Source organism: ANME-2 cluster archaeon, assembly GCA_014237145.1.
Classification (GTDB): domain Archaea; phylum Halobacteriota; class Methanosarcinia; order Methanosarcinales; family Methanocomedenaceae; genus Methanocomedens_A.
Map to the genome: position 1 here is coordinate 1 of JAAXOC010000003.1, position 57,671 is coordinate 57,671.

58 protein-coding genes, 2 tRNA genes and 1 pseudogene (1 of these 61 running past the window's edge) are annotated in these 57,671 nt (G+C 43.6%); 15 read left to right on the plus strand and 46 right to left on the minus strand.

All coding sequences use genetic code 11. From position 1 onward, the window contains the following. Window positions 1-416: 416 nt before the first annotated feature. The 12 genes from HF974_00405 to HF974_00460 form a co-directional block, all read right to left on the minus strand. Complete coding sequence (locus HF974_00405; GenBank protein MBC2696809.1) at window positions 417-2,501, minus strand: thioredoxin domain-containing protein; 2,085 nt, start codon at window positions 2,499-2,501, stop codon at window positions 417-419. 144 nt (window positions 2,502-2,645) lie between these two features. Beyond that, window positions 2,646-2,777, minus strand: a complete 132-nt coding sequence (locus tag HF974_00410) for a DUF2892 domain-containing protein (protein ID MBC2696810.1) — start codon at window positions 2,775-2,777, stop codon at window positions 2,646-2,648. Between the two features lie 248 nt (window positions 2,778-3,025). Beyond that, window positions 3,026-3,148 (minus strand): hypothetical protein, encoded by a 123-nt coding sequence (locus HF974_00415; protein MBC2696811.1) that lies wholly within the window; start codon window positions 3,146-3,148, stop codon window positions 3,026-3,028. 200 nt (window positions 3,149-3,348) lie between these two features. After that, window positions 3,349-3,567: a DUF2180 family protein gene (locus HF974_00420; protein MBC2696812.1), complete on the minus strand. Its 219-nt coding sequence runs from the start codon at window positions 3,565-3,567 to the stop codon at window positions 3,349-3,351. 13 nt (window positions 3,568-3,580) lie between these two features. After that, window positions 3,581-3,793, minus strand: a complete 213-nt coding sequence (locus tag HF974_00425; protein ID MBC2696813.1) for a DUF2180 family protein — start codon at window positions 3,791-3,793, stop codon at window positions 3,581-3,583. Beyond that, on the minus strand, window positions 3,790-3,942 hold the full coding sequence (locus HF974_00430; protein MBC2696814.1) for a hypothetical protein: 153 nt from the start codon (window positions 3,940-3,942) through the stop codon (window positions 3,790-3,792). Before HF974_00430 ends, HF974_00425 begins: the two co-directional genes overlap by 4 nt. Before the next feature lie 71 nt (window positions 3,943-4,013). Next, complete coding sequence (locus HF974_00435; GenBank protein ID MBC2696815.1) at window positions 4,014-4,289, minus strand: FtrB; 276 nt, start codon at window positions 4,287-4,289, stop codon at window positions 4,014-4,016. A gap of 123 nt (window positions 4,290-4,412) precedes the next feature. Further along, a complete protein-coding gene (locus tag HF974_00440; GenBank protein MBC2696816.1) occupies window positions 4,413-5,609 on the minus strand; it encodes an MBL fold metallo-hydrolase in 1,197 nt (398 codons plus the stop codon). 17 nt (window positions 5,610-5,626) lie between these two features. Continuing rightward, window positions 5,627-6,121, minus strand: coding sequence for a ferritin family protein (locus HF974_00445; protein MBC2696817.1), 495 nt, complete (start codon window positions 6,119-6,121; stop codon window positions 5,627-5,629). Between the two features lie 38 nt (window positions 6,122-6,159). Next, on the minus strand, window positions 6,160-6,300 hold the full coding sequence (locus tag HF974_00450) for a YHS domain-containing protein (protein ID MBC2696818.1): 141 nt from the start codon (window positions 6,298-6,300) through the stop codon (window positions 6,160-6,162). A gap of 32 nt (window positions 6,301-6,332) precedes the next feature. After that, complete coding sequence (gene afpA / locus HF974_00455; GenBank protein ID MBC2696819.1) at window positions 6,333-6,869, minus strand: archaeoflavoprotein AfpA; 537 nt, start codon at window positions 6,867-6,869, stop codon at window positions 6,333-6,335. Window positions 6,870-6,884: 15 nt separating this feature from the next. After that, window positions 6,885-7,460, minus strand: a complete 576-nt coding sequence (locus HF974_00460) for a rubrerythrin family protein (protein ID MBC2696820.1) — start codon at window positions 7,458-7,460, stop codon at window positions 6,885-6,887. Window positions 7,461-7,863: 403 nt separating this feature from the next. Here HF974_00460 and HF974_00465 point away from each other — a divergent pair, with 403 nt between their 5' ends. Then, on the plus strand, window positions 7,864-8,139 hold the full coding sequence (locus tag HF974_00465) for a hypothetical protein (GenBank protein MBC2696821.1): 276 nt from the start codon (window positions 7,864-7,866) through the stop codon (window positions 8,137-8,139). A 584-nt stretch (window positions 8,140-8,723) separates the two neighbouring features. Continuing rightward, window positions 8,724-9,971 carry a DDE-type integrase/transposase/recombinase gene (locus HF974_00470; GenBank protein ID MBC2696822.1) on the plus strand — a complete coding sequence of 416 codons (1,248 nt, stop codon included), beginning with the start codon at window positions 8,724-8,726 and terminating at the stop codon, window positions 9,969-9,971. Window positions 9,972-10,164: 193 nt separating this feature from the next. On the opposite strand, the gene HF974_00475 is transcribed toward HF974_00470, so the two are convergent. The 4 genes from HF974_00475 to wtpA all read right to left on the minus strand — a co-directional run bounded on the left by HF974_00475 (window position 10,165) and on the right by wtpA (window position 15,831). Further along, window positions 10,165-12,507, minus strand: a complete 2,343-nt coding sequence (locus HF974_00475; protein MBC2696823.1) for a hydrogenase iron-sulfur subunit — start codon at window positions 12,505-12,507, stop codon at window positions 10,165-10,167. A gap of 278 nt (window positions 12,508-12,785) precedes the next feature. Further along, complete coding sequence (locus HF974_00480; GenBank protein ID MBC2696824.1) at window positions 12,786-13,829, minus strand: ATP-binding cassette domain-containing protein; 1,044 nt, start codon at window positions 13,827-13,829, stop codon at window positions 12,786-12,788. After that, entirely contained in the window at window positions 13,816-14,625 is an 810-nt protein-coding gene (locus HF974_00485) for an ABC transporter permease (protein ID MBC2696825.1), read from the minus strand. Before HF974_00485 ends, HF974_00480 begins: the two co-directional genes overlap by 14 nt. A 114-nt stretch (window positions 14,626-14,739) precedes the next feature. Continuing rightward, the gene (gene wtpA / locus HF974_00490) at window positions 14,740-15,831 is read right to left on the minus strand and encodes a tungstate ABC transporter substrate-binding protein WtpA (protein ID MBC2696826.1); all 1,092 of its coding nucleotides are present in this window, start codon (window positions 15,829-15,831) and stop codon (window positions 14,740-14,742) included. Window positions 15,832-16,210: 379 nt separating this feature from the next. On the opposite strand from wtpA, the gene HF974_00495 reads away from it, so the two are divergent. Further along, window positions 16,211-16,459, plus strand: a complete 249-nt coding sequence (locus tag HF974_00495; protein ID MBC2696827.1) for a hypothetical protein — start codon at window positions 16,211-16,213, stop codon at window positions 16,457-16,459. Between the two features lie 79 nt (window positions 16,460-16,538). Here the strand turns inward: HF974_00495 and HF974_00500 are convergent, their stop codons facing one another. Continuing rightward, a complete protein-coding gene (locus HF974_00500; GenBank protein ID MBC2696828.1) occupies window positions 16,539-17,003 on the minus strand; it encodes a DUF3795 domain-containing protein in 465 nt (154 codons plus the stop codon). Window positions 17,004-17,092: 89 nt separating this feature from the next. Further along, entirely contained in the window at window positions 17,093-17,248 is a 156-nt protein-coding gene (locus HF974_00505; protein MBC2696829.1) for a hypothetical protein, read from the minus strand. Window positions 17,249-17,621: 373 nt separating this feature from the next. Between HF974_00505 and HF974_00510 the strand changes: the two genes are divergently transcribed. From HF974_00510 to HF974_00525, 4 genes are read left to right on the plus strand one after another with little or no spacing between them, the layout of a single operon-like run. Continuing rightward, the gene (locus tag HF974_00510) at window positions 17,622-17,876 is read left to right on the plus strand and encodes a hypothetical protein (protein ID MBC2696830.1); all 255 of its coding nucleotides are present in this window, start codon (window positions 17,622-17,624) and stop codon (window positions 17,874-17,876) included. Then, complete coding sequence (locus HF974_00515) at window positions 17,866-18,207, plus strand: type II toxin-antitoxin system PemK/MazF family toxin (protein MBC2696831.1); 342 nt, start codon at window positions 17,866-17,868, stop codon at window positions 18,205-18,207. The genes HF974_00510 and HF974_00515 overlap by 11 nt, the downstream gene beginning before the upstream one ends. Before the next feature lie 39 nt (window positions 18,208-18,246). Beyond that, window positions 18,247-19,863 (plus strand): TIGR03663 family protein, encoded by a 1,617-nt coding sequence (locus tag HF974_00520; protein MBC2696832.1) that lies wholly within the window; start codon window positions 18,247-18,249, stop codon window positions 19,861-19,863. Window positions 19,864-19,902: 39 nt separating this feature from the next. After that, complete coding sequence (locus HF974_00525) at window positions 19,903-21,234, plus strand: NAD(P)/FAD-dependent oxidoreductase (protein MBC2696833.1); 1,332 nt, start codon at window positions 19,903-19,905, stop codon at window positions 21,232-21,234. Window positions 21,235-21,549: 315 nt separating this feature from the next. Here the strand turns inward: HF974_00525 and HF974_00530 are convergent, their stop codons facing one another. Next, complete coding sequence (locus HF974_00530; protein MBC2696834.1) at window positions 21,550-21,711, minus strand: 4Fe-4S binding protein; 162 nt, start codon at window positions 21,709-21,711, stop codon at window positions 21,550-21,552. A gap of 12 nt (window positions 21,712-21,723) precedes the next feature. After that, a complete protein-coding gene (locus HF974_00535; protein ID MBC2696835.1) occupies window positions 21,724-21,891 on the minus strand; it encodes a hypothetical protein in 168 nt (55 codons plus the stop codon). Between the two features lie 61 nt (window positions 21,892-21,952). Here HF974_00535 and HF974_00540 point away from each other — a divergent pair, with 61 nt between their 5' ends. Then, window positions 21,953-22,156, plus strand: a complete 204-nt coding sequence (locus HF974_00540; GenBank protein ID MBC2696836.1) for a type II toxin-antitoxin system HicB family antitoxin — start codon at window positions 21,953-21,955, stop codon at window positions 22,154-22,156. Between the two features lie 352 nt (window positions 22,157-22,508). Here HF974_00540 and HF974_00545 read toward each other — a convergent pair whose 3' ends face one another. After that, window positions 22,509-23,204, minus strand: a complete 696-nt coding sequence (locus tag HF974_00545; GenBank protein MBC2696837.1) for a hypothetical protein — start codon at window positions 23,202-23,204, stop codon at window positions 22,509-22,511. A gap of 169 nt (window positions 23,205-23,373) precedes the next feature. Here HF974_00545 and HF974_00550 point away from each other — a divergent pair, with 169 nt between their 5' ends. Continuing rightward, entirely contained in the window at window positions 23,374-23,646 is a 273-nt protein-coding gene (locus HF974_00550) for a hypothetical protein (GenBank protein ID MBC2696838.1), read from the plus strand. A gap of 1 nt (window position 23,647) precedes the next feature. After that, entirely contained in the window at window positions 23,648-24,076 is a 429-nt protein-coding gene (locus HF974_00555) for a type II toxin-antitoxin system VapC family toxin (GenBank protein ID MBC2696839.1), read from the plus strand. Window positions 24,077-24,311: 235 nt separating this feature from the next. On the opposite strand, the pseudogene HF974_00560 reads toward HF974_00555, so the two are convergent. Both HF974_00560 and HF974_00565 read right to left on the minus strand, forming a co-directional pair. Next, window positions 24,312-24,932, minus strand: a pseudogene (locus HF974_00560) (flavodoxin family protein). 26 nt (window positions 24,933-24,958) lie between these two features. Continuing rightward, a complete protein-coding gene (locus HF974_00565; protein ID MBC2696840.1) occupies window positions 24,959-26,938 on the minus strand; it encodes a transcriptional regulator in 1,980 nt (659 codons plus the stop codon). Between the two features lie 290 nt (window positions 26,939-27,228). On the opposite strand from HF974_00565, the gene HF974_00570 reads away from it, so the two are divergent. Then, the gene (locus tag HF974_00570; protein MBC2696841.1) at window positions 27,229-27,408 is read left to right on the plus strand and encodes a hypothetical protein; all 180 of its coding nucleotides are present in this window, start codon (window positions 27,229-27,231) and stop codon (window positions 27,406-27,408) included. 55 nt (window positions 27,409-27,463) lie between these two features. Here the strand turns inward: HF974_00570 and HF974_00575 are convergent, their stop codons facing one another. Then, the gene (locus HF974_00575) at window positions 27,464-28,084 is read right to left on the minus strand and encodes a flavodoxin family protein (GenBank protein ID MBC2696842.1); all 621 of its coding nucleotides are present in this window, start codon (window positions 28,082-28,084) and stop codon (window positions 27,464-27,466) included. 312 nt (window positions 28,085-28,396) lie between these two features. Beyond that, window positions 28,397-30,991 carry a UvrD-helicase domain-containing protein gene (locus HF974_00580; GenBank protein ID MBC2696843.1) on the minus strand — a complete coding sequence of 865 codons (2,595 nt, stop codon included), beginning with the start codon at window positions 30,989-30,991 and terminating at the stop codon, window positions 28,397-28,399. 385 nt (window positions 30,992-31,376) lie between these two features. On the opposite strand from HF974_00580, the gene HF974_00585 reads away from it, so the two are divergent. Further along, window positions 31,377-31,562 (plus strand): hypothetical protein, encoded by a 186-nt coding sequence (locus tag HF974_00585; protein ID MBC2696844.1) that lies wholly within the window; start codon window positions 31,377-31,379, stop codon window positions 31,560-31,562. Between the two features lie 181 nt (window positions 31,563-31,743). On the opposite strand, the gene HF974_00590 is transcribed toward HF974_00585, so the two are convergent. The 13 genes from HF974_00590 to gatE all read right to left on the minus strand — a co-directional run bounded on the left by HF974_00590 (window position 31,744) and on the right by gatE (window position 44,595). Next, window positions 31,744-33,657: a phosphoadenosine phosphosulfate reductase family protein gene (locus HF974_00590; GenBank protein MBC2696845.1), complete on the minus strand. Its 1,914-nt coding sequence runs from the start codon at window positions 33,655-33,657 to the stop codon at window positions 31,744-31,746. Window positions 33,658-33,821: 164 nt separating this feature from the next. Then, window positions 33,822-33,893 (minus strand) — tRNA-Ala (locus HF974_00595). 192 nt (window positions 33,894-34,085) lie between these two features. Next, entirely contained in the window at window positions 34,086-34,352 is a 267-nt protein-coding gene (locus HF974_00600) for an elongation factor 1-beta (GenBank protein ID MBC2696846.1), read from the minus strand. Between the two features lie 10 nt (window positions 34,353-34,362). Then, entirely contained in the window at window positions 34,363-34,530 is a 168-nt protein-coding gene (locus HF974_00605; protein MBC2696847.1) for a DUF1610 domain-containing protein, read from the minus strand. 49 nt (window positions 34,531-34,579) lie between these two features. Continuing rightward, window positions 34,580-35,227: an amino acid kinase gene (locus tag HF974_00610; GenBank protein MBC2696848.1), complete on the minus strand. Its 648-nt coding sequence runs from the start codon at window positions 35,225-35,227 to the stop codon at window positions 34,580-34,582. Between the two features lie 229 nt (window positions 35,228-35,456). Further along, a complete protein-coding gene (locus tag HF974_00615; GenBank protein MBC2696849.1) occupies window positions 35,457-36,383 on the minus strand; it encodes a methanogenesis marker 7 protein in 927 nt (308 codons plus the stop codon). Further along, window positions 36,376-36,981 (minus strand): methanogenesis marker 17 protein, encoded by a 606-nt coding sequence (locus tag HF974_00620; GenBank protein ID MBC2696850.1) that lies wholly within the window; start codon window positions 36,979-36,981, stop codon window positions 36,376-36,378. The genes HF974_00615 and HF974_00620 overlap by 8 nt, the downstream gene beginning before the upstream one ends. 21 nt (window positions 36,982-37,002) lie before the next feature. Continuing rightward, entirely contained in the window at window positions 37,003-38,244 is a 1,242-nt protein-coding gene (locus HF974_00625) for a methanogenesis marker 15 protein (protein MBC2696851.1), read from the minus strand. Window position 38,245: 1 nt separating this feature from the next. After that, window positions 38,246-38,695, minus strand: coding sequence for a methanogenesis marker 5 protein (locus tag HF974_00630; protein MBC2696852.1), 450 nt, complete (start codon window positions 38,693-38,695; stop codon window positions 38,246-38,248). A gap of 10 nt (window positions 38,696-38,705) precedes the next feature. Further along, window positions 38,706-39,149 (minus strand): methanogenesis marker 6 protein, encoded by a 444-nt coding sequence (locus HF974_00635; GenBank protein ID MBC2696853.1) that lies wholly within the window; start codon window positions 39,147-39,149, stop codon window positions 38,706-38,708. After that, a complete protein-coding gene (locus tag HF974_00640) occupies window positions 39,139-40,689 on the minus strand; it encodes a methanogenesis marker 3 protein (protein MBC2696854.1) in 1,551 nt (516 codons plus the stop codon). The genes HF974_00635 and HF974_00640 overlap by 11 nt, the downstream gene beginning before the upstream one ends. Before the next feature lie 128 nt (window positions 40,690-40,817). Beyond that, entirely contained in the window at window positions 40,818-42,440 is a 1,623-nt protein-coding gene (atwA, locus tag HF974_00645; GenBank protein MBC2696855.1) for a methyl coenzyme M reductase system, component A2, read from the minus strand. A 229-nt stretch (window positions 42,441-42,669) separates the two neighbouring features. After that, window positions 42,670-44,595, minus strand: a complete 1,926-nt coding sequence (gene gatE / locus HF974_00650; protein MBC2696856.1) for a Glu-tRNA(Gln) amidotransferase subunit GatE — start codon at window positions 44,593-44,595, stop codon at window positions 42,670-42,672. 315 nt (window positions 44,596-44,910) lie between these two features. Here gatE and tnpA point away from each other — a divergent pair, with 315 nt between their 5' ends. Both tnpA and HF974_00660 read left to right on the plus strand, forming a co-directional pair. Next, complete coding sequence (gene tnpA, locus HF974_00655; protein ID MBC2696857.1) at window positions 44,911-45,255, plus strand: IS200/IS605 family transposase; 345 nt, start codon at window positions 44,911-44,913, stop codon at window positions 45,253-45,255. A gap of 210 nt (window positions 45,256-45,465) precedes the next feature. Next, window positions 45,466-46,221 (plus strand): alpha/beta hydrolase, encoded by a 756-nt coding sequence (locus HF974_00660; protein ID MBC2696858.1) that lies wholly within the window; start codon window positions 45,466-45,468, stop codon window positions 46,219-46,221. A 123-nt stretch (window positions 46,222-46,344) separates the two neighbouring features. On the opposite strand, the gene HF974_00665 is transcribed toward HF974_00660, so the two are convergent. The 8 genes from HF974_00665 to HF974_00700 all read right to left on the minus strand — a co-directional run bounded on the left by HF974_00665 (window position 46,345) and on the right by HF974_00700 (window position 55,049). After that, complete coding sequence (locus tag HF974_00665; protein MBC2696859.1) at window positions 46,345-48,009, minus strand: ATP-binding protein; 1,665 nt, start codon at window positions 48,007-48,009, stop codon at window positions 46,345-46,347. Window positions 48,010-48,342: 333 nt separating this feature from the next. Next, window positions 48,343-49,071 (minus strand): Nif3-like dinuclear metal center hexameric protein, encoded by a 729-nt coding sequence (locus HF974_00670; GenBank protein MBC2696860.1) that lies wholly within the window; start codon window positions 49,069-49,071, stop codon window positions 48,343-48,345. Window positions 49,072-49,248: 177 nt separating this feature from the next. Further along, entirely contained in the window at window positions 49,249-50,433 is a 1,185-nt protein-coding gene (locus HF974_00675) for a PLP-dependent transferase (GenBank protein ID MBC2696861.1), read from the minus strand. Between the two features lie 127 nt (window positions 50,434-50,560). Then, window positions 50,561-50,671 (minus strand) — tRNA-Met (locus HF974_00680). A gap of 60 nt (window positions 50,672-50,731) precedes the next feature. Then, on the minus strand, window positions 50,732-51,172 hold the full coding sequence (locus HF974_00685) for a DUF296 domain-containing protein (protein ID MBC2696862.1): 441 nt from the start codon (window positions 51,170-51,172) through the stop codon (window positions 50,732-50,734). A 35-nt stretch (window positions 51,173-51,207) separates the two neighbouring features. Further along, the gene (locus HF974_00690; GenBank protein MBC2696863.1) at window positions 51,208-51,663 is read right to left on the minus strand and encodes an N-acetyltransferase; all 456 of its coding nucleotides are present in this window, start codon (window positions 51,661-51,663) and stop codon (window positions 51,208-51,210) included. Between the two features lie 44 nt (window positions 51,664-51,707). Beyond that, window positions 51,708-52,145: a hypothetical protein gene (locus tag HF974_00695; protein ID MBC2696864.1), complete on the minus strand. Its 438-nt coding sequence runs from the start codon at window positions 52,143-52,145 to the stop codon at window positions 51,708-51,710. A gap of 123 nt (window positions 52,146-52,268) precedes the next feature. Further along, window positions 52,269-55,049 carry a leucine--tRNA ligase gene (locus HF974_00700; GenBank protein MBC2696865.1) on the minus strand — a complete coding sequence of 927 codons (2,781 nt, stop codon included), beginning with the start codon at window positions 55,047-55,049 and terminating at the stop codon, window positions 52,269-52,271. A 730-nt stretch (window positions 55,050-55,779) separates the two neighbouring features. Here HF974_00700 and HF974_00705 point away from each other — a divergent pair. Further along, a protein-coding gene (locus HF974_00705) for a hypothetical protein (GenBank protein ID MBC2696866.1) crosses the window boundary here: on the plus strand, window positions 55,780-57,671 show its 5' portion. 433 nt of this gene lie beyond the right edge of the window; 1,892 of the gene's 2,325 nt are visible here — the first part of the coding sequence; it begins with the start codon at window positions 55,780-55,782; the stop codon falls past the right edge of the window.

Sequence of the window (57,671 nt, forward strand, 5' to 3'; positions counted from 1 at the left end):
CTGAAATGGTTGTAGTTCCGGATTTGTATACGGCTTTCTTTTATACGCTGGTGGATCTTCTGATCGTAGCGCATTTTTCACAGTGTTTCTCGATAAATCGAGTTGCTTTGCAATTGACCTTGTTCCCATTTTGGGATTTCGCTTCTTTAGGTTCTTTATTGTTATCCAATCTTCCATTGAGATCACCCAAAACCTCCTGCAATAAAACATGAGGATTTTAGTATATAGGGTGGGTCAATTTTCAATGGGAAAAGTGGGGCAATTTTAGGTGGGAATTTTCATCCCTGATACTGATGGGGAAGAATGGTTGATGAGAGGGGCAATTCCGCACAGATACTATTATTTAATCTTGTCATGATGAGATACCCCCCAAGGGGACTTGAGAGATTTGAGGTATGATTGTACTTAGGAGAGGTTTAGATAAGCGCTTGTCTCAAATCATCTAAATTTGTGATTGGAGTCTTGCATGTGAAGTTTTCACAAATATACACAGTTGGATTACCCTGGATGGCTACCCTGTTTCTAATTAATGGTATCATATCCAAAAGTTCATCCAAAGTAACATCAGAATCTATTAAGATGAGGATTCTATTTGGCATAAAATGACGGTTGATCTCAGCCACAAATGCATCGGCCTCTTTAGTGGTTTGACTTACTACCACAATTTGCAAAGGGCTGCTTAGATAAAAATCAACCCCACAAAGCATTTGTGTGTGTGCCAGTGGATTTTGCTCAAGTTCCATACCAAAGGCCCGAAAAATTTTTTCAGCATATGTTGTCAGCTCCTCATTGACAGTTATTGCTGCAAGTCTAAGCAGGTTGTGTGCGGCAATTGAATTACCGGAAGGAGTTGGTCCATCATAAGCTTCCTTTATAGATACAATAAGTTCAGTTTCACCATAGGCATTGAAATAGAATCCTCCATCAGCTTTATCCCAGAACATCTCAATCATACTTTCATTTAATTGGATTGCTTTTTTCAGCCATTGCGAATCGAAACTGGCCTCATACAGATCAAGCAGTGCTGCAATAAAAAAAGTGTAATCTTCCAGATTTGCAGGAATCGCAACTTCGTGATCCCTATAGCGTCTATATAATTGTCCTTCATTTAAGAGATTGTCAAGGATGAACCGAGCTGCTGAAGTTGCCATTTCTAAAAAGCGTTTATCATGCAATACCTGATATCCTGCTGAAAAAGCACTGATCATCAGACCGTTCAATCCGGTAATGATCTTATCATCGGTTGCCGGTCGTACCCTTTGATTACGTGCATTGAGAAGCTGCTGCATGGCCTTAATTGTAGCATCCGGATAGTTCACATCACTAACTGTTTTGGTTATATGAAATACGCTGCTGCCTCCTTCAAAGTTCCCTTGTTGAGTTATTCCGAAGTATTGGCAGATGGTTTCGCTTAGCTCTTTATCAAGAACTGAATTTATTTCAGTATGTGACCATACATAGAATGCACCTTCACTACCTTCGCTATCAGCATCCAATGCTGAGTAAAAACCTCCGTCTGGGCTGGTCATCTCTTGTATTACCCAATCCAGTGTCCGTTTACCTATCTGCGAAAAAAATGAGTCACCTGTAATCTGGTATGCCTCAAAATATACTCTCGATAACAGTGCATTGTCATAGAGCATTTTTTCAAAATGCGGTATAAGCCATTGGTTATCAGTAGAATATCGATGAAAACCTCCACCTAAATAATCAAAAATTCCACCTTCTGCCATTGCATACAGTGTTTTCTCCACCATTGTTAATGCTGATTTCTCTTTGGTACGATGGTAATACCGAAGCAAAAAAGAAAGAAAACCAGGCTGTGGGAACTTTGGTATTTTCACAAGACCATACCTTATATCCGTACCAAATCCTCCATAGTCAGAATCGAACTGAAGTATGAGTTGTTCATAAGCATTATCAAGCAGATCGCTTGAGATTGTTTCAGTCCTTATCTCAGGTTTATGGAGATAGGAATTGTTTAAAAGCTGTAAGATATGTTTGGAATTCTGCTTGATCTGTTCTCGATCATCTCGCCAGATTTGCATAATTGTCTGTAAAAGATCGTTAAAGGCAGGTAAACCATGTCGTGGTTCAGGTGGAAAATATGTTCCGCCATAGAATGGGGTTTTATCAGGTGTGAGAAAAACAGATAGAGGCCAGCCGCCAGTACCTGCAAGCATCTGTACGGACCTCATATAAATTTCATCCAGGTCCGGGCGCTCTTCACGATCAACTTTTATACATATGAAATTTGCATTTAGGATATCAGCTGTTTGTGTGTTTTCAAATGATTCTCGTGCCATCACATGACACCAGTGGCAGGTGGAATATCCAATACTTATAAAGATGGGTTTATCTTCATTTCTGGCACGTGATAGTGCTTCTTTCCCCCATGGAAACCAATCGACCGGATTATAGGCATGCTGTAATAAATATGGACTTTTTTCATTTATTAGAGCATTTGGAGTCCATTTACTTACTTTATTGCCACCTGGCATGATAATAACATTGTTTTGGGGAGAGGTTATGCAATTTTAGCCTATTTAGCACTTTCTTAATAGTTAAACCTCTGGCACTGCATTCTTTATTACCGGAAGATATCCAGAATGATCCATTCTGTATTATACCATCTAATATACCATCTAATCGGTTTTTTTCTTAAAAGTATTGATTCCAATAACAGTGTATAATCCACAGTGTCCAATTATTCCAGTTATCAACATGATAAGTCCTATCAGCACCACAATATAGGCAAGTGCACCAGACAAATCCATTTGTATAGCTCCTGTATATATCAGTATGGATCCGAGAATTACTCAAATAATCCGGTCAACCGTACCTTCATTTGTCTCCATTTATTTACCTCATATTCGTGTAAGTATGATAACCTCAATTTTTTATATGCGTCGTATGCCACAATTGCACCCTGTGGCATTGAAGATGGGCATGGGACAGAATAACCCGATACAATCCAGTGTCTCATCAACATGTATTTCTGAATTATTACCCTGCGTCATAATATTCACCCAAGATAAAAGTTTTTAGCCTCAACATAACAAAACAATCCCATCAATTTCATATCTTCTCCGCAGCAGACCAGGGTACCTCCCCCAACCTGTGTTAACTTCACCTCATTTCCACAGATGGTGCATGTGTATTTTTCTTCCGTTTTATTGACAGCCTTTCAGATCACACGTATCCACTTCAAATTTGTTGGGAATACCACATAGTAACGACACACATCATCAGTCAATGATAGCTACTGATGTTGTAATCTACAATTTGGTATGATTGTATTTTTCCAATTTATCATTAGATTTGAAATGGATACGACCACACTCATTCTTAATCTGTTGCAATATATGTTGCTTCTATGCAATACTCACATAAGAACCTGGGCAGGTCTTTTTCCATTGTTTTCACAGGCATAGGGTAGTGACCTTCCCATATCTCCAGGTCTGCCCTTCGAGCATGTTCCATGCATAATCCCATGCCGCAGACTATGCAGATACTAACAGCTTCTTCTGTCTTATTTTTTTCATCACACATAAAACATTTTAGCATATCTTTCACCACCTTAAATATTTTCCTTTAATGCCGCATGGCATGGCGGGCAGATTATTCGTTTAACATGTTCCAGATCCGTTTTTAATCTTACAGGATATGTTCCATCCCATACAGGTGTTTCCTCCCTGATCATGTGTTCACGGCATACTGCCATTCCACAGACAATACATACTCCCACTGCATCGGTATGTTTTCCTTGTTCTGCACAGATATAACATTTCATAGTATTTTCACCTCTTTATTATAGCCTATCATCAACTCCAGTACCGGTGTCACACTCTGGAATGTAGCAGCTGACATCAATAAATTCGCATTTCTCGTGACATGAAGGACATTGATCCGGCGGTACATCAGCTTCCAATGTATATCCACAGTTCGAACATTTCCAATTGACCATATTATACCTCCTTTTTCTTTCCAGATACGATTCCATTAAAAGAAGATCATTTCACATACAGTGCACATTTACATGCTCCTTTTCGATCCATATCCCTGCTGCGATATGCACACGGACAGATGATCTTCCTATCTTTTTCTTTATCACCTGTAATTACCCTGCAGCTACAGTACACTTCTCCATATTTTTTCTTATTGTTGGCAAGACCTTTTATGGCTGTCATTACAATGTCATAATCAGGATTCAATTTGTACCCTGATTCTGACGCATTCGCTTTAGCCCACTCATACATTTCAGTTTCTAAATCTTTGGATTGTGCCATTATATATCACTCCTTCATTATATATTCTTATCTTTTCTGTATATAAAGTATGACTATGTACACTCAAGTAAATCCAACCGAAGGGAGGATTTTCTTGCTCAATTTCTATAACAGTTAATGTCATTATACAAACCCGGCTATCCGTTCACCCAGTTGCCGGCAGGCTGCTATTCCCTCCTCATCGGGCCGATATCGTATCTGCATCCCTGGCTCGATCAACTTAAATCCAGCCATTTCCAGTTCCTTTTCCATTGCTTTTACAGCACCGCCGCCCCAGCCATATGATCCGAAGGCCACAGCTTGCCTGCCCTTGGGGTGCAATCCTTTAAGGTAGGTCAAGAATCCGCTAACAGACGGAAATATCCCATTGTTCAGGGTAGGAGAACCCACAATGATCACAGGTGCTTCCAGTACCTCTGTTATTATACCGCTCAGATCGATCTTTCTAATGTTTATAAGTTTTACTTCTACTCCGGCCGCTTTTATACCATCCAGTATTGATTTTGCCATGGTATGGGTACTGCCCCACATGGTATCATAGATGATCAGCACTTTTTTAGTAGTCTCACTTCTGGCCCAGCGCCCGTAGGCTGCTATTATCTTTGCCGGATCCTGCCTCCAGATAATGCCGTGACCAGGTGCGATCATGTTGATGTCAATGCCCAGTTCTTTCACAGTGTCAATGTATTTTAGGATGATCCGGCCAAATGGCATCAGGATATTTGCATAATATTCAGCAGCTTCTGCCATTACGTCTCCAACTTCATCATCAAAAGGCTTTGAAGTTGCAATATGCTGACCGAAAGCATCATTTGACAGCAGTATCTTATCTTCTTTAATATAGGTGTGCATACTATCGGGCCAGTGCAGCATGGTTGCTTCGATAAACATCAGGGTCTTGCTGCCCAGGCTTAATTCAGAGCCTGTTTTAACGACCTCGATGGCCCAGTCCTCGCAGCCGTCTGCCTTATAGTGCAGATGCAGACCATCCTTACCATTCTTTGAGCAGTATATCGTTGCGTCTGGCGCTGCTTTCATAATTGTCGGAAGTGATCCTGAATGGTCCATTTCAACATGGTTTACAATTACATAGTCGATCTTTGCGGGATCTACTATCTGGCTTATTCGTTTGAGCATCTCGGCTGAGAACTCAGCTTTTACCGTATCCACAAGCGTAATTTTATCATCCACTACCAGATATGCATTATACGTGGTCCCTTTTGGGGTTACATAGCCATGAAAATCCCTTAAGTTCCAGTCTATTACGCCCACCCAGTATACACCCCGGGCCAATGCCAGCGGTTCTACTTCATCTGTCAATTATAACGCCCCGTATTCTACGTTTCCATTCGAAACTGTGTTGCAGCATCGATAAAGCCGTCAATGAGTTCCACATGTCCGTGTTCAAAAGATGCCATCATATCAAAGAACTCCTTCTGTTCAAAATTGTGTGTCCATACTGCAAGTTCTTTGTAAAAATTCTCGTTCTTTTGCTCAAACCGTAGAGCACTCATCAATACATCCAGCTCACCCGGTTTTTCTTCTGTAAACTCACTGGCAAAAGACCGAGTAAAATCCGGTGGAGCAGCCTCATTTAAAACAGATAAATGCCCTGTTTTCAGAAAATCATTGAGATATTCTATATGCCTGCCCTCTTCTGCTGCCAGGTATTCGAATAGACCTTTTGCAGCTATACCAGTTGAAGTCCCTGCTTTATCAAGATAAAACTTATGTCCCTGCTGTTCAATCGTAAGTGCGGTATTCACTGCATCTTCAAGGGATGCAATATTATCAATTGATCCTTCAAACTCTATCATTATATCTTTCGACATGTTTATCACCCGATTATTACCTGATTATCACTTAATTATCAACAATACTTTTCCGGATTGTTATCGAATTCCTTTTTGCAGCCAGGGGCACAGAAATAATATTTCTTTCCCTTGTATTCTGAAGTGTGCTGTGCTGTTGATTCATCCACTTCCATTTTACATATGGGATCTATTGCCATTTCATATCACCTCTATAGTTTAACTACTCACTCTATATTCCTATTACCTCATAGATTTCCTCAGGACTTTTCAATACTGTGATATTCTCCATCTGCGCAAGTTTTTCGGAATTTGATACATCTACATTGCGCATCTTGAGCTCAAGCGTCTTTCCGGTAGGAGTTATTGTTTTGACAGTACCCCTGACCTGGTCGACCGGCAGTATATAGATAGGAGTATCTCCTTTTGCGGTCTGGGACACAACATTTGTGACCAGGCTGTCCGCAATTCCATTGACGATCTTTGCCACAGTATTTGCTGTTGCAGGTGCGATAAGCAGCAGGTCGTAGAACCCTACCTGAAGCGGACCTGCAATGAAAGGCGAATTGGGCCCGGCATCTGTCTTGAAGTTGTTAAAATCACGCTGGATATCATTCCACATGCGGTACCATTTCAATACAGTTTCACCTTCTTTTGACAGGAATACCATGAATTCAAGGTCTGTCTTTTTCTTTATATTGACCATGACATCATATGTTTCCTGTATCATGTCACCTGAACCGGTAATTCCCCATGCTATCCTTTTCATGTCCCCACCTGTCAATTAATAATTCTTCGCCCACAACTCGAAATATGCCCTTGCATGAGCACATGCCGGACACTCTCCAGGTGCTTCTGTACCTTCATGGATGTATCCGCAGTTACGGCATTTCCATTTTACGACAGTGTCCCGCTTGAATACCATGTTATTTTTAATATTCTCGATCAGTGCACGGTAGCGTTCTTCGTGTGCCTTTTCAGCCACTGCGATATTTCTAAACACTTCTGCAATTTCAGAAAAACCTTCTTTTTGGGCCACTTCAGCAAATTGTGGATACATCGTTGTATGTTCATGATTCTCGCCATCGGCTGCGGCTTCAAGATTTGATGCTGTATCACCTATTATACCTGCTGGAAATGAACCGGTAATTTCTACTTCGCCGCCTTCGAGGAATTTGAATAATCTTTCAGCATGTTCTTTTTCATTATCAGCAGTCTCTATGAAGATGGCTGATATCTGTTCATACCCGGCTTTTTTCGCTGCTGATGCGAAAAATGTATAGCGGTTTCTTGCCTGCGATTCTCCCGCAAAAGCGGTCAATAGGTTCTTTTCCGTCTGCGTTGTTTTTACGCTTGTAATAATTCATACCTCCCGTGTATATTCTAATTAATGATTGTTGTCTAAACCTAATATAATCTTATTTGTAATTAATATTGCTTATAATTCATGTGTCATCGGTTAAGAGTAATATTGTGATAGAACACGGATGACACGGATGCGCGCGGATACGAAAATAAATCCGTCTAATCCGTGTCATCTGTGTTCCATTCAAACTAAATTGGTTAATCATAAAAAATCATTGGTTATTTGAAAAATAATACAAATCGAGCCAGTCAAACTCCTTAACCGATGACTAATGGCTTATAATTTACATGAACAAAATCCTCCTTTCGGCAGATCAACTTGAGTATATAATCCAATACTTTATATATTACCAGAAAATATTAAATAAATCCGGTTACTCTTATTAATTGGTGAAATTATGAAGGATGATATATACGATATTGATTACCCCTGTAAACGTCTGAGAGTGATCTTGGACCAGCTCGTGCCTGATATTGTGCTGAGGTGGAAAGAGATTAAGATGGATAAGGATGAGATCAATAAAAACTTTGGCAACAGGCGCAGGCGGGCATACGAACTGCTGGAAAAGTGCCCATCGGATGATTATACCCCGGAAGTTATCGAGGAAAAATTCAAATGGGCCTATAAGGAATTGAAACTGGAATATCCGTTTTCTGAAGAGCTTCAGGATTGACGGGCAGTGTAAAATATTGGTGGTTAAGAGAGAAAATCTTGATGTCGAGTATTATTTACAGGTCTCGGCAATTAAAGTCCGGGGTCTGGTGGCTGAAGTATCCTGTTAATGCGCATACTTAAAAAATAGCTTATTCAAGTCTTAATTAGAAAATATTTCTTTATTCGATTAATGTCATGATTTTCTTTTTTTTTTTATGATAAATTTCTAAAAACGTTATTTTAGCACCATTATCTGCAAAAATTATACGTATTCCACTTCTGACTCATATTTCGCACCCCTCTTTTGTAATATTTACCTTTTTTCCACCAACAGCCCATTCTCCTTGATATATATCAACATCAAAGCCGGATAGTTCTATGACCCGTTGTCTATTTCGTGAGAGTGGTTTCGGAAGCCAGATGCGTAATTTATTACCTATTCGTTGTGACAGGACAAGTATTGGATTCAACACCACTTCAAGTGCATAAGTGGAATGGCTCAACACATCGGCTACACTTTTTCAAGTGCTCACTAGGTTCAACACATCGAGTACAGTTGTGAAATTTCAGAGTAAAAAAACATAGTGCATCTGATGATGTGTTATGGTAAAACCAACTGAAACATATACAGAAAAGGAACAGGAGCGTATTGATGCGGTCAATCGATATCAAAGGGGCGAACGCCCCTCCAAAATCTGCAAAAGTCTTGGCAGGTCAAGATCATGGTTGCAAAAATGGGTTGGGAGATACAACAGCCTCAATAAAAGCCATGAGAAGGAGTGGTTCAAAGAAGAATCCAGAGCACCGAAGAATGTTCACCGGAAAACGGACTCGGAGATAGAACAGCTTGTGGTGAACGTGCGAAAGTCACTCTTGGAAGGGGCAACCGAAGACACAAAGTATCGCTGTATCGGAGCCGTTGAGATACAATTTCGTATGCACGAGCTTGGTTACTCAGAAGATGTGACCCCAAGCCTGTCAACAATCAAACGCATCATCAAAAGGAACGGCCTGATAGTCCAAAAGAGGAAGCGATACATCAGATGCAAGTCCAAGAAACGGTACACTCTGTTAAATCCTACTAAAGCTAACGATGTCCATCAGATGGACTTTGTGGGACCGCGACACATCAAGGGCTATGGGAGGATCTCGTCCCTGAATTTGATTGATGTTGTTAGCAGCAAGGCACACATCCAGCAGTACGCAGGGCAGACTATGGATGACGTAATCGAGTTCTTGTTCGATTGCTGGACTAAAAATGCGAGTCCTAATTATCTTCAAATGGATAATGGCGCCTCTTTTATCTGTGATTTAATACATTCAAGGCATTTCAGTCGTGTCGTGAGGTTGTGCCTCCATCTCGGTGTCGAGCCCGTGTTTATCGCACCAAGCAAGCCATGGATGAACGGTACAATAGAAGACTTAAATGGGGATTTTGGAGAGAAATTGTGGGAACGAGAACAATGGACAGATCTGGAACACATTCGGAGCGAGGCGAAAACTTTCCTGATGCGGCACAATAATCACCAGGACTGGAAGTATCGGATGACTGATTTGGAGGCTATACCGCACCGCAAACTTCCAGAGGATTTCGAGATTGGTGTGGATAGTCTGCCAATCACAGAGGGAAAAGTGCACTTTATCCGACAGGTGAAGGGAGATGGAACAATCAGTGTGCTGAATGAGGACTTTGATGTCGGTGAATCGTTGGCTTATGAATATGTCTGGGCTACTATCGACACAAAACAGGAACAATTAAAGGTATACTATCGGGACAAGAACGCAGAAGAGGCGAGTCTTATCAAGATTTATGAGTACAAGATTGGTGAAAATATAAAAAGATTTGAATAGAAGTTCTGAACGTGAAAAGTGTACACGATGTTATGGACCTAACATGCACTTGAGGTGTACTCGATGTGTTGAGCCTTTTTGTGTACACGATGTTATGAGCCTTTCCAAATATATATTCTCCACAGACTTTACCTTCATTTCCCGTTTACAATAATTTCCATTACATCAAATATGAAATACTCCGGTTCCATATTTATTTATCCAGCTCGCTCCCGATAGTCCCCATCTTTTCCAGATCCTCCACAAACCTGCTGACCTCACCTGCAAACTTCCCAGCCTCACTTGCCGCCACCCATGCAGTCCTCACACGCCCCTGGTCGATCCCAAGTTCAGCCAGCACATCCCTGAGTACATCCATCCGCTGCTGGGCCCGGGCGTTCCCTGAAATATAATGGCATTCATCCAACCTGCACCCTGCCACCAGCACGCCGTCCGCACCGCCCTTCAATGCCTCCAGCACAAAAGACGGGTTCACCCTTCCCGCACACATCACACGGATGTTCCTGATATTTGTCGGATAGGATACACCCTGCGTCCCTGCCAGGTCTGCCGCCGCATAACTGCACCAGTTGCACAAAAACCCAATGATCAATGGAGTCTCCCTGATATCCTCTGTAGCAGCCCGAACCTGGGCCAGTATCTGCTCATCAGTAGAATGCCTGGTCTGCAGGGCTCCCCGTGGACATGCCGCTGCACAGGTACCGCACCCGCCGCAGGTCAGCTCATCCACAACAGCCTTGCCGTCAATAACTTTGATCCTGCCGTAAGTACATACTTCCTCGCACAACCGGCAGCCATTGCACAGTTCGTCTACTAACCTTACACCCATCACATCTTTTTGGATACTACCGCTGCTAAGCAGTCCCTGTGCCCTGGCAGATGCCGCCATTCCCTGTGCAATAGATACCTGTATCTCTTTTGGTCCCGAAGCACAGCCAGCCACGAACACGCCCCTGGTATGGGTATCCACGGGCCGCATTTTAGGATGGGCTACCTGAATGAACCTATCGGGCCGCCGGCTCAGGTTCAGGTAATCCACAATGCTGTCTGCATTAGTATTTGGCTCCAGGCCCACAGAGAGCACGACCAGGTCAACAGTACTGTCCACTATCTCACCTGTCATGGTATCCTCGTAGGTGATCACAGCCTCACCGTCCACCTCCTTTACCGATGCCACTCTGCCCCTTATGAACTCAACACCTTTCTCCTGCTGCTTGATATAATATTCCTCATAGTTCTCTCCGCCCGCCCTGATATCTATATAATGAACAGTCACATGATTTTCAGGGTTCCTGTTCATAATAAGTCCGGCATTTTTTATAGCAGCCATACAGCACACTCTTGAACAGTACGGGTTGCCCACAGTCTCATCCCTGGAACCTACACACTGGATGAAGGCCACCCGTTTTGCCTCGCGTCCGTCCGAAGGACGGACCAATCGTCCCTGTGTCGGACCCGATGCGTTAAGCATCTGTTCCAGTTCCATGCTGGTAATGACGTTTTTCACAATGCCATATCCGTACTCGGGCTTCCTGGATGCATCAAAAAGATGGTAGCCTGTAGCAACTATAATAGCACCCACATCAAACACCACAAATTCTTCTTTCTGGTCAATATCAATGGCTTCAGGTTCACAGGCCTTCACGCACAGCCCGCAGCCTACACAGTGTTTCGGGTCCACAACTGCCACAAATGGCACTGCCTGGGACATGGGCAGGTAGATAGCCTTACGCAGGCTGAGCCCCCCATCCACTTCCACTGGTACCTCTATAGGACATACGGATCCACACAGTTCGATGCAGCCTTTGCATTTGGATACATCCACATACCTTGGCTTATGCACTACCGATACATGGAAATTCCCTATATGGCCGATGATATCCTGGATTTCAGAATAAGTATGCAGGGTAATGTTCGGATGGTCTGCTGCTTCTGTCATCTTTGGCGCCAGCACGCACATGGAACAGTCATTTGTGGGGAAAACATCATTGAGACGTGCCATCCAGCCGCCAATGGTGGAATCCTGCTCAACAAGGTGGACCTTTATCCCGCTGTCTGCCAGGTTAAGGGCCGCCTGGATGCCTGTCACTCCACCCCCTATCACCAGCACATCCCTGTTGGCGGGTACGCTTTCAACGTTCAGTGGATTAAGCAGCCTTGCCCTTGCAACTCCCATGGCCACCAGGTCCTTGGCTTTTTGGGTGGCATAATGATATGCATCCCTATGCACCCATGAGCACTGCTCCCTGATGTTGACCATCTCGACCAGGTATGGGTTCAGTCCGGCTGCCTGTGCCATTCGCCTGAATGTCACTTCATGCAGCCTTGGTGAACAAGCAGCTACTACAATACGGTCAAGGTCCAGTTCTTGAATATCCTTCTTGATCTCATCCTGCCCCTGGTCACCGCAAGCATAGTTGATATCCTTTGAAACTACAACGTCGGACAGGTTGCCGGCAAATTCGCGGACTGACTCAACATCCAGGTTTCCTGCGATATTGCTGCCGCAGTGGCAAATATAGACTCCTATGCGCACCAGAGCATCCTCCGTTTCTATTTAAGGTAATTGTAGTCAAGAACCTAATATTTGGTAGATAACTTGGACAGAAGTTATCGGTAGTGACTTCAATAGAAATCATCGATACTAATGTCTTGACACTTTGATCTTCAGATAATTATAATTTAACCACAGAGAACACAGAGCTTGTATCTGATTTCACTCTCTGTGCCCTCTGTGGTTTATTGCTTTTTACTTGTTGGAATTTGCATTTTATTAGTAAATATTATTTGGTTTATAACTATATTTATCGCAGCTTAGACTACATGAACGGCTGTTGCTTTAAATGATACGGTCACACGCTTACCCAGCCCAAGCCCCAACTCCAGTGCCGACTGTTTTGTTATGAACGAATTTACCACAAAGCCGCAATCCACCTTTACCCTCAAAAGCGCACCCATCGGTTCAATTTCGATCACCACTCCTTCAAACGCATTCCTGGCACTGCTTTTAACAGGCACTACACTAATTGTCACATTCTCAGGTCGCAGGCACGCATGTACTGTTTCACCAACCGCACACCTTGACACCGCCTCGATCTCACAGCTATCCAGGGCAATATTAGTAAGTCCTTCACTGTTAGAAGTGACTGTTCCTTTCAGCACATTTTCAACCCCCATAAAATGAGCGATACGGTCATTAAGCGGTCTGTCAAACACCTCGTTTGCTGCTGCAACTTGCACTATCCTGCCATCCATCATAACTGCAATGCGATCAGCCAGTATCTGTGCTTCTGTCTGGTTGTGAGTAACATGGATAACCATCAGGTCGGACATGCTGTGTATTTTTTTCAGCAATCGCCTGGTCGTATCCTGGGTCCCGGGGTCAAGGGCGCTAAGCGGCTCATCCAGCAGCAGCACATTCGGTTCAATGAGAAGCACGCGCGCAAGCGCAACCCGCTGCTGCTCACCACCTGAAAGTGTCAGCGGATATCTATGCAGAAGGTGTGAGATGTTCAGGTTCTCAGCCATCCTTTCAACCCTGCTGCGATCCCTGATACCTCTCATGCGCAGTCCGAACTCGATATTCTTCCTGACATCCAGGTGCGGGAAAAGGGAATAGTCCTGGTAAACAAAACCAATATTGCGCTTTTCAGGTGGCAGTCCTGTGACGTTTTTCTCATTAATAAATATCTCACCGCTGTCCGGTGCATGAAATCCTGCAATAAGTTCAAGCAGGAGCGTCTTCCCGGCACCTGTAGGACCAAGTATTACGAAATATTCACCATCCTGCACTTCAAGGTCTAATCCCTTAAGCGCAAATTCTTTCCAGTTCCGGTGCAGACCTTCAATCCTTATCATATATACGCCAGCCCGCGGATAGAAGCCTTACCGCTATGAATATTGTAAGAGTAACCAGTATCAGCAGAACCGCAATAGGTCTTGACGCTGACAGGCCGTAAGACAGATACCTGTCATACACAAGTGTCGGACCGATCATCGGATAATATGCTATGATCACGACAGCACCAAACTCACTTATCGCCCGGGCCCAGCACATGATCGAACCTGCCATTATGTGGCGTGCAGCAAGCGGTAGTGTGACAAATAAAAACGCTTTCCACATAGGAGCACCAAGCGAACGGGCTGTGTTCTCAAGTCTGGGGTCTATATTCTGGAACCCCTCACGCACCGAGTTGGTTAAAAAGGGCGCAGATACAAAGAGCATGGCAATGACAATACCGGCAAATGCGTCTCTGAACTGGATATATGACTCAAGCGGAGCGCCAAGCAAGCCGTTCGCACCAAAGATCGTGAGAAGTGCTATGCCAGCTACCGTATGCGGGACCACAACAGGTATATCCAGCACACTTTCAACAAAACCTTTTGCAAAAAAGTCCTTACGTGCAAGGATATATGCCGCAGGTATCCCAAGTACCAGGGATATCAAAGTTGCAACGAGCCCGGCATACATGGATAATGATATGGACTTGATAACAGACTTTTCGCAAGCCGCATTTATAAGTGCAGGTAGGTCAGTGACTACTTGCTCTATCACCATGTTGGCAAGCGTTACAGCTACAAATAACAGCAGCACCAGAGCCAGGAAAAGAAATACAAGCATAAGTGGCTCAGGTGCTTTTCGGCTTGTGAGCATGGGTCTGGTCTGCTTTTTCTTCAACATACAGATGTTGTTATCGAATTCTTATTATATTAAATTTAACTCTACCAATGAAATTTAACCCCCACTCCCCGTGGTAGAGTCGCCTGTTTATAGTAATGCTCTTAGTTCGGCAGGTACATTTTCCAGATCATTCGTTACTGCTGGTACGATAGGGGGCTGTCCGTTGTCTATGAATACATTCTGTCCGTCAACGCTGAGCAGCAGTTTTATGAACTCGACTCCAAGCTCTGGCTGCATTGCATTGTCTGGAATGGTAATCCCGTAGACGATCGGCGTGCCGACCACTATATTACCGTTTGCGGTCTTGAGCCTGACTGTATTATATTCATCAGCATAATCAACTGAGCTCAGGTCTATCTGCGGTGGGAGTTCCACAAACTTGAATCCATGCTGTACTGCAACACTCCTGTAAATATAGAAATAATCGATCTCGCCCGTCTCAAGTGCAGATGAAAGTTCAACCTCCATACTTCTCATCATTATCTTTTTTGTGTTAGGCTCAATATATTCAGAGGCCGGCATTACTGCTGTAAAGGTTCCATTGTCAAGTGTCATCTCTATTGCGGTATTGTCTCCCATGAGGTCGTCAAAGATGTTATCATCATTATAGTGGGCTTCAGATAGCTGCGTTACCATTACTGAGCGGTAGCCGCAGGGGTCATCATTTGGATTTGAGAAACCAAATGTCACATCAGGTCTGCGGAGTATCTCGTACCAGTTGTCCGAATTGACCTCGCTACTGTATTTGCTGTCATCGGTATAGGCTATGACTATCTGGTTCTTCGCAAACGCAAGGTACCAGTTAGTATATTCCGGCATCATCATTGTCGGAATGAGGGTATAATCGGCTGATGCCAGAATATCTGTCTGTTTGTCGAGCTCTGTTATCTTTTTAATACACGCCCTGCTGCCTGCTGGTTCGCGCTGCACATCCACATTCGGATGAAGCGTTTCGAACTTTTCTTCCAGTTCTGCCATGGGTATGCTAAGGCTGCCTGCATGGAATATCTTGAGTATTGCTTCTTCGTCAGATTCTGTGGTTTGATTGGCGGTAATGTCGTGTGAATCCACGTCACTGTCTGGAGTAGTTTTGTTGTCAATGCATCCGGTTACTGAAAAGATGGCTGTGAGCAGTAAGGATATTGTCAGGATTAGAAAGATATGATTTTTTATTGTCATTGTTATGTTTTAATAAACATAATGGTTGTTAAAGATTGTTATTTTAATTTTGGTTCTTCCTGTGTTTTTAGTACATCTCAGCGCAAGTTTAATCACCGTCAAGCAGCCATTACTTTGCCTTTGTAAGTCCATTTGAAGAGTTTAGCCATCGTGCAGCTAAAGTAGTAGATTAACTCCAGTAGACGAGTTTTAAGGTCTTCTTTGCTCATGAAGCTCGCTCTTTTGAGCAATTTTCTTACCCCTGAAAGCCAGCCTCCCGGATCAGTGCATAAAAACCGGAGAGTAGTATCAGATGAAAGAGGGTGATGTACTCGAGAGTAACTTAAAAAAAGTCTTTTAACTCGGATACATCTTGCACCCTGAAAATATCTGAGGGGATATGGATTCTATCAGGGTGCAAAGTAGTAAATTATATGATAGGGATTTAAAATTTGCTATATTGCGACGCACCCACCCGCCGGCAGCTCCCCGATTAACCGAAAGCCGGACATGCAGCACACACCTTGAAGCCTGGCAGCCTCAATATCCAGCTGGAACTCCTACCAGACAGGTATGCCAGTATCTGGAAATCCCTGAAGGCCAGCCCCGGGTCAGCGCATATAGCCAGGCAGAGGGCAGTACATCCTAACCTTTCTTTGGTGTGCTGGCCTCTCTACCACCTGTTCCCAGGACGTAGACGAGTTTTCCTTCCTTGTGTTGGATGTGTGTTATTCCTTAGCTTTGGTGTACCAGTCGTGTTTTCCAGCTATGAATTCGTTTTTGCCGCCTTTCTTAAGTCGCTTTAGGTTTTTCTTATGGGCATCTCCGTGGACTGGCTTAAGGGAGTCTAGTTTTTCACACGTTTCAAATTCCGAACATTCCCAGCAGCCGTCCAGTTCTTTTTTCTGAACACACCTTCTTATTTTGCAGGATGGATTGCCTCCGCCTTTTCGGCAGCCTCTTTTACAGCGAAATTTTACCATCTGGCCTAAGACTTCATAGCATTCATCATAATGTTTGTAGCTTTTACCATAGGGAGAGCTGGCCATCTCTTTTGCAAATAGATCATACCGTGTCTGCCTGAGCTCCTTTCGCAGGTCCCTGGCCAGATCAGCTACACGGCCAGTATACCCATGACAATCTCCACAGTACAAACCGCAATATGCCACCAAATCCTCACTTTCTTCAGTCATAGCATATACACATCCACCTTTACTAATAAACCGGTCGCTTCTTTAATTTATGGTTTACCCCTGCCCGCTACCGGCAGCAGCACTCCCGATCAAACGAAGGCCGGACCAGCAACACACACCTTGAAGCCTGGCAGCCTCAATATCCGGTCGAAGCTCCTACCAGGCAGATATGCCAATATCCAGATATCTCCAAAGGCCAGCCCAAAATCAGCGCATACTGCCAGGCAGAGGGCAGCCAGACCCACAAAACTCCATCAGACCACACGCCCAATCTGACCTAAGACATACACTCGCAAAATTATAGTAAATATAATTAAGTGTATCTTACATAGTCTACCATGATGTCCAGATATGAAATGAAATAAAAAGCACAGCACGACAAACTTGTTTCTATGGTGGATAACATGCTCGAACTCCAGAAGAAATACCACGGGGTGAGAATGGAGCAAGATAAAGAGATTTATGAGCAGCAGATAAAGATTATTAATGAACAGATTGACAGGCTGGTTTATGATTTTATGGCCTAACAAAAGAGGAGATAAAGGTAGTAGAAGAAAAATGAAACGACAATACTGGAAAGATTAGATCAATACGCATAAAATCGGAGAGAAAAACAAAATGCAAACCGCAACAAAAGCTATCGAAACAACAGGAACGATTGACGCCCAGCACCATCTTGTTCTGGATGGGGCGCTGCCCATCACCGGACCGACTCGTGTCCGTGTAATCATCCTGGTGCCTGAAGAAACTGACATAAATGAGACAGAATGGCTTCAGGCAGCAGCCGCGAACCCAGCCTTCTATTTCCTGAAAGATACTGAAGAGGACATCTACACACTTTCTGATGGGAGACCGTTCTATGATGAAGGGTAAAGTCGTTCTGGTGCCTTTTCCGTTCGATGATCTTTCGACGACCAAAGTACGACCAGCGGTCTGCCTGACAGACGCCGTCGGTCCACATCGCCATGTTATTATGGCTTTTATCAGCAGCCGGATGCCAGTTGATCAACTGGAAACGGATCTGATACTAAATTCAGGGGATGCAGACTTCGCCATGACCGGGTTACTAGTGACATCAACACTCCGGCTGCACCGTCTGATGACGGTCACGACAGCACTTATCAAACGGGAATTGGGAGAATTATCGCCCAAAATGCAGGATGAAGTAGCGAACAAACTGCAAAAACTATTTGGTCTGGCATAAAATCGATCTTAAAAAACCTAAACACCAAGCGAGATAAACATGACAGGGGCTAAAACAACAAACAAAAGACCATTTTTTAAGGAGCCGGACTTTGTCATCTTTACTATTATAGTAATAGCAGCCACGGCCCTGCGCCTGTACCAGCTTGATGTTCGCCCCTTCCACCATGATGAGGCTGCTGTAGGCTCATTTGCCTACAAATTGTTCACAAACGGCAATTATGAATACAACCCGGTATTTCACGGTCCGTTTTTGTATTTCCTCACAGTAAGTATATTCAACATCATAGGGGATACCGATTTTGCAGCCCGTGTGGTCCCTGCACTGACCGGCGTTGGTATGGTACTCCTGGTATATCCTTTCAGGCATTACCTCGGCCGCCCGGGCTGGCTTATCACGGCAGCGTTCTTCGCCTTCTCACCCTCTTTCCTATACTACTCCCGTTTCTTCCGTAATGATATATTCATCACCTTCTTCACGCTGGCAGCCGTGGTGTGTGCGGTAAAATATCTTGAGCAACGAAATAATCCCAACCGGCTAATTTATGTAGCACTGGGCTCTGCCGCACTGGCATTTTCAGTCACTGCAAAAGAGAATGCATACGTTACCATTGCACTGCTTGGCTTTCCTGTCGGAATGTATGCATTGTACATGATATGGCTTTTCTATCGGACCCGACACCAGCAGCATGACATAATCGCATCACTTGAAAAGAACATGTTCAGGATATTGATGGATACCGGTCTGTTCATAGTAGTGTTCCTTGCTATTTACGTGACATTCTACTCTTACTTCTTTAAAGACTTTGAAGCTTTAAAGGGTGCCACTTTCAGTGCCTTTTCCCACTGGTATGAAATGCATGAGATAGAACGTATCGGAGGGCCGCTGTATTACTATATCCCCTTGCTTTTCCTGTATGAACTTCCTGTAGCCTTGTTTGCCTTTATAGGAAGTATAGACTATATTAAACGGTTTATTAAAAGCAGGGAAAATCCAGTGATGGTCTTTCTGGTCTACTGGCTGGCTGCCAGTCTTGCAGCCTATGCCTATATCGGTGAGAAGGTACCCTGGCTGATACTGCATCCTCTTCTTCCGGCAGTACTGATCGCAGGTGCATATCTGGGCGAGGTCGTGCCTTCCCTGAAACAGCGGCCAAGATGGGCTGAGGCCACCTTTGTGGTCATACTGGTATTATGTTTCGCTTTTTTCCTGTATACCAGCTATAACCTGAACTACAAGAACTTTTCAGACCCTGCCGAACCATTGATACAGGCCAGCCAGCCGCCACAGAAATTCCAGCACTTCATGGTCACCCTGCATGAAACTGCCGATAGGCACAAAGGCTTTTATACTGAGATACAGGTCACGGATAATGAAATGGATACGCAGTTTTTATGGCAGATACGCCATTATAAAAATGTAAAATGGAGGGTGAACCTGGAAAATGATCCTGCACTGGATGCACCTATCGTGGTAGCTCATGACGAGGATGCTGATTATGTGGAGAAGGTAGTGGGTGATGACTACCACCGGCTGGACAGTGCAAAGATGGCATGGTATTGGTTTAAGCCTGGTGATATCAATTACAGGTTCATTATGTACCGCCAGCTTGACAGGCCCCAGAGTGAATATGGAGTGGTGCTTTTCTACAGATAATAATGAATAAGGTAATTAATAAGGGCTGGATGTGAAAACATGAGCAAGATTGTAATAATTGGCGGCGGTCTGGCCGGACTTGCAGCGGCATACAGGCTCTCAGATGAACATCAGGTAACCGTGGTAGAAAAGGACGATGCACTGGGTGGTATGGCACAGAGTTACCACATTGATGACCATACTGATGGTCACGTTGATGACCACACTGATGATTATTATATCGAGAAATATTACCATCATTTTTTTTCCAGCGATACCGAACTGATTGGACTAATTGACGAACTGGGCCTGGCAGAGCGCTTGCAGTGGGTCAAGGGTACCACAGGCTATTACTGGAGCGGCAGGGCATATCCCATGAACACTCCCCTGGAAATTCTAAAGTTCCCACCTATGTCCCTGTTAGATATCTTCAGGCTGGGGCTGCTGGTATTGCGGACAAAGCTTGTCAGGGATGTCAGGTCATACGATGACATCACGGCAGGTGAATGGATATTAAAGATAGCGGGCAGCGGGGTTTATAATAATTTTTTCCAGCCGCTACTTAACAGCAAGTTCGGATCGAACGCCGACATGGTCAGTGCTGCCTGGTTACTGGGCAGGGTCAAGATACGCTCAGACCGTGGCGCAGAAGGTGAGAGATTGGGATATATGAGGGGTGGGTTCCACCATCTGATAGCTGGGCTGGCTGATTCAATAAGGGAAAAGGGCGGGCGTATCATAACAGGTAACGGTGTGGAGGAGATATTGATGGAAGACGGCCGGGTTTCGGGTGTCAAGCTTGAAGAAGGTAGCTTGTCGTGTGATGCTGTGATATCCACAGTACCTCCTCTTACCCTGGCGTCCCTGGTAGAACCGGGTATTCCTGGATTTGACCCGAGCGCCATCCATTACCAGGGTACATGCTGTGCCCTGCTTAGGATGTCAAGGCCTTTGATGACGGATGGTACTTACTGGCTGAACATCAAGGCCGATGTGCCGTTCGGGGCTTTGATCGAGCATACTAATTTTATGCCGAGCTCTGATTATGCAGGGGAGCACCTGCTCTATATTGCTTCGTATTTCCAGGACCATGATGACCCGCTGTACACCCGGAGCGAGGAGGAAGTTATCGGGATGTTCCTGGATGGGCTTGAGAGACTGTACCCTGATTTTGACAGGTCTGCAGTACTTTGGTGGGAACTGGGACGGGATGCACAGACTGCTCCGGTGTATGAGACTGGGTATGCTGAGCGGATACTGCCGTATAGGACCGGTGTTGATGGGCTGTACCTTGCCGGCATGTTCTCTGAGGCTAATTATCCAGAGCGCAGCATGAACGGTTCTGTCAGGGCAGGATATGAAGCGGCCGGTGCTGTTGCGCTGGATAGCTGAAGAGAATGCAACTGAATCGATGACTGTTACAGCTACAGCAGCAGTACTTCTAACACACTCGCTTTAAAATCTATATGCCGAGGTATGATTTGAAGCTGGAACCTTACACCTACAGTTTGAAATAACTAGAATTCGGCTGTTTTTGGGTGGGTCTATTGATAGTGGTTTTTAGATGGTTTAGCTTTAGGTTTTTGAGTAAAATCAAATGGGTGCGGATGTTTTTTAATCTCTCAAAGTCTGTTTGGTTCATATGAACCTATGTCAAGATAAAGCCACTAACAACACCAAGTCGTATTCAAGTCAGGGGTCCAGCAACTACCCCCCCAAAATCCTGCCCACATACCGAACAGCAACACATACCCCATCGCACACCCCGCACCCATCACACTCATCTCCCACCCTGATACGCCCATCCTCAAAACTAATAGCATGTTTCGGGCAGGCCTTCTCGCATATCCCGCACCCAGTACACTTCACCGCCCTCGTCACCTACCTGGCAGCCGCTTCAAAGAGCTTCTCAGTCGTCACCCTGTCCTCCACAGTGACCTGGAAGGTACCAGCCGTGTACAGCTTCACACTCCCATCTCCTGCCAGGACCAGCAGCACACCCAGTTTTTCCGAATAACAGACCTCACCCAGCATTCTTATTAAGATCAAAACTTTTTCATACAGAAAGTATTTTAATTATTTAAACCAAGCCATAAAGGGTGAATAAAAAATGAAATATAAAGTAGTGGTTAGTGAGGGAGAAGATGGATGGTATGTTGTGGAATGTCCTTCCATTCCAGGCTGCATATCACAGGGTAGAACTACTAAAGAGGCACTGGATAACATAAAAGATGCAATTTATGGCTGTTTGGAAGTGATGAATGAAAGGATAAAAATTCAAGGTAATGCGAGAGTAATGGAAGTGACTGTTTAGTGGCAAAACTGCCTATAATTTCAGTTGTGAAAATTTAGTTTTTTTTAAAAATCATTATATTTTAAAAGTGTTATGCTTAATTCCATCTACACGTACTAACCCAAACCAGTTCTATCAATACCATCACTCCATATTTTCCCGCTGCTTATCCCGCAACCCAAGCTCCAGCCTCGTCGATGCCTCGGATTTAAGCGACGACGTCCGGCACCTGTGACTATCTAATAATCCAAAATCAACCGCACCCTACCTAAAACACTCAAAAATCAGGCGCACGTACACGAAAATAATGGAAGTGAAAGAACCGCACCATCAAATCGTATTCAAGCCAGTGGTGGGGTCCGTAACTACCCCTTTAAAATCCTGCCCACATACCTGACAGCAACACATACCTCATCGCACACCCTGCACCCATCACACTCATCCCCCACTCTGATGCGCCCATCCTCAAAACTAATAGCATGTTTCGGCAGGCCTTCTCGCATATCCCGCACCCCGTACACTTCAACGCCCTCGTCACCTGCCTGGCAGCCGCTTCAAAGAGCTTTTCAGTCGTCTCCCTGTCCCCCGAAGTGACCTGAAAAGTACCATCCGTGTACAGCTTCACACTCCCCACACCAGTCAGGACCACCAGCACACCCAGTTCCTCCGAATAACGGACCTCACCCCGCATTCTCATCATTTCCACAGCATCCACAGGCCTGACCCCCCTGGCAGTGCCCTCGATACTATATCCCCCGGCCTTGCATGGAGATATACCCGAGACCACCCTTATCCGGAAAGCATCAGCTTCAGACCCTGCATCCTTTGGGATAATATCAATACCCAACTGCCGGGCCAGCAGTCGCATCTTAGGAGGATGCTCCCGCCAGCGCCAGAACCCGTGGTCAATGTAACCGCCCGGAAGTCCCATGTGCTCAGCCCAGTCTCGCAGGTATGTATCCCACCTCTGGTACAGGTCAGGGTGCAGTTCAGGCATGCGGCGGAATTCCGCACCCAGGGCCGCCGGGCACAACCAGCAGCCCACCCGCTCGAACCCCATAGCATACATGGAATTGTATTCCTGGCCCCGCCTGTGCTTTACATTGACCTGGAGATACTTGAGGACGGGCAGAATACTGTAGCAAAATGTGTAGATATGAAGTTGAGTTATTACATATGTATAGATGGTCCTTATTGTAGTGGAAAAAGATATATTAGATAAAATTATATTTTATATTATGAGCCAGAATATCAAAGTCAATGACAAGGATAAACACCTTTTTGATATGTTACAGGCCGAGTTTACTCTCAAGGCCGGTAAAAAAATCACTCAACAGGAACTGTTCTCAAGGATAATTGAGTTCATGGGGTCAAAAAAAGATAATTTCTTTGGTAAGCTGCTGGCACTACCTCTTCCAGAAAAAGATATCAGGAAAATAAAGGCTCTTCAGACCGATTGGGGTGTTAAAACAGAAGAGTCAGATATCGACACTACAATATACGGGGCCTGAGATGAGTATTTTTATAGATACAGGCATCTTTATTGCGTACGTTAACAGGAAGGATAAGCATCATAGTGCCGCCACGGGCCTGCTTGAGAGCATAATGAAAAACAAGTATGGTGCAGCATTTACCTCTGACTTTGTTTTTAACGAATTGATGACTTTTATACTTTACAAGACAGGCGATGTCAAAAAAGCCGCACAATTGAGGGACATGATACTTGGAAATGAAAAGAAGGATATCCCGAGATTCATAAATATGCTTTTCATTGACCTGATAATTCTTGAAAAAGGGTGGATCATTTTCGCAAAATACGCTGATAAAAAGTTGAATTTTACTGACTGCTCAATAATCGAACTGATGAAAAATAAGGGCATAGACCACCTGGCTAGTTTTGATGGTGGATTTGATGGAATAGTGTCAAGGATAAGGTACTGATACTGCCACTGATATTTCAATAGAAAATCTCAATCTTTATCGGCAACATCATACGCAATCAAGTAAAGGACACCGCTTAGCTTTTTGACCGGATTTACAGGATTTACAGGATTTACAGGATGTTGAAGTTGCATTGTATCCTGTCAATCCTGTCAATCCTGTAAATCCCGTCTGAAATTTTTACACTTCTTCGATTAATCTCACATATTTCCACAATCGCAATAACTATACATTCTCAACCTTTTTTCGGGATATCCACACCCCTGATCACTCCCAGCATCTTCATCATCCGGTTCATGGTCTTGCGCATGGAACGCAGCCCCTCTTCATCCTCGGCCGCGCCTTCGGCCATCCGGTCCTGAGACCAGAACGTGCCGCCCAGGTTGGCACCGAACGAACCGTCGCCGACCGGTATCATCTCGCTGATGATATAGAAGTGGTGTATGGACTGGATGGCTATCTCCTGGCCGCCCACCCTGTCGCCGCCCACTGCCAGGGCTGCACCCACCTTGTTGCGCAGGATGTCGGGGTCTTTTGCCACCACTGCCCGGCAGCGGTCCAGCATGGTCTTGGTCTGGGCGCTCAGGTTGCCCTGGTACACCGGGGTACCGATTATGATACCGTCAGCCCATTCCAGGCCATCGTAGAACTCGGGCATGTTGTCTTTGTGGATGCAGCCGCTGCGCTCACGGATGCAGTAGTCGCAGTGGATGCAGAAGTTGAGGTGTTTGCCACGGGCTGGGAAGTAGCGGGTCTATGCACCGTATGTTTCCTCAAGGTATTTGAGGGCTTCATTTACAATATAATCTGTTGAGCCCTTCCTGGGGCTTCCTGAGACTTCGAAGATCTTTATCATGGTATGACTCCATGAAAAAAACCTTTCTATTTTTTTATTCCACTCCGTCTTTCGTAGTTAGCTCTCCATTTCTCATAATTCTCTTTGAATATCGGTTCATTAGGTAAGAATTCCATAGCTTTACTATAAGCATTTAGAACCTCTGTTTCAGGGGAGCGCAGCCAAACCAAAGTCCTTGCAAGATCAAACCAACACCAAGCAGTCCTAATATTATCATCGGATAATTGTATAGCTCTATGTAATAGTTCAAGAGCTTCTTTGTTTAATCGTTTTCGAACATGTCCCCGCTCTTTTGATGCTAATTTCATCTTTGTTTGTGCAAATTCATGCACAGCTTTCTGATCCTCACGAAGAATATCAAAGTTAGAAGCAAAAACCTTGTGTGCTTCTTTAAATCTTCCAGCTCTTTTATATAATATCGCTAATTCAATTAATTCATCACCAGTTGTCGGAGAGGGAATCTCTTGAAGAATTGATGAAGCTTTTGATGCATTTTGAGTATTTAAATATGCTCTGGCCATCGCAAGATAAAGCAAATGCCTATCGATTAATTCAATGTTATTTCTATTCTCATTAAACATATGTTCAGCTGAAGATAAGTCCCCCTGACCAGCTTTATACTCTATAAGTTGACCAATAAGTGCTCCAGATGTTGGAACTTTCGATAAAGCCTGTTCTAAATTTGCAAGGGCGCTTTTTTTATCCCCGGTGGCCCACAGATGGGCGCTATTACGTATAGAATGAATTACTACATATTGTGGATGTGCAGGCAGAATAACACGGAAATATGTTTTCTCTTTATCAAATTCGAATTTCGGTTCGGGTGAGCCATTTTCTTTCATTTTTCTTCGGATTTTCGGTATTCCGGTCCCCCTTCCTTCTGCAAGATCAAGTTCTTTCAGGAACTCCCCTATTCTTCTATTTCGACTTTGGACCGGAGGAACGACTCCACCTGTTTGTAAATGATGCATTTCAATACCGGGAACTGGTCCTGGATAACTGATTATTTCCATTCGGTCAGGATATAAATATACCTTGATAGGTTCATGAATTTCATAACTTCTATGATAAACCGCATTCATAAGGGCTTCTTCCATTGCTTCATAAGGAAATGCAACTGCCTTTTGAGCTTCAGCTCTTCCTGGAATTTTCCTAATCATTGAAGTACTGAAACTGTTTAAATAATCAAGTGCTTGTCTTGACTGGAAATGAATCGGGCCTTTGAAAACTTTTTCTTCGATAAGGTCCCCACCTGCATCATCACCAAATTCAACGACTTCTATCTGGGTTCCTGGAAAATACTGGTCAGGATTTTCTGTGAAAAACAGTAATGCAATATTTCTTGGAGCTTCATGACTATTCATAGGTGAAACAATCTTCATATAGCGGTACAGATCCCTATCAGGAATTAACACATTTTCAGCAACCAAATCACTCCTGATATCAGTAAGATACTTCCTGACGAGGGAAGAAGATATAATATCGACTGGAATAGAGTTGTTTCGCCGATCATCAAAAGGAATTTTTGCAGTCATTTGCATTAGCTGTGTTAAAATATCTCCTCTTGCTTGAACCGACTCACTTCCCTGGCGAACATAGTAAGCTCTGGTACCTTCTTTGAATTTTATTGGAGCCTGGTAAGGTCTTAATTCTCCACCTGGAACCCAGAGTACAAGAATTTGTTTTTCCATATAAACTTCCGGTGAAATTACTGGTTGATATTCCGGATCTATTCTCTTACAATTACCTCGTACTTGCTTTTGGATTTCGTCTAAATTCTGGTCTTCTAATCCGTATGGAGGAAGAATTGGTTGTCCATTCTTTTCTTCAATACCTATAATGATATATCCACCATTTAAATTGAAAAAATCATTAGCAAAAGCACAAATGCTATGGATGACATTCTCTAAAACAGGTTCGGACCAGGTTTTTTTAAATTCACGTCTGACTGATTCCACGGATCGGGCAAATATCAAATCATCGAGGTTTATTGGTAATATCTTCATTCATTCAATCCTTTACGTTACATTCTTCATCCATAACTTATTATTCCAATTTTTTCAAACTGGCATTTATATTATATCACACATTTCTCATTCAGGATGAAAATATAAAGTAACATAGAATACGCTATTTATGAAACTTTATTTAAGTTATAGTTCTTTCTATCGATGTAATTTGTTATTACTTCAATTACAATAATACTTTTGTGATAATAAAAAATATCACAAAGGCCGCATAATTGAGGGACATCATACTTTGTAATGAAAAGAAGGATATCCCGAGGTTCATAAATATGCTTTTCATTGACCAGGAGATACTTGAAAGAGGGTGGATTACTTTCGCAAAAAACGCAGACAAGAAGCTGAGTTTTACTGACTGCTCAATAATCGAACTGATGAAAAATAAGGGCATAGACCACCTGGCCAGTTTTGATGGTGGATTTGATGGAATTGTGTCAAGGATAAGGTACTGATACTGCCATTGAGCATTGTACTTCCTATGCAGTACAATCCGGCAGTTGCTGATTCTCAACCTTTTTTCGGCATATCCTCACCCCTAACCACTCCCAGCGCCTTCATCATCCGGTTCATGGTCTTGCGCATGGAACGCAGCCCCTCTTCATCCTCTGCCGCGCCCTCAGCCATCCTGTCCTGAGACCAGAAGGTCCCGCCCAGGTTGGCACCGAACGAACCACCGCCGACCGGTATCATCTCGCTGATGATATAGAAGTGGTGTATGGACTGGATGGCTATCTCCTGGCCGCCCACCCTGTCGCCGCCTACTGCCAGGGCTGCACCCACCTTATTGCGCAGGATGTCGGGGTCCTTAGCCACCACGGCCCGGCAGCGGTCCAGCATGGTCTTGGTCTGGGCGCTCAGGTTGCCCTGGTATACGGGGGTGCCGATGATGATGCCATCCGCCCATTCCAGGCCGTCGTAGAACTCCTGCATGTCGTCCTTGTGGATGCAGCCGCTGCGCTCCTGGACGCAGTGGTCGCAGTGGATGCAGAAGTTGAGGTGTTTGCCACGGGCTGAGAAGTAGCGGGTTTGGACACTGTATTTTTCCTTAAGGTATTTGAGGGCTTCATTCACAATGTAATCTGTTGAGCCCTTCCTGGGGCTTCCTGAGACTCCAAAGATCTTTATCATGGTATGACTCCCTGAAAAATCTGTGTTTTTATTTATGGGTATAAAGGTTTATAAGTATTGATTGTGGGATGCTTTCTGAAATTGTTTAGGAAACTTTATATTTAGGTGGGTTTTATAGCATAGTTTAGATAAAACATGAAAATCTATATTGACGGACAAGATGGAAAAACGGGTGGCAGGTATTATTTACAGGCCTACGGTACTTAAGTCCGAGGTATAGTGACTCCTATCCCCCCCATAGCTACATCGGACACCATTCAGCTTGCTGCACCCCTTGCATGATATATCCCCCATGCTCCGCCTTATGCATCTTTAAGAAGCCACGTTTTCAAAAATCAGGTGATCGTTAATTTCATCAAGAAATTTGCTTTCTCTACCTTCTTGTGTATAAATTATTGCTTCTTCTTTTGCTCTTGTTATCGCAACATAAAACAATCGCCTCTCTTCTTCCTCTTTTTCTTTTCTACTACCCTTGATAGCAGGTTCAAAAATGTCAGGATTTTCTAATTCACTGGGAAAACCATAAAGACCTTCAACAACATCAAAAATGAAAACAACCTTTGCTTGCAAACCCTTACTTTTATGAACTGACATAAAGGGAACGCTGTTGGAATATTTTAATTCTGTGGAAATGCTTACACCCTTGGTGTTTGCATATTCAAATAATTTCTCCCTCAATCTGGGATTGCTTACGATTCTGGCAAGAATCATAATATCCGCTGGTTCATATCCGTTTTGCCTGTATGCCTCTATTTTATTGACACAATGTTGAACCATCTGGCCGTAATAGACCATCTGGTTGGCATAATTTGATTTATGGGTAGACTGTTGTTCAAATGAATACACTGTTACAGGTATCACACTTTCATCATTAGCCAAGGTTTTCTTTTTCAGTTGAGATGAACCATTTTGTTTTATGATCTCTGCACCGGTGTCAACAATTGATTTAACACTTCTATAATTGACAGTTAGATCAGTTCTGGCAGGATGGTCAAAGTAATCAGAGAAATTAACAAAAAAATCAAGATCAGAACCTGCAAAACCCATAATGCTTTGCCAATCATCACCAACAGAAAATAGTTTACAATTACTATTTTTGTCCATTAATGATTTGATAAGTTCATACCTTTGCGCACTGATATCTTGATACTCATCTATGAGAATGTGGTCTAAAATGTCTTTATATAAGGTCTCATTTTGTTTCAGTTCTTTTACAGCAAGATTAATCATATCTGAAAAATCAATTTGGTTTTTAGAACGCAAATCATTTTCATAAGTGGTGTAAATCTTAATAGCCAGATGAACAAATGCTTTCTGTTTTTGAGACCACCTTTCATTTGATAATCTTTTTTCAATATCTGCTGGCGATAAACTATATGTTTTAGCAATGGTTATGAAGGTTCCAATGTTCAAAGGCAATTTTTCTATAGATTTCCGGCAATCCTCCCACACTTTGGAAATCAGCTTTTTATAAGGCACAGGTGAGAATTTGAAATCTTTGTCAGGATACTTTTCCTTTAACGCTTCTAACATCTTATTTTGAAGATTTTGAATAAACTCCTTTTCTTTAAATTCCCAATATGTAGTTTCAACTAAAGAATATTTGTTTTGTTCAGCAAATGCTTTTTTCTTTGCGTTCATATCTCGGTTATATTTTTCAGAGGGATTGTCACCTTCAAACCATTCTGGAACCTTTCCATTTTTATCTGTGCCCCAATGCTCTATATACAGGTCATAGTCAGGAAAGAAAAAATCTGGTCTCGGAGTATTATATTCCCCATTTTCCCCAATGTACTTCATCCATTCAGCAGGATTTTCATAAAGAATCCGTATCTTACTCTCATTTAAATCATGCGTTATGAAAAAATTAATTATTGCCCTTTCTGCCTCACTCTTTACTTTTGTACCATCAAGTGCAGTATAAGTCAAATTGCGCATATACTTGTAATATTCTTCTTTTTCTTCAAAGGCAGTTTTAGGCTTAGCTTTTTCATTATTCCCATATGATTTCATATAATTGATAATATCATTTTGGAATTCTGCATCCTTTTGAGCATCGTTATAAGTAGAAATGATCCGACTTCGATAGCGATTCTCGAAATTGCCCCCTATTAGTTGCATGTCAGGTAAATCTCTATTTGAGTCTTTATATGACTGTTTTAAAATTTGCAAACCAAATGAATGAAAGGTTTTTACTTCTACGTCCGTATCAAATCTTTCATTTAGCCTATTTCTTATTTCCTGTGCGGCTTTATTCTGATATGCAAGAACCAGGATTCTTTTTGGATTTATTGTGTCTGGTTTTCTTTCAATAAGATAAGCAATCCGTGTTATCAACACTTCCGTCTTTCCAGAACCAGCCCCTGCAACTACTAAATTATGCGTATCGTCAATAATTACAGCCTTTTTTTGAGAATCGTCTAAAGGGAAAGGAGATTTCTTAAATAAATAGTCGTATTCGTTCATCCTTTTTTCAACAAAATATTCATTCGAAAAGTTTACAACATTTTTTTTGAATACTGAAATTGCAAAAGAGGATTCAGTAACAAAGCGAATGAACGAACTTTGAAAAAATACGTTGTTTGATTTTAAAAATGAAAGCGAATCCAAACAAAAATCACATCTTTTAATTAAGTCTCTTCGTGTATGATAGGTTAGATACGTGTCGTTTATTGACTCATGGATATCCTTTATATGCACAATCCATTTTTTTATATCATTTTCGACATTCTCAAGGATTTCCTCTTTCAATGACGTTAAATTTCTTTTTTGTTGAGTAGCTTTTCTAATTATAAGAACACCCAACAATACAGGTATTAAAAGAAAACCAAGTATTATCAATCGGTTTTGGTGTTTTATTTTTGAGATTATGCCTTTAAGCTCTGTGAGATTATCATCCAATGTCATTTTAACCTAATTTTGTATTTAATCTTAATAACTATACCCTGCAGCTCTGCTGCGGTTGGGACAAAACGTAGTATTAACTTTAACCGAAAGTACATATTAATATGTATGGCAGAGTTAAAACATGCATGCCACTGTGTTTATAAAATTTGGTACCATATGGTTTTTTGCTACATAGCGACGATCTGACAATTCAAAATCAACCGCATCCCACCTAAAACACTTAAAAATCAAGCGTAACTACACAAAAATAATGAACCTGCGAGAACCATGCCATCAAGTCGTATTCAACATTCAGATAGATGAATCATTAGTAAAGTTGGTATTTACTTCACTATGCAAATACTATAAATGATATAATACCTACAGGAATTATAGGCAATTAACAATGTCTGCTACAACAATAGCTGTATCTTCGGAAACAAAAGAATTATTACGTCAATTTGGGGAAAAGGGTGAGAGCTACAACAATATAATCAGAAAGCTCATCAAAGAAGCCGGCTGGAAAAAATTGGACAACCGATGGAACAAAATACTTGAAAATGATGAGTTCATTTCGCTGGACAAACTGTAATGTATCCTGTAATCGTTTCCCGTACTTTCCAAAAGCAATTCCACTCCCTGCAAAAACAATTACAAAAAAGGATCAGAAATGTGCTGAAAGAGCTGGAAATATATCCTAACCAACCAAGATCAGGTGCAGATATATAAAGCCACTGACAACACCAAGCCGTATTCAAGCCAGGGGTCCGTAACTACCCCTCTAAAATCCTGCCCACATACCGAACAGCCACACATACCTCATCGCACACCCCGCACCCATCACACTGCTCCGACACCCTGATGCGCCTATCCTCAAAACTAATAGCATGTTTCGGGCAGGCCTTCTCGCATATCCCGCAACCAGTACACTTCACCGCCCTCGTCAACTGCCTGGCAGCCGCTTCAAAAAGCTTCTCAGTCGTCCCCCTGTCCCCCGCAGTGACCTGGAAAGTACCATCCGTGTACAGCTTCACACTCCCTCCACCTGTCAGGACCACCAGCACACCCAGTTCATCCGAATAACGGACCTCACCCAGCATCCGCATCATTTCCACAGCACCCACTGGCCTGGCCCCCCTGGCAGTGCCCTCAATACTGTACCCGCCGGCCTTGCATGGAGATATGCCCGAGACCACCCTTATACGGAAAGCCTCAGCCTCAGACCCTGCATCCTTTGGGACAATATCAATACCCAACTGCCGGGCCAGCAATTTCATCTTGGGGGGATGCTCCCGCCAGCGCCAGAACCCATGGTCGATGTACCCGCCCGGGAGCCCCAGGCTCCCAGCCCAGTCACGCAGGTATGTATCCCACTTCTGGTACAGGTCAGGGTGCAGCTCAAGCATGCGCCGGAATTCCGCACCCAGGGCCGCCGGGCACAGCCAGCAGCCCACCCGCTCGAACCCCATGTCGTACAGTGGATTATATTCCAGGCCCCGCCAGTGTATGTACAGCCACACCTCAAGCGCACGCCAGTCGCGGATGGGATACACATTCACCTGCCCCGGCACCAGTGGATTTCCCTCAGTGGCAGGGATGCGGGCACGGCTGAATGATTCGTACTTACGCTTGCCATCAATGGTCAGGTAATTTCCCTTCTCTGGTATCTCACCAGCAGGGGCCAGCTTGCAGACCTTGCAGCACCACCTGTAATCCTTGGCAGGGGGCCCGAAATCTGGCAAGTGCTGCCAGAACACATCCCCTGCATCCAGCTCATCCAGGTCAATGTCATTATCATGGCAAAACTGCCGCGCATATTCCACAGTCTCAGGGAATTCCAGGCCAGTGTTGATGAAATATGCCTTAGGGCTGTGTTTCAATGCGCTTTTGGTCAGGTCCAGCACCACCAGGCTGTCCTTACCGCCGCTGAAGGACACATACACGGGTCTACCACGGTATTCCTGCTGGTTGGCCATGCCCTTTACAGTGTTCATGGCATTTTTGCCCAGGCGTTTGATGGCAGGTGCGTTAGCCCTGACAACCTTGTCCATTATGGGAACCACATCCTTTAACCGGGCCCGGCTTTTCCCTATCTTCCTGACCCTGACCGCAGGTGTGGCGGTTAGTTTCATCGCTTTGGCATCCAGCAGTGCAAAACCCACACCCGTCATTTTGCCCTTCCTGACAATGATATCATCACCCTGCCTGATATCATCCGAACACCACTGTATCATATCAGAACTAACGGTCTTGCCGCTGAGATGGCCGGGAACATCTGACAGCTCAACGGTCCTGTGCCTGGTATATTGTGCCATAAGGGCAGCCCCATCCATTGAAAGGTCGAACTGCCAGTCCAGGATTTTCAGGTCAAAGCGCAGTATCCCAAACACCAGGGCGTCCACTATTACCTGGTCGGTCTTATCCTCACCACCAATTTTATTGAGCAGGATAATACGCTCACCCAGCGGGTCAATGCCGTAGCGGGCAGTCAGGATATCATGCAGGATGCCGCGCTCGTAAGGTGAGCCAAACTGCACATCTCCGGGCAGTCCCAGGTCAATTCTCTCGCCTGTTGAACCACATAGTGCACACTCGATACTGATAAGCGGGAGATTGCAGTTCGGGCACCAGTGAATGAATGCATCTTTTCCGGGTTTGAATTGTCTTTTATTACGTTGTTCGGTCATTTGGTATGTAAGTATTGCAGGTATATATCGTTAAAACTACCATTATATCCATTACCGGATTTCATTTACGTATAGGAAAGTATATACTTTCCTGCAGGCTTAGAAAATGCGCACAAAGTGAGCATTTTCTTGAATTTTACCTGCCGATTGGAATGAACACACAATGGACCCGGCGGGATTCGAACCCGCGGCCTTCACGTTGCGAACGTGACGATCTACCCCTGATCTACGAGCCCAAAAAAGAAATTATCGGGACATTTTCCTGCTCTAAATCCAGTTATAGTCAAAAACCAAACAATTCAAACCATCTTTGCGGACTTCGCGCTCTTTGCGGTGACCAAAATCATACACCGCAAAGGACGGTAAAGAGCAAAATGTTCAGGATTTATGTTCCTGACTATAAACCAGTAACTGGTTATCATTAAATATTACAGGCGCCCCAGTTCGATCACTGAAACACTTTCAACTTCATCGACTGCTGCAAAAGCTTCTTCCACCTTATCGGTACCACCTTCGATATCACCCACGACGACAACGGCAATAATGGCTTTCAGGCCAAAGGCTATGGGCTCCTCTGAAAAACCGTGGAGTTTTACACCCTCAGGTATAACTGCTTCCAGTCTCCCTTTCAGGGCTTCAAGGTCGGTTTCCACGCCAGCCGGCATTATCTTGATCTTAGCTGCTACTTCGCCCACAGTATTCACCTCAGGGTCCCTGGAACTGGCATCCCGGACACGTATACGGGTTACTCTGGTGCCTACACATTGCACATCTTCCAATTTCCCTGCCACATGATGGGCACGGGAAACGCACATACCCTTTCTCGATAAGTTTTACTCCACATGAAATACAGTACTCTGCTTTCTGGGTCATCCTTGTTAATTCTCCTATTAGATTTCGGTATTAGTATGATTATACTGACTTAAAACTTGCTCTTGCCATATATCAATGTGCCTCCGGTAACACCGCCTTTCAACGCTTCGATAACTCTATCAAAGTACCTGCCGTTTATCACCATACAATCCATTCCATGTGTCATAAGGAAAGCGGGCAGCCCCTTATCTACACAGGTCTCCTCACTGCCAGCCAAATCGTCGGCATATATCTGCTGCACCAGTTCACCATCCAGGTAAATACCATCTACATCTGTGACCTTTATCAGTATGCTGCCGGTCCTTTGTGCAACCCAGGCCGAAATGGTATCTGATGTCACATCCCATGAGTGTTCCAGGCCGCTGTCGTAATAGCGTAATATTGTATATGGCAGCAAAATATTTAAACCCGGTTCGTGCATCTCCAGGTCATTAGTAAGTGGTACGCCTGAGATGTCTGACAGGTAATAGGCATACTGTTCCATGGCAAGTATTGCCATCCAGTGTGCCGCATCCCCTGAAATACCAGATATCTCCTGGAAATTCCTTACATTGTCTGCGAATACGGACCCACCTGGAATAATAAGGACTGATTGTAGGTTCTGGCAGATTATATCATTGACCGTCCTGATAAGTGGGGAGGCACAGTCCATCAGGCTGCCACCCAGTTTTATTACTACCCTGGAGTTATCAGTCATTATGGTGGTCATTGGTGGGCTAACATATATATGCTGTCAATATTCACGATGTACAGGCATGTCTTATTATTTACTTCAATTTCCATCACAGCTGTTCAATTTGCACACACACCTGCTAATCCCCAGCGCCGGCGTTGGGCAGGCAAGAAAATCCCCCCTATGATGGACTAACTTGAGTATACAAATTCATACATTGATCACAAAAAATATCCGAACATGAAAAACCGTTTTATATCAAGAACCCGGTTTCGCTCTTAGTCTTGATATCCACCAGGATAAAATTCTTCATATTACTGCGCCTGATATCAGCAATATCCTTCAACTTGACACCTTCCACAAATGAAACTTCACCGACCTGCTCATGGAACTCATCAAAATCCAGCTTGACCTTTAAACCTCTCAATCTAAGTGTAATAGGCAAAGGAGACAATACTTCATTGATCGCAGACACCTGGTCTTCTATTTCTTTTTTCACCCTTGGTGGCATAACAGAAAGTAAGTCCTTACCAATCTCTTCCCGTTCTTTATCAAATATCTCGCCAACAACATCTACCACCCGGTCCATGGCAAACATCTCTTCCCCTTTTCGCAGCCTGTGGGCAATACGGCCCAGGTTACTCACATAAACATCCCCATTAGGTATATCTGCAATATCTATCTCTGGAGCCCCTGTTACCACTATGGGAATATCGATACCTTCGAACAACTTTGGCTTGCTATCTGTGATACAGTGTTTGAAATTACCAAAAACATATACTGCCACATCATGCTCATTGATCAGTTCACGCTCATGTGCAGATATCTGGCACGTCCTAGCGCCCACGCCCCGGGCCAGCCCTACCATATTGGTCTTTGCACCTTTGCGGCGCAAAAACTCGGCAATATCACAGTCCGGGTGTGGCAGGTGATGGTATGCAAGTGTTGGTGCCACAACAGCGATCTCTGTACCGGATAGAGGTGCACGGGTTAACACACCCAGCAATTTCTTTGTCATATCCTCAACAAGCCCGGTATCCTTGATCGGAACCAGCATTATGATGACAACTTCAGTCTGCATTATATTCTTCTGGAGAATATAACCCCCCAGGTCCTCTACCAGCTCTTCGATCAGGTTATGTTTATAGACCCCACCTTCATACATCATTGGTTCAAGCATTGAGCCCCACCTCATGCAGCAATTGATCGCGCATACTTACAGCCCTGTCCTTCCAATCCTGTTTAATTGGATCCTCGGAAGCCACGAAAAGAATATATTCATCTGTCAGTTGATGGTACCTGACCCTGAAACCCTCCGGAATGATCCTCAACATTGCATCAACGATCCTGTCATTGATCTCCTGAACTTTTTCATCAATCACCATGTCTCCAAGCAAATCAACCTCAGTCATATAATCCGGAGTTTCCACAACGATCGTCGTTCTTTCCTCTTGTGAGATATTGCCCCTGCCATAGCGTTCCCACAATTTATTCAGCAGTTGAGGTATATAAGCTTCCTTGTGAAGGAAAATTAACACTTCAGATTTACCGTATCCGCCAATCTCCAGGTCAGCGAAATCACTAATTTTAACAGACGGTATTCCTTTCTTGCGCAGACCAAGGAAAATGAATACGGGTTCGGTCACATCCACAAAAGCCCTGACCTTCAAAAGAACTCTGCCCAGCGCCAGGTCGGACAGTACATCTATTATCACTCTCCTATAGATATCTGCACCTACTTCTTCCGGTGATTCCACGGTTATTGTATCATCTTCCATCTATATGACTCCCCGGCGGGTCTATTTATCAATAAAACCTGAAACCAGTAATGCCGCACCCACAGCACCGATGTACTGGGAATGCGGTGGTACCGTAACCTTGATCTTTAGCAGTTCCTCCATGGCCTTGGGTACACCCTCGATAAGCGATGACCCGCCTACCATTATCAACGGTTCCTTTACGTCGATCTCCTGCAATTGCTGCTCAAATACCTGTTCCACTACACTATAACAGGCGGCCGCTGCCACATCCTCCTGGGCTGAGCCTTTTGCAAGGGAATTGACCAGGCTCTGTATGCCGAACACTATGCAGTAACTGTTCATTTCCACATTCTGCTGCATTCCCTTAACAGCCAGATCGCCCAGTTCTGTTATATCCACACCCAGTCGCTTTGAAGTCATCTCCAGGAACCGGCCTGATGCCCCGGCACAAATACCGCCCATAGTGAACATACCAGGGATACCATCCTGCACGGCGATGGCCTTATTGTCCATACCTCCAATATCTATGACAGTGGACGGTCCATGCTGACTGTTGGCAAGATAGACCGCTCCTTTTGAGTTGACAGTGATCTCTTCCTGGACCAGGTCTGCATTGAACTCTTCGCTCAGCAGGAACCTTCCGTAACCGGTAACACCTATGGCCTGTATCTCATCCCTGGTAATACCCGCCTCAACCAGGGCTTTGTCAAGTGCCTCACTGGCGCTTTCCACCACCTTGATGGTGGGAACCCAACCTGTGCCTATAATCTGATCATCCTTCATTATCACGGCCTTGGTGGTAGTCGACCCCGAATCGATGCCAGCGGTCAAACCTTCCTGCTTCTCCCTGGCAAGCAAGCTGCGACGCCTGGCAGTAGTGGTCAGTGCTTCCAGTCTGGTAAGTAGGGTACTTGACGTTGTACGTTCAGTAAACGAATAACTGATGACAGGAATCTTCGAGTTGGCATAAATATACCTGCGAATCTCATTTCGCACCAGGGCACCTTCGGCACACCTGAAGCATGAAGCGATCAATACGGCATCAGCCATGGTCTTTCCTTCCACAATTGATTTTGCCCTTGCCATCATCAATTTCAGGTCAGGGCTTGCCACCTTGAACCCGAAATTTTCCTCAACATTCTGGACGTCCTCTATGGATATCTCAGGAAAGAAGATTTCAGCATTGACTACATTAGCAGCAGTATCTATCTCTTTCTGGATACCACTGTATTCACTACCACAGGAAAGCTGGGCAATCTTGACAAGATTTTCTTTTGCCATATCACTTATCCCCCTTTCCAAGTCCGTCTGTAAAATCATGTATCATATGCACAAATGCCTTTGCATCCTCTTCAGTGCGGGGATAATTCAGTTCCAGTATGGGTATATTCTTTGTCCTGACCAAAAAGTTTACAAGCTCATTGGTGCGGGCGCAGCCCATACATCCGAAGGCTATGTCTGGCTCCATGACAATAACGGCTGCCTCGGCCTCCTCGAGCAATGGACCAAGCAGCGCCATCCTGCCCCTTACACCGGAAGGTACTTCAACAGCAGCATATTTCAGTCCGATCTTCGGGTCTTCGGGTGTAATATTAATTGGCGGCGAATCCAGTCCTGCCGTACGGATTTTTTTCCCGACCTCCCGCATTACAGCAAGAGGTTCATGACCGAACCTGTCTATAAGGTCTGATAAAATCAGACTGTTGCTGGGGTAAATAAAAACCTTAACCATCTTGATAACCTCATTTGGACTGTGCAACCTCTTTTTCAATAATGTCTTTGAATGTTTCTATGTGTATGGGTAAAGACCTGGTCATTTTCGTTCCCTTGCCCTCCCCTCTCTCGATCTCTTCAAGTGCTGAAGTAATATATGGCAAAAACGGAAATTCAAGCTCGTGCTGATGGAACCCGGGTTTGGGTCCACCTCCCCGCCCGACCCTGCAGCGGTACGGATCGCCAGGCGGCACACCCCTTTCCTTAATAAATATCCGGTTGGGGTCAAGACTCCGCATCTCCCTGGCAACTTCATCTACTACAGACCTTTTTCCCTCGATAATAAGACCAAAACAAGTCTCTTTTACTGTGATATCAGCCTTGCTTTCATATATCCTGATAACAAGATCGCTGGGAAGGGTAAAGGTGGAGTGCAGGACTATCATTTTACTTATAATATCATCATCGTTCATCCTTTTCTACCTCCGTGACATATATCACATCTCCCTGTTTGACCCCATCCAGTTTTTCAATATCCCGGACAATTCCAATTATATTAGTAGCATGGAACTTCTCGCCAGTGGGACCATACCGATTATCATCAAAGGATTTTGTACCGATCAGACCGTACTGATTTGACGCCTGGTTGGTCACGCCAACTTCACCTGACAGAACCACATCCTTTGGAGTATTTTCAGGCATGATCTCCTTGTATCCCTCTACCCTTTTGATGGTCTTGAAAATAGTAGTATTCTCATATGTGAAATGTACAGGCAAAGGTGCTATCGGACGATCTTTCAACCTGAGTGCATGTTGGAAATATTCAATGGTGATCGGTGCCTTATCTTGGTAAAAATTGATGTGTAACAATTGTTTGGGTGGAATACATAACACAGAAACTTTTTTCGCTTCAATAATTTGCATTGTGGTAAAGGGTAGTTGTTCAACAACAATGGCATCCTCAGCCATATAACCATCAAATGTGATCTCAAGTCCTTTTTGCTCTGCCAGTGCTTTTGCTTCATCGATCTTCATGCCCTGGAACATGATCCTTTCAGGCGAGACCCTTACTTCCAGTTTGTTCCCTTTTTCTGCCAGCTTGATAAGCTGGATTCCCTTATTGACGTTTCCCACGATCGAATGCACCATACTACTGGGCCGGTCCTCCTTATAAATAAAAATACGTCCCAATCCCGAACCCTTGTTTCGCACTGCAACAGCACCTTCAGACCTGGAATCTAGGGACTCGAAGGGACAATCTTCACCATTTAATAGGTTGTCTACTACGTAGGAACTGGAGATGTCGTCCACTTTGATTATTCCGTCACCCATCAGTCCAAGGAAATGTTCAGCACCATAAGGTGCATCCTTCCTGAGTTCGATTGAAAGGTAGGTGAATATCTTCATCCCATTTTCGAGAGGAGTATTCATGTCGGTGGTGGTAATCTTATCAGTTAGTGTTTCCCACCGTATGACAGGCTCTATCTTGTTGATTGTGTCCCCCTGTTCCAGTTTCGCAATTATATTCTTGCCACTTATAACCCTTGCAAAGACACCTCCGTCAGCTGGTGAACCATGGGATGCAGTATGACGGTTCTTTGATACTACTATATATGTATTTTTTGCATCATATCCCCCTGCCCCGAATACCAGGTCATATCTCTGGTAATCAAAGGTTCCCCTATCCGGTGTGATATTGGTAGGAATGGGGCCAAAAGCCAGTGCATCGATAGTGGCCCAGTGGGCACGTAATTGTTTTCCTACAATTTGACTAAGCCAGGTGGACACCAGTTCAGGTTTTTCAGGGTCTACCTCTATCTTGAATTCGCCTTTGTTTGTCTGGACACTGTACTCGGTGGTCTGTTCCTCTTTCTCTTCGCCACCTTTTACAATGCCTATCGTTGCCCTGCTAATGCAGGAAGTTTGTGTTTTAGTGAGAAGACCGCCAAGAGATGCCCCTTCTTCTATTTCAACAGAGACCTCGTTCAGTTCTACAGTGATAGTGCTTGTCAATAATCCTCCTCCATGTGAAACATCTACTGTATAATGTTAATGAGTAATACTACTTAAATAATGCAACAGGACAATACTACAGTAGAATCACCCTGATTACCAATATTATTCGTATTTGTTTGAACAAACTATAAATCTTTTGATATCCCTTCAAGTGCCTCTTCTCTTTCATCTCTTGTCAGATGGCTCAGCACCTCTGAAGTTTCACCGATATCTACTATCTTGCCGAGTCTCATAAGTGCTGCCCTGTCGCATACCTCGGCAACGAAATCCATATCATGGGATACAATAACAAAAGTCTCACCCAATGTTTCCCTTGCGTGTAGAATGGATTTGGAAACCTCAATCTTTGTAATAGGGTCCATGGTACCTGTGGGTTCATCAAATACCAGTATTCTGGGCTCCTTCATTAATACTTGTGCCATCGCTACCCTGTGATTCTCACCTTCACTGAGTTCGTTAGGCATTTTTTGCAGTATGTCAGTGGCTTTATTCTCAGAAAATCCTGCAGTCATCAGGGTTTGGATAGCCTTGCGTTCTCCCAGTTCGTGTGGAAGTTCAAGACCAATTGACTCGGTCAGGTTATCCACTACATTCCTGTGAGGATACAGGCTGTATTCCTGGTGAAGCATACCAACATATTTGGTGGCCCTTCCCTTACCATTTGGACCCAATACAGTCATATCCACCCAATCATCTCCTATCTTGATGTGTATATCACCAGTAGTGGGTTGTAAAAGACCTGTAATTATCTTGGATGTGGTAGTCTTGCCTGCGCCGCTTACTCCTATCAGGCCAAAAATCTCTCCTTCCCTTACCTCAAAGTCTATATCATTAACAGCATTGACTACACCTCTATCAAGTGAGAAATATTTCATCTTGAGGCCTTTAGCCTTGATAATTAAATCCCCCAAAGCGTAATCATGTTTCTCGATTACAGAGGCTTCTTTCATGAATGTGGAACAAACCTCTTTTGGATCACCCTGGGCTACTATCTCCCCATCTTCTAAGAGTATTGCCGTATCTGACAGCTCTTCAATAACGTGGGGCCAGTGTGAAGTAATGATAAGGGACATATTATACTGTTTCACAGAGTTCATTATACTATTATGAACAAGTTCGGCTGTTTTCGGGTCAAGTGTACCTGTAGGTTCATCGGCCAGTAGCATCATGGGATCCTTGACAAGCTGTCTTGCCAGTACTACCCGCTGTTTCTCACCACCGCTTAACTCCCTGGCAATATGCATCATACGGTGAGACAGGTTTACCTGATCCAGCAGGTCGGCAGCTTTATGAATAGCTGAAGGCCCTTTTTCCCCGATCTCGTTAAGTGCATTCATCACGTTTACTATGACCCTGTCATCGCCGTATAGTGCAAATGTACGCTGCAGCATAATAGCAAGCCGCCGGGATATGTCTCTTCTGACGGGATCGTGGAGTGGAAGTGTTACAAAATCTGCAACTATTTCTTTCAGTTCACTATCACATTTTTTGCAGGAATTGCCTGCATGACTTGCGGGTTCGATCTGGCCGCAGGATTCGCAACGGGCTACATGGTATAGTAGCTGTCCTGAGATACGGTCGAATTTTTCCACACCTCTCAGGACGTGCATCAGGATTGATTTCCCTGAACCGCTTTTTCCAAGTACTCCAATAGCTTCGCCTTCATTGATCGTCAGATTTATATTTTTCAATACATCAACATCATCAAAGCCTACCGATAAGTCCTTAATTTCAATAAAAACTGACATTTATCTCTCCTCTTGTATAGGTTTACTAGTATGGTTATTTAACCGAATAATATAGTACATGTCCTAAACACAACCGTAATACATTATATACAAATCGCTTACAATTCTTTAGTACTATATAAGTGCATATATTTGTGATACTACATTGATACAATCAATACATAAATATAACGATAATACATTAAGGTGGAAATGTTAGCAATGAAACGTATTGTACATCCCATGGATATTATTTTATTGAGTTGAGTCGTGCTTCAATCTTCTCTTTGAGAAGGGCGCTGAGGACTTTCCCATCCACACTGCCCCTGAATTCCTTCATAACTTCACCCATTAACGGTCCAACTGCCCCAATACCTCGTTCTTCTACAAAGTCAATGCGTTGATTTATAATATTTTCCACTATGAGTTCAATGTCTTCAATGCGTTTTTGTCCCAAACCCATATTTTTAGCAATATCTTTTACATACATTTTCGGGTTTTGTGCAATCCCGATCAACAGATCAGGTATTACTTCTTTAGCAGCACCGCCAGAAACGAATAATTTGAAAACTTCAACATAATGATAAGGCTCTACTTTATCTATATCAAATTCATGAGTCAATTCGCTTTCCAGTCTAAGGCTTTCCCGTCTGAGTTTGGTAAGAGTATTCACAAGTGTACTTGCAACCAGTGTTGGATCAATACCTGGCACTTCTGCTATAATTAATTCAAATAATTCTAAATGTTTCGAAGCCACAATTCCAGCCAGTTCTTCGTTCAGTCCCAATTCTTCCATGTATCTGGCTTTCCGTTCCGGTAATAGTTCAGGCAGTTCAATGGAATCCAGCATATCCCTGGGCACCACTACAGATGGCACATCTGTCTCGGGATACATCCTGGCCGCCCCGGGCAGAGGTCTCATATATGCAGAGTTACCGTCGGGCAGTCCCCTCCTTGTCTCTTCGGGAATGGCCTCCAGTGCTAAACGTGCCCGTTCGACCACCATTTGCAGGGCACCCTGTGCCCTGTCTTTTCGGTCTGCAACTAATATAACACAGTCCCCGTCCCCGGCACCTACTGCCTCGCGCACGGTATCCACTTCCTGTTCGGTTATGCCGTATGCAGGCAGTTCATCTGTATGGAATATTCCGCCAACACCTGATTTCTTGGCATAGTCTGAGAACTCGGTACCCAGCCTTCGCCCTGGCTGTATCTCGCGGCCCACTTGCCCTGCAAAACCCGGCAGGTTCAATGCCAGTACAACACCACGCTTTATTGCTTTTTTAATGACCTTTGACTGGGTTTGGGTGAACAGGTGTGTGACATTGACAATATCCCCTGGAACCGAAGCATTACCGGATTGCAGTTTTTCCATAATGTCAAGCAGGTTCACCTGCCGCTCCACTTCCTGCTCCACAATGGTCTCGATAAGGTCCAGGGCCTGCACACCCTTGATCTCTACCCGTGCGCCCCTGGCAATGGAGATGTTCACGTCCTGCCTGATCGTTCCCAGGCCACGCTTGACCCTGCCTGTAGAGCGCAGCAGCATGCCTATGGTCTCTGCCACTTCCCTGGCATGGGCAGGTGATACAATATCGGGGTCGGTCCCGATCTCCACCAGGGGAATGCCCTGTCTGTCAAGTGAATATATTACCCTGTCCACTTTATCCTCCACCCTCTGGGCAGCATCTTCTTCAAGGCACAGTACACCGACACCCACATTTCCCTGTGTGGTCTCAATGTACCCGCCTGTGGATACCAGGGCAGTACGCTGGAATCCGGATGTATTGGAACCGTCTATAACGATCTTACGCATTGTAAAGACCTCATCGAACGGGTCCATGTTCATGAGTTTGGCGATCTGTAGTGTGAGGTTAAGTGCCTCCGGGTTCAACTCCCTGGGCGGTTCCTCGTCATTTTCTACAAGGCATGTTGTATCATAGGCTTTGTAAACGAACTGTTTTGTCAGCATGGCCTCTTCGGCCGCGGCCCGGTCTACTTCTCCCATTTCGCTGCGGGTGGGACGCAGGTACCTGAAGAACTCGAAATTGGAATCCTCTACATCTCTCAGGACTGTCGGGCAGCCGCAGAACAGTTTCTCTTTCGTGTTAAGCTGCTGGTGGATCTCAAGACCTGACATCAAGCCCAGTTGTTTATAATCATACTTGCTGCTCATGGGTATCTAGCTCTCAGGGTGGTGTGTAATGTTGTATAAAACTATTGATGTAGTCGGCACAGTCCCATAATCCAGTTATGTAGTTAAAAGCAGCAATATTATCACAGAAATCCGGCTGATGGCGTACAGGGCCGTGGATGCTGCCGGGATTGGTGTGGAGATTTACGAGGGGGTTGGGAGAGTGGGGGGTGATGAGGGCAATACTTTCACTGCACTTTTGCCATTACTTTTTATTTTACAGCCTCATAAGCAATTCAACATGCCAAAGGAATTAAGACATGACAGGCATACTGTATCGCGCTTACGGACCACATTGTGTTTTCTCCCAAGTACAGGGGCAAGGTGCTGGTTGGCTATGTGGCCATGTTGGCTGAGGCGATTATCAGGAAGACCTGTAAGGAGCTTGATATTAAGATTATTGATATGTCAGTAAGTAGTGATCACATCCATATTTTTATTCAATATCCACCAAAGTATTCCGTAAGTTTTATTGCAAAGAGGCTCAAAGGTATAACCAGCAGGATATTGCGCCAGGAATTCCCTGAAATTAAGGAATGGTGCAAGAAGAGTTTATGGGCTCCAAGTTGCTATCGTGGAAGTGTTGGGCATGGCTGGGAAGTTGTTGAGAAATATATCGCCGGACAAGATAGAAAATCGTGATGCGGAGTATTATAAACAGGCCCTGGACTTAAGTCCGGGGTATAGGTGACTTCATAGGCGTTCTTATGCTCCCAGAAGGGGATAGAAAACCAAAACAATGTCTTCAAAGCTGGAAATCAGGCGCGTATAAATATATGATATAATTTTGCTAAGTTGTCCACAAAGTATTAAATAACAGGTCAATATACCTTAAATATGGGGTGAATTTTTATGAAAATAAAAGTAAATGACATAGAACTATTTTATGAGGTACATGGTAAAGGCGAGCCAATCATTTTTTCTCATGGATGGATGTGTGATTGCTCGGTATGGAGCTCTCAAATTGAGTTTTTCTCTAAAAAGTATAAAGTGATTGCGTATGACCAAAGAGGACATGGCAAATCGGATAAACCCAAAGCCAATTATTCTATTGAAACATTATCGAATGATCTGTACTCTCTTATACAAAAACTAAATCTTGAAAAAGTTACACTTGTTGGTCATTCGATGGGAGGTATGACAGCTATCACATTTGCATTGAATCATCCTGATAAAGTCTCTAAACTGGTATTAGTTGGCACTTCAGCAAAAATGAGTTTTTCGGGCTATATCCAAATATGGATTATGATGCATATTTTCTCTTATGAGTCATTCGCTCGTGGGATGATTAATTTACTGTATGATCCTTCAGAACAAGTTAAGAAGGAGGCGTTTGATAGAGCTATGAATACCCCAAAGTTTGTAACCTATGATTGTGCTACAGAATTCATGAAAAATTACGATAAAAGAGACCAAGTTTCCAAAATAAAAGTGCCAACACTAATTGTCGTTGGCGAAAAAGATAAAGCAACACCAGTGAAGATGAGTCGACATTTAAACAGAGAAATCGAAGATTCAAAATTGAAAATTATACCAGATAGCAAGCATATGGTTATAATCGACAAATCCAATGAATTAAATGAAATTATAGACATGTTTATTGGATGAGATTTAGAATTCAGAAATATTATAAAATCTTAAAAGAAATACTTAATCAGTGAATCGGTAGAAATGCGAAATCCATGAGCATCCTCCCGATGCTTCGGTGCCTTCAGCCCGGGGTCGTTGACTTCAAACTAAGATAGGAAACTTACCACAGAGTTTCATAAGGTAATTCACATCATCGCGATCCCACACCCGTATGTTGTTCTCTTCTGCGACTCGCAGTGCCTTGGTGTCAATTCCTGCGAGGGCAATTACAAGAGTACTGTCAATTGTATATCCAACTTTGTCCAATTTCTTAACAAATCTGTTTATGTCGGCTGCAGTTATGTTTCCTGACTTCACTTCTGCTATCCAGTAGTGTTCACCATATCTTGCAATTATGTCAAATTCATTGCCACTTATGACCCGCTGCTCGACTTCGATAAACTTCGGCAGCTTAGTGTGGTGTAGTTCCAGTCCACCAAAATCCCTGAACAACTCCCTCACCCTTGATTCGCTTCCCTTCCCAAGTTCTCCCCGGTATGTGGTGATCATCTCCTCGATCTTCCTGTCAAACGCATCCAGCCGTTTTCCGTCTTTTATGAAAGAGAGTTCCATCTGCAGGGGATATGCTGCAGAGAGCCATGTTTTAAGCATCGGGTCCGTGATGAAATATTCCAATCCGTTTCTGGTCACCAAACCGGCCTGTTCAAGAAAACGTAAAGGGCGTGATAATTCCTGCGGCATCTTTGTTGTGTATTTGGCTATTTGTGACTGTTTTGTGCTGCCGGATGCTATGGCTTTTAAAATCTCGATATGGAATCCTATGTTTCTCCGCTGGAAGGTATTTTCAAGCGAGTCTGTGAAATACACAAATATCTTTCCGTTGGTATCGAACACATCCCTGTCAAATGCATGGATTATAGCTTTTTGATTGACCTGCTTTATCGAACCGGTGTGGCAGTATTCGATAATGCGGTTAGCGAGTACAGCAAGATAATATGGAAAACCACCACTTGCAGCTATAAGAAAATTCAATAATTTTTCACCGATTACCAATCCGCTTCTGTTCAGGTGCGTGGTTACAAAACACCTGCTCCAGTTGTAATCGAACGATCCGACCGATAAGATCTCAAAATGCCCGAACAACGGCGATTCACTGCTGGTAAGTATTCCCTGCATCATTCCAATAGCTGAACCTGCAACAACATAGTAAACACCGCGTTGTGTTTGTATCTTTTGTCTGAGTAGATCGATCATGTCGATATTGAAATTCTGCACCACCTGGAATTCATCCAGTATTATGATCGATGTGTTCCCTGTGTGCCTGCTAAGCAGATACGGCAGATCGAGTATTCGACTTGCGATACCTGTATCGGCCTTTTTGTCCAGTTCATTTAGCACTGCTATTAGATGAGATGCAAGTGCAGGCAGACGTTCGATGGTTTTCACAATAAGGTCATTGAGATTCTCACGGGGTTCGATTGTTGCTGATCCGGTGCCTGAGTCTTGCCCCAAATATGAATACAGCACAGCAGCAGCGTACTTGGTCAAAAAAGAACGCTCGGTCTCACTGAATAACAAATATATGTGTACTGGTATTGTATCCGGCTTTTTCAAGCGCTTTTCAAATTCATAAAGTATCGAGGTCTTACCTGATTTTCGAAGTCCGATGAGTGCATAATTCCGCCCGGTACTGAGTAGCCGTTCAAGTATTTCAGAACGGTTGAAAAACTCATCTCCGGTTACTGGTGTTTGTGTGTCGATAATTTGTAAGCACCTATGCGTATAAGCATAAGTGCTTATAATCACCCATGCTTAATAATGCTTGTGATGTGCCGGTTTAGTTTGGTTACCTTTCTATTTTGGCGATAATGTGGAAAAGATATGCCGAATATATTATGCGGTGACCATCTCTGGGCTCCAAGCTGTTACCACGGCTCTGTGGGTGCTGGCTGGGATGTGGTTGAGAAATATATCTCAGCACACAATACATATGAACATAATAGGAGGTAAATACGGAAAATCGTTATATACCGGCCCGGTATATTTCGTAAGGGGTATACCATGACTGAAATCAGGCAATTTGTCCCACTACATAATGATACTTCTATAAAGCCACGCTTTACCGGACATGACCGGAAATTAAACAATCACATTTACCTGCGGCCTGTGGTCGATAAATACGGATTCAACAGGCAGCCTTTCAACAAGTTTTAACATAGCCGGGTTCTCAGTTGCGTAGTGGGTTGCATCTATTAACGATATGTACCTGGCATACGGGATCACATCGTGACGCATCTCAGCTGAAATAAAGGCATCAGCTCCCACGTCCAGTGCCATCTCGATATACTCGCTCCGAAGTCCGCTGCCGCCCATGACCATCACAGTCTCAATTTCATGATCTCCTATATACGTCACATGGGTATCCAGCCGCCTGGCTGTAAATCCTGCAAGTTCTTCCGTATCTGTAGGGGCAACATTTCCTATACGGCCCGAGCCGGCAGTTCTTACATCAGATAGTTCCAGTAATCCGGCAAGCACATCATTGACCCCACCGGGTGCGCTGTCATAGTTGGTATGCATCACATAGATCGATATGTCGTTGTCCAGTGCTATCTTCAGGATATCAGCCAGGGTTTTTGATATCTGGCTTACAGGTTCGTAGATTGGGGTATGGTGGGCCACCAGCAGGTTCGCACCGGCCCGGGCAGCCTCCAGCAGCACATGGTCGGTAACATCCAGGGCAGTGGCAATCTTATTGATCTCATTATCCAGGTCAAGTATTAAGCCGATCCTGCCCCTGTCCGATCCATCAGCCAGTTCGGGTGGAGCTATCTTCTCAAGGAATCCGGTTATCTCTGCAATCTTCATGTTATCCTGTCCTTTCCAAGTGTTATTGAATACAGGTAAGCATAATACTTTACGATTGTACAGTACAGATGCAACAGTTACATCCGAAATAGACAGTTGCGAAGAAGGTCTATGTTGACAAGGGATTGGACGAATGGTTGATCCTATAATAACTCTGCTATCGAATCATTGTATCATCTATAGTTTCATTAAAGCTTGATCGATATCTGCAATTATGTCTTCTGCCTCTTCTATACCTACAGAAATCCTCACCAGGTCATCGGTTATTCCAGTCTTTGTTCTTACTTCGATAGGTATATTTGCGTGAGTCATAGAAGCAGGATGCTGGATCAGGGTATCAACAGCACCAAGACTAACTGCTAAAGAACATAATTCAACGCTGTTCATAAGTTTCTGTCCAGCTTCTATGCCCCCCTTAATTCCAAAAGAGATCATACCACTAAATCCACTCATCTGCTTTTTGGCGATTTCATATTGTGGATGACTTGGTAGTCCGGGATACCTGACCCACTTAATTTTGGGATGTGCCTCTAAGAATTCTGCTACCTTCATAGCATTGCTGGCGTGCTTTTCCATTCTAAGATGCAGCGTCTTCAATCCCCGAATACACAACCAGGCTTCATGCGGACCCATTGTTCCTCCGGTATAATTAACAACAGATGCCATGCTTTTGATAAATTCTTTTTTTCCGACAACAACGCCACCTATAAGATCTGCGTGACCACCAATATATTTAGTACAACTATGAACAACAACGTCCGCACCCAATTGTAATGGTCTTTGGAAGCGGGGAGTGGCAAATGTGTTATCAACGATAGAAAGAGCATCAATATCCCTGGCCAATTTACATATCTCTTTAATATCACTAACGATCATAGTGGGATTAGCAGGTGTTTCTAAAAAGATGAGCTTTGTATTTTTTCTTAAGTTTTTCTTCACGGTTTCGAGATCTGACATATCAATAAAACTGACTTCAATGCCAAACCTGGTTAGAATTGAGGAGAATAATCCGTATGTACCACCATAGACCACATTGGCTGATAAAAGGTGGTCCCCAGATTTAAGCTGGGAAAGAGCAATGGCAGTTATTGCAGCCATGCCAGATGAGAAGGTTTGTCCGGTTTCACCGCCTTCAAGAGCAGCGATCTTTTTTACAAGAACTGCATGTGTGGGCGTGTTTGGCCCTACGCGGGTATATGTGTATCCTTCTTCTTCGCCGGCAAACCGTACAGCACCTTGCTGGGCATTATCAAATACAAAGGTGGATGTTTGATATATAGGTGTTGTATGCGCTCCAAATAAAGGATCCGGTGCTTCTCCTGCATGAACACATTGAGTGCCAAACTTTTTTTCCTTTTTCATCTTCCCTGTCCTTTAAATTATTTAGGATTGATAAATTATTGGTGATGATCTACTTATCCTTTTTGATATTGAGGTTTTTCCAGGGTTCAGTCGTACAACCATGTATTGAAATAGAAATGAAAAAATATGCCCAGGACGGGATCCGAACCCGTGACCTCCAGATTTCTCAGGAGACCATAAGACGCTCTCTGTAATTTCCCTATGAGTCTGGCGCCCTAACCGACTAGGCCACCTGGGCATGAAGGTACAACCTACATTCCCTGATACAATAAAAATATATCGCTAACAGTTGTGTTTTTCACATGTAGAATCTTATAGGTGAAAAACCGATATATTCATCAAACACCCTCTCGGCTACGATACCTTCCATCTCGAATATCACAATCTCTATTACCATGAAGACCTCAGTGAACTCCCTAAAGCAACCCATGACAATATCGCTGCCACTGCATGCTGATGCATGGATATGTATCTTAGGTTTGTCGTCTTCCCAGAAAATGTTGCCCAGACCCAGTATTTCACTGGCATTGTCGACCTGTGTCCTGGTAACCTCTGGTGGTATACATTTCTCTTTTGGTCCGGTTACTACATTGGCACCGCCGGTTGCACCGAGTAAGAAAAAGAAAGCCGACCTGATATTTTCACTTACAGCCAGGTCTTCCAGTTCAGACAGCAGGTCCTCTTCGTGATCGATACGGGCAACGAAAACGCGGCCCAGTTTTCCTTGTGTATAATCCATGTTATTAAATTATCCTCTTATTCCACTTGATATTGTTATTCCATATCCTTCATCATCGCAATCTCATCGCAGTCAGGGAAACGCGGACAATTCACACACATGCTCCACAGTTTATGCGGGAGGATAGACTTGTCCACCACATTGAATCCATAACGCTTAAAAAACTCACTTACATAGGTCAGGGTCACCACATGCCTGATCCCCAGTTGCGGAACCTCCCCGAGACAGGCTTCAAGTATCCTTGAACCGTATCCCTTTCTTGTCTTATCCGGGGTAACGGCCAGGGACAGTATCTCTGCATAATCCTCCCATGTCACATGCAGGGCGCAGCAGGCGATTATCTTGTTATCCTCCTCGATAACATAAAAATCCCTGACCAGTTCATACAGTTCCCCCATGGCCCGCGGCAGCATGACCTCCTGTCTGGCATATATATTGATCAACTGCCTGATCTGCGGCACATCTTCGATCCGAGCCTTTCGTAACAAAATCCTGGAACCACCTGAAATCTGGTATAACCTGTATTATCTTCAAATTAAATGTTCTTTTCTACATGGTACTTCACATTCTCAGCGTACTGCTTAACGTCACGTTTTAGTTTTTCCTCGATAAAAGATAACATGGATAACAAAAAAATGCTTTTGGGTTTCAGCGTCAATTTATAGGATACACTGGTGCTGGAATTAGTATTCTCCCTGAGATCGATCTCACCGCTCATCCTGATACCCTTTGCCTTGCCCACCCATTTCCCATGGTATGGCGGGTCCAGTTCAACAGTTGTACTGCGCATCTCGATCCTTTTGATAATCGGTCCTATCTGGAACTCCATTACCCACAGGTTAGTATTGGGTCCTGTGATCTCACATGACAGCAGCCCGGGAATACAGTGAGTACTCATTTCCGGGTCAGCCATCAGACCCCATACAGATTCTATAGGAGCTTTCACTTCAAATTCTATCTGTGATTCTGGCATTTGTTCTCATATAGTATATTAGTATGTGTAGTAATTAATTGTTCGTAATCTGGCTAAGCAGGAAAGTATGCTTTGCAGAATGAACCGGTATTACAACCGGTCTCCCTGCAGCCAACCCTGGTCCTAATCAATCATTATTGCCGATCTGCCAGGCATGGCATTTGCTGCTTTTTTCTCTTTAGAGTCCTCTTCCAGGTATAGTTCAACCCTGCAGCCAAAGTGTGATTCAAGTATTGGTATTGCACTTCTCAGGAAATTATGTTCCCCCTCCTGCCCCATATCAACAGACGGTGCCAGGGCAGGGTCATCCATGTATTTGCCCAGTATCTGGTTCACCTGTTTGCCATACCGCTTCAGGTCAGTGGACATCAGGGCCTTCATGATCTGCCCCCGATCCTTGGTCTTTGCAAACTCCTGCCTGAAAATACCGGCAAGTTCGAACTTCCACCCTGCCGCAGTAACGAGCCTGATGACCCTGGGCGAGGTTATCCTGGCAACCTTGATTATCTCCTTTATATCATCAATCAGGTCCTGGAGCATGTTCCATTTAAACTCGCTTGATTTGCTGACCACGTCAGTGTCATATTCAGGCCACCGGGTCTGGCCGATAAAACCATCATGTCCGGTGAACTCCCATACTTCCTCGCACAGATGTGGGGTAATGGGGCTCAATAGCATTGTAATAGCCCTCCTGCCCTGGTCGTAGAGTTCCATATTGACAGGTGAGCGGGCATAATCAGACAGCTCATCGACAAGCTTCATGATATAGTTGATGGCATCCTTGAGTTTCAGGTCATCAAAGGCCCCGGTTGCGCCCTTTATTGTGCTGTTTATTATGAAATTGATATGATCATCACTGGCATCTGTTGTATTCTTAACCGGACCAGGCGGTTCCACCAGCAGGCGGAAGGTCTTTTCAAGGAATTTGTGGACGCTCTCAATACCAGTATCAGACCATTCCAGTTCACGCTCAGGGTTCGAGCCGAAAAGTATGAAGAAGCGTGAAGCATCGGCACCATACTTTTCCATAAGTACCTGTGGGTCTACCACATTACCCAGGCTCTTGGACATCTTTGCACTCTTCATAATATATTTACCGCCGCAGGCACTGCACGAATCTCCCTCGAAATTTTCAAGGGATAAGAACCTGCTGCACTGCTCACAATAAGGTGCTTCCTTGTTCACCATGCCCTGGGTCAGCAGCCTGGCAAAGGGTTCTTTTACATCTGTCAGACCGATATCCCTCAGTGCCTTTGTAAAGAACCTGGCATACAGCAGGTGCAGGATGGCGTGTTCGATGCCTCCGATATACTGGTCTACAGGCATCCAGTATGATGCGGCTTCCCTATCAAACGGGACATCTTCTGAATGGGGACTGCAGTATTTGAAGAAATACCAGGATGAGTCCACAAAGGTATCCATGGTGTCAGTCTCCCTGCGGGCAGCCCTGCCGCATGTTGGACATGTGGTATCGATAAAGGTCTGTGAAGTGGCCAGCGGGTTGCCGCTGCCCGTGAATTCCACATCCTTGGGCAGGCTGACAGGCAGGTCCTTAATAGGTACGGGCACGGTGCCGCAGTTGTCGCAGTAGATGATGGGTATAGGTGTGCCCCAGTAGCGCTGCCTGGATATGAGCCAGTCCCTGAGTTTGTAATTGACAGTACGTCTGCCCAGGTCCATACTTTCCAGTTTGTCGCTTATTTTGGTTATGGCATCACGGTTGTTCATACCATCGAACTCGCCGCTGTTGACCAGTACCCCGTCGTCAATATAAGCTTCGGTCATCTCATAGGCATCAAGTTTCCTGTCCTCTGGCTGGATCACTACCTTGATGGGAATATCATATACTTTTGCAAACTCGAAGTCGCGCTGGTCGTGGGCGGGCACTGCCATCACAGCTCCACCGCCGTATTCGTAGATAACAAAATTGCCAACAAATACTGATATTTCCTCACCTGTCAGCGGGTTTACAGCATACTTCCCGATGAATAATCCCTTCTTGTCCCTGTCTGCTGCTATGCGCTGGAATTTATCTTCCTGCTGCACCTCGGCAAGGAAGTCCTCAAACGGTGCCTGGTAATTTGTACCTTTCACCCATTCTTTTATTAGGGGGTGCTCGGGTGCGAATACCATGAATGTGACCCCGAACACGGTATCGGGCCTTGTTGTGAAAATAGGAATGATCTCGCCCGTATCGGCAATGTTGAAATTGATAATGGTCCCTTCGCTGCGCCCTATCCAGTTGCGCTGCATCAGCTTGACAGATTCAGGCCAGTCAAGGCCCTCCAGGTCAGAGAGGAGTTCATCGGCATAGTCGGTTATCTTGAAGAACCATTGCTTCAACTCCTTTTGCTCAACCACTGATGAGCACCGCCAACATCTGCCGCTAATGACCTGCTCGTTGGCAAGTACGGTGTTGCAGTCGGGACACCAGTTGATGATGGCGCTCTCCCTGAGTGTCAGGCCCCGTTCGTACAGTTTCAGGAATATCCACTGGTTCCATTTGTAGTAGTCCGCATCAAGGCTCTGTATCTGCCTTGACCAGTCGTATGACAGTCCCATTTCCTGCTGCTGGGCCTTGATTGACTCGATATTGCTGCGAGTCCAGGTTTCCGGGTCTATCTTCTGCTTTATGGCTGCATTTTCTGCAGGCAGCCCGAAGGCATCGTAGCCCATTGGATAGAGCACATTGTAACCCTGCATCCGTTTATACCTTGCAATGCTGTCACCAATGGAATAATTACGCAAATGTCCCATGTGCAGAGCTGCTGATGGGTACGGATACATCTCAAGGCAGTAGTATTTTGGCCTGGATGGGTCCTCTGTTACCTTGAAAGCGCCTGATTCTTCCCAGCGCTGCTGCCATTTTGGCTCGATTTGTTTGGGATTATAGTTGGAGTCCATTTAATAATCGCTCCGGCGATAAGAGATGGTAATGTGGATAATTATATAAGTATTATATTGATATGGCGACTTCCATAGTGTGGCGTAAATATATAAAAGTTAAGCAACTAATTCATAATAAAATAGGATTGACTCTATGTGATATTTTCAATCAGGAATGTCATAATGATAAATGATATATGTCAAAAATGAATAAAGTAAGGGTTACTATTAATGGTTTCAGAATGTAAAATATGTCACATAACATTTGGTAAAGAGCATCCACAGTTAAATGAAGCTCATTCTCGTGCATCCGTCAGTATTTCTTGAACCAGAATATCAATCATGGTGCATAGGATGGGACACCGATAAAACTACGAAAAGAAGCATCTATAGAGACGCAGGGTTTTCATAGTTATATTTGATTCTTGAGTGATGGTTCCAGTTAGACTAAAATATAAAGATGAGATTGTCGGAAAAGTCTAATTTTCGAATATTTCAGCTTAACTGTCTAAACTTGACCGGGTGTAGCATAGTGATTTAGTTTTAACAATGTTTCTGGAAGTTTAAATTTAGGCGTTTTTCACTTACTTTTCCGAGAATTTTAAAGACAATTAAAACTTCCATATTAATAATATTTGGCAGTATGATTAATAAGCACATGATTTAAATGATTTATGACAATAAGAATAAATGAGCAACTTTAGATGCAGATAGGTAAAATGCCCCGTCTTAAGAAAATAGGAAAAAAATGATGAAAAAAAACTATCTTATTTATTTAGATATTCTTGGATTTGAAAATTTAGCTGAAGTTATAAGTGAAAAGAAGGGAATAGAATCAAGGAAGATAAGACAGGATTTTATTAATGTAATAAAAGAAAGAGTTGAGTCGATAGAAGAAAAGGGGAAGATAATCGGTAAGCATTATGGAAAAAAAGACGACTGGATTTTGGTTACAGACACTATTGATAATGCATTCAGTGTTATTTATGATATTTTGAATCACAACACTGGCTATAAGGATTATGAGAGAATACCTTTTGAGATTGCTGTTGGAACAGGAGAATTTGACAATTGGGCACGGTTTGAAGGAGAGAAACTTATAGTTGAAAACGAAATAATAAAGTTTCTGAAGTCATATATTGTCGATTATTACCGTAAATGGTATAAAAAGAATAATGATGATCAAAAAATAAAATCTACTTTTCTAATTTTTACAGAGACTGCATATGAAGAATTAGACCCATTGGACAAAAAAAAGTGCCAACAAATTTCATATGACGACAATAAGGTAGAAGTTGTTTTTTTTGCTTTCAATGTTGATAAAATTAGCCAAATAGGTAAAACTTTTGAATTTCTAGAAAAAATTGAATATGTGGGCAATATATGGTATGGGAGAATTGATGAATTATACGTTCCACCAATAGGATTCGAAGACATCGCTAATACGTTGAAAGAAAAAAGAATTGTTTTTATAACGGGGACTCAAGAAATAGGGAAGACATATACGGCTGTAATGCTTCTGTGGATTTACTATAAAAATGGATATGAACCTAAATGGATTAAGGGAGGAGAGTTTGTAGAAAGAGTTCAGGTTAGGAAAGCACTAGAAAATATTAGAAAAGAATTGAAGCCGGGGTGCGTTCTTTATTTTGAGAATCCTTTTGGGAAAACTAAATATGAAAGAAGAGAAGGTTTAGAAAGAGAAATTTGGGCCATAATCGATAGTGTAGAGCATGTAAAGGATGTTTATGTAATAATAACTTCAAGGGAGGAAATCTTTAAGGAATTTGAAAAAGAAAAATTATCAGTAAGAAATCTTAGAGATTTTGAGAATAAATTGAACATAAAAAAACCATCATATGATTACGAAAGAAGGAGTCAAATAATTCTGAAGTATGCTGAAGAAATGAAATGTAAATGGTATGAAGATGATAAATTAAAAGAATTTGTATTAGAATCTATCAAACATGAAAATATTTTACCAACTCCTCTAAGTATGAGAGATTTTGCTGGAGCAACGACCAATGTAAAAAAAGAAAAAGAGATTATTATAAAACTGGAAGAAAAATCAAATGAGACAGCAAAGGCCTTTACAAGGGAAATTGAGAATATGACCAACGATAAGATATTATTCTTATCATTCCCGTTCATTTCAAGATATTTCGAAATTCCATTTGTTAAAGCAATGTACGAAGATTTAGTAAGGGAATTAGGTCTAAAAGAAGTCTGGAATTTTGATACGGTCTTTAATTGGTTTAAAGATGACAAAATTAATATTAAAAATAAGTATATAGAATTTTCTCACTCTTCGTATTCTGAAGCATTAAAATATCTACTTATTGAACACAATATATATAACGAGTTATTTATTAAAATATTGGATAAACTTTCTGAAAGAGATGAGTCTGCAATTCATATTGCATTGTTTATTAGAGATAATTTCGATATCCTTCCTGAAAATTCAAGGCATGAATTATTGTTACAACTATCTGAGAAAAAGGTGTGTAGTCAAGCAATTATATTAGCATTGGCAGAAAATTGCCATAAGATTTCTGCGAATTTGAGGAACGAGTTATTTTCTAAATTAATCAAAAAAGGTGTAATTAGAAAATTAAATGTTGAAGATTGTAGCGAAGAATT

What these genes read in the sequence shown, in the direction of transcription:
- HF974_00525 (MBC2696833.1), top strand. Translation starts at nt 19,903, where the DNA reads ATGAGCAAGATTGTAATAATTGGCGGCGGTCTGGCCGGACTTGCAGCG.
- HF974_00630 (MBC2696852.1), bottom strand. Translation starts at nt 38,695, where the DNA reads ATGGTTAAGGTTTTTATTTACCCCAGCAACAGTCTGATTTTATCAGAC.
- HF974_00445 (MBC2696817.1), bottom strand. Translation starts at nt 6,121, where the DNA reads ATGTCGAAAGATATAATGATAGAGTTTGAAGGATCAATTGATAATATT.
- atwA (MBC2696855.1), bottom strand. Translation starts at nt 42,440, where the DNA reads ATGTCAGTTTTTATTGAAATTAAGGACTTATCGGTAGGCTTTGATGAT.
- HF974_00700 (MBC2696865.1), bottom strand. Translation starts at nt 55,049, where the DNA reads ATGGACTCCAACTATAATCCCAAACAAATCGAGCCAAAATGGCAGCAG.
- HF974_00620 (MBC2696850.1), bottom strand. Translation starts at nt 36,981, where the DNA reads ATGGAAGATGATACAATAACCGTGGAATCACCGGAAGAAGTAGGTGCA.
- HF974_00470 (MBC2696822.1), top strand. Translation starts at nt 8,724, where the DNA reads ATGGTAAAACCAACTGAAACATATACAGAAAAGGAACAGGAGCGTATT.
- gatE (MBC2696856.1), bottom strand. Translation starts at nt 44,595, where the DNA reads ATGAGCAGCAAGTATGATTATAAACAACTGGGCTTGATGTCAGGTCTT.
- HF974_00420 (MBC2696812.1), bottom strand. Translation starts at nt 3,567, where the DNA reads ATGCTAAAATGTTTTATGTGTGATGAAAAAAATAAGACAGAAGAAGCT.
- HF974_00605 (MBC2696847.1), bottom strand. Translation starts at nt 34,530, where the DNA reads ATGACCCAGAAAGCAGAGTACTGTATTTCATGTGGAGTAAAACTTATC.
- HF974_00635 (MBC2696853.1), bottom strand. Translation starts at nt 39,149, where the DNA reads ATGAACGATGATGATATTATAAGTAAAATGATAGTCCTGCACTCCACC.
- afpA (MBC2696819.1), bottom strand. Translation starts at nt 6,869, where the DNA reads ATGAAAAGGATAGCATGGGGAATTACCGGTTCAGGTGACATGATACAG.
- HF974_00485 (MBC2696825.1), bottom strand. Translation starts at nt 14,625, where the DNA reads ATGCTCACAAGCCGAAAAGCACCTGAGCCACTTATGCTTGTATTTCTT.
- HF974_00660 (MBC2696858.1), top strand. Translation starts at nt 45,466, where the DNA reads ATGAAAATAAAAGTAAATGACATAGAACTATTTTATGAGGTACATGGT.
- HF974_00450 (MBC2696818.1), bottom strand. Translation starts at nt 6,300, where the DNA reads ATGGCAATAGATCCCATATGTAAAATGGAAGTGGATGAATCAACAGCA.
- HF974_00610 (MBC2696848.1), bottom strand. Translation starts at nt 35,227, where the DNA reads ATGACTGATAACTCCAGGGTAGTAATAAAACTGGGTGGCAGCCTGATG.
- HF974_00565 (MBC2696840.1), bottom strand. Translation starts at nt 26,938, where the DNA reads ATGAAGATATTACCAATAAACCTCGATGATTTGATATTTGCCCGATCC.
- HF974_00540 (MBC2696836.1), top strand. Translation starts at nt 21,953, where the DNA reads ATGAAATATAAAGTAGTGGTTAGTGAGGGAGAAGATGGATGGTATGTT.
- HF974_00555 (MBC2696839.1), top strand. Translation starts at nt 23,648, where the DNA reads ATGAGTATTTTTATAGATACAGGCATCTTTATTGCGTACGTTAACAGG.
- HF974_00410 (MBC2696810.1), bottom strand. Translation starts at nt 2,777, where the DNA reads ATGGATTTGTCTGGTGCACTTGCCTATATTGTGGTGCTGATAGGACTT.
- HF974_00520 (MBC2696832.1), top strand. Translation starts at nt 18,247, where the DNA reads ATGACAGGGGCTAAAACAACAAACAAAAGACCATTTTTTAAGGAGCCG.
- HF974_00670 (MBC2696860.1), bottom strand. Translation starts at nt 49,071, where the DNA reads ATGAAGATTGCAGAGATAACCGGATTCCTTGAGAAGATAGCTCCACCC.
- HF974_00615 (MBC2696849.1), bottom strand. Translation starts at nt 36,383, where the DNA reads ATGCTTGAACCAATGATGTATGAAGGTGGGGTCTATAAACATAACCTG.
- HF974_00425 (MBC2696813.1), bottom strand. Translation starts at nt 3,793, where the DNA reads ATGAAATGTTATATCTGTGCAGAACAAGGAAAACATACCGATGCAGTG.
- HF974_00405 (MBC2696809.1), bottom strand. Translation starts at nt 2,501, where the DNA reads ATGCCAGGTGGCAATAAAGTAAGTAAATGGACTCCAAATGCTCTAATA.
- HF974_00580 (MBC2696843.1), bottom strand. Translation starts at nt 30,991, where the DNA reads ATGACATTGGATGATAATCTCACAGAGCTTAAAGGCATAATCTCAAAA.
- wtpA (MBC2696826.1), bottom strand. Translation starts at nt 15,831, where the DNA reads ATGACAATAAAAAATCATATCTTTCTAATCCTGACAATATCCTTACTG.
- HF974_00545 (MBC2696837.1), bottom strand. Translation starts at nt 23,204, where the DNA reads ATGTATGCTATGGGGTTCGAGCGGGTGGGCTGCTGGTTGTGCCCGGCG.
- HF974_00590 (MBC2696845.1), bottom strand. Translation starts at nt 33,657, where the DNA reads ATGACCGAACAACGTAATAAAAGACAATTCAAACCCGGAAAAGATGCA.
- HF974_00585 (MBC2696844.1), top strand. Translation starts at nt 31,377, where the DNA reads ATGTCTGCTACAACAATAGCTGTATCTTCGGAAACAAAAGAATTATTA.
- HF974_00570 (MBC2696841.1), top strand. Translation starts at nt 27,229, where the DNA reads ATGCTTTTCATTGACCAGGAGATACTTGAAAGAGGGTGGATTACTTTC.
- HF974_00625 (MBC2696851.1), bottom strand. Translation starts at nt 38,244, where the DNA reads ATGGCAAAAGAAAATCTTGTCAAGATTGCCCAGCTTTCCTGTGGTAGT.
- HF974_00675 (MBC2696861.1), bottom strand. Translation starts at nt 50,433, where the DNA reads ATGAAAAAGGAAAAAAAGTTTGGCACTCAATGTGTTCATGCAGGAGAA.
- HF974_00510 (MBC2696830.1), top strand. Translation starts at nt 17,622, where the DNA reads ATGCAAACCGCAACAAAAGCTATCGAAACAACAGGAACGATTGACGCC.
- HF974_00465 (MBC2696821.1), top strand. Translation starts at nt 7,864, where the DNA reads ATGAAGGATGATATATACGATATTGATTACCCCTGTAAACGTCTGAGA.
- HF974_00500 (MBC2696828.1), bottom strand. Translation starts at nt 17,003, where the DNA reads ATGACTGAAGAAAGTGAGGATTTGGTGGCATATTGCGGTTTGTACTGT.
- HF974_00515 (MBC2696831.1), top strand. Translation starts at nt 17,866, where the DNA reads ATGAAGGGTAAAGTCGTTCTGGTGCCTTTTCCGTTCGATGATCTTTCG.
- HF974_00435 (MBC2696815.1), bottom strand. Translation starts at nt 4,289, where the DNA reads ATGGCACAATCCAAAGATTTAGAAACTGAAATGTATGAGTGGGCTAAA.
- HF974_00495 (MBC2696827.1), top strand. Translation starts at nt 16,211, where the DNA reads ATGGATTCTATCAGGGTGCAAAGTAGTAAATTATATGATAGGGATTTA.
- HF974_00575 (MBC2696842.1), bottom strand. Translation starts at nt 28,084, where the DNA reads ATGATAAAGATCTTTGGAGTCTCAGGAAGCCCCAGGAAGGGCTCAACA.
- HF974_00480 (MBC2696824.1), bottom strand. Translation starts at nt 13,829, where the DNA reads ATGATAAGGATTGAAGGTCTGCACCGGAACTGGAAAGAATTTGCGCTT.
- HF974_00550 (MBC2696838.1), top strand. Translation starts at nt 23,374, where the DNA reads ATGAGCCAGAATATCAAAGTCAATGACAAGGATAAACACCTTTTTGAT.
- HF974_00695 (MBC2696864.1), bottom strand. Translation starts at nt 52,145, where the DNA reads ATGCCAGAATCACAGATAGAATTTGAAGTGAAAGCTCCTATAGAATCT.
- HF974_00685 (MBC2696862.1), bottom strand. Translation starts at nt 51,172, where the DNA reads ATGGATTATACACAAGGAAAACTGGGCCGCGTTTTCGTTGCCCGTATC.